Annotated in this window: 41 protein-coding genes (1 of these 41 only partly in view); 33 read left to right on the top strand and 8 right to left on the bottom strand. The window is 41.3% G+C overall.

Annotation, left to right across the window (positions count from 1 at the left end):
- Positions 1 to 249: 249 nt before the first annotated feature.
- From HCN54_RS02745 to HCN54_RS02760, 4 genes are all read left to right on the top strand, one after another.
- Positions 250 to 4608: a translocation/assembly module TamB gene (locus HCN54_RS02745; protein ID WP_167596424.1), complete on the top strand. Its 4359-nt coding sequence runs from the start codon at positions 250 to 252 to the stop codon at positions 4606 to 4608.
- Between the two features lie 221 nt (positions 4609 to 4829).
- The gene (gene pfkA / locus HCN54_RS02750) at positions 4830 to 5816 is read left to right on the top strand and encodes a 6-phosphofructokinase (RefSeq protein ID WP_167596425.1); all 987 of its coding nucleotides are present in this window, start codon (positions 4830 to 4832) and stop codon (positions 5814 to 5816) included.
- A 29-nt stretch (positions 5817 to 5845) separates the two neighbouring features.
- Complete coding sequence (gene gap / locus HCN54_RS02755) at positions 5846 to 6847, top strand: type I glyceraldehyde-3-phosphate dehydrogenase (protein ID WP_072984563.1); 1002 nt, start codon at positions 5846 to 5848, stop codon at positions 6845 to 6847.
- Between the two features lie 69 nt (positions 6848 to 6916).
- Positions 6917 to 7777 carry a BadF/BadG/BcrA/BcrD ATPase family protein gene (locus HCN54_RS02760; protein ID WP_072984565.1) on the top strand — a complete coding sequence of 287 codons (861 nt, stop codon included), beginning with the start codon at positions 6917 to 6919 and terminating at the stop codon, positions 7775 to 7777.
- A 76-nt stretch (positions 7778 to 7853) separates the two neighbouring features.
- Here HCN54_RS02760 and HCN54_RS02765 read toward each other — a convergent pair whose 3' ends face one another.
- Together HCN54_RS02765 and HCN54_RS02770 are read right to left on the bottom strand one after the other, a co-directional pair.
- Positions 7854 to 8234, bottom strand: a complete 381-nt coding sequence (locus HCN54_RS02765) for a RidA family protein (RefSeq protein ID WP_167596426.1) — start codon at positions 8232 to 8234, stop codon at positions 7854 to 7856.
- A gap of 23 nt (positions 8235 to 8257) precedes the next feature.
- Complete coding sequence (locus tag HCN54_RS02770) at positions 8258 to 11065, bottom strand: putative LPS assembly protein LptD (RefSeq protein WP_167596427.1); 2808 nt, start codon at positions 11063 to 11065, stop codon at positions 8258 to 8260.
- 134 nt (positions 11066 to 11199) lie between these two features.
- Between HCN54_RS02770 and HCN54_RS02775 the strand changes: the two genes are divergently transcribed.
- From HCN54_RS02775 to bshA, 8 genes are all read left to right on the top strand, one after another.
- The gene (locus HCN54_RS02775; RefSeq protein ID WP_167596428.1) at positions 11200 to 12297 is read left to right on the top strand and encodes an N-acetylmuramoyl-L-alanine amidase; all 1098 of its coding nucleotides are present in this window, start codon (positions 11200 to 11202) and stop codon (positions 12295 to 12297) included.
- 59 nt (positions 12298 to 12356) lie between these two features.
- Positions 12357 to 13307 carry an MlaD family protein gene (locus HCN54_RS02780; protein WP_072984573.1) on the top strand — a complete coding sequence of 317 codons (951 nt, stop codon included), beginning with the start codon at positions 12357 to 12359 and terminating at the stop codon, positions 13305 to 13307.
- A 5-nt stretch (positions 13308 to 13312) separates the two neighbouring features.
- A complete protein-coding gene (locus HCN54_RS02785) occupies positions 13313 to 14656 on the top strand; it encodes a (Fe-S)-binding protein (RefSeq protein WP_167596429.1) in 1344 nt (447 codons plus the stop codon).
- A 33-nt stretch (positions 14657 to 14689) separates the two neighbouring features.
- Positions 14690 to 15124, top strand: coding sequence for a phosphoheptose isomerase (locus tag HCN54_RS02790; protein ID WP_009779419.1), 435 nt, complete (start codon positions 14690 to 14692; stop codon positions 15122 to 15124).
- A gap of 30 nt (positions 15125 to 15154) precedes the next feature.
- The gene (locus HCN54_RS02795) at positions 15155 to 15946 is read left to right on the top strand and encodes a (Fe-S)-binding protein (RefSeq protein ID WP_167596430.1); all 792 of its coding nucleotides are present in this window, start codon (positions 15155 to 15157) and stop codon (positions 15944 to 15946) included.
- Positions 15947 to 16138: 192 nt separating this feature from the next.
- Positions 16139 to 16621, top strand: coding sequence for an ABC transporter ATPase (locus HCN54_RS02800; RefSeq protein ID WP_072984579.1), 483 nt, complete (start codon positions 16139 to 16141; stop codon positions 16619 to 16621).
- Positions 16622 to 16668: 47 nt separating this feature from the next.
- Complete coding sequence (locus tag HCN54_RS02805) at positions 16669 to 19584, top strand: glycoside hydrolase family 3 N-terminal domain-containing protein (RefSeq protein WP_167596431.1); 2916 nt, start codon at positions 16669 to 16671, stop codon at positions 19582 to 19584.
- A gap of 72 nt (positions 19585 to 19656) precedes the next feature.
- The gene (bshA, locus tag HCN54_RS02810; RefSeq protein WP_072984583.1) at positions 19657 to 20808 is read left to right on the top strand and encodes an N-acetyl-alpha-D-glucosaminyl L-malate synthase BshA; all 1152 of its coding nucleotides are present in this window, start codon (positions 19657 to 19659) and stop codon (positions 20806 to 20808) included.
- 194 nt (positions 20809 to 21002) lie between these two features.
- Here the strand turns inward: bshA and HCN54_RS02815 are convergent, their stop codons facing one another.
- Positions 21003 to 21494, bottom strand: a complete 492-nt coding sequence (locus HCN54_RS02815; RefSeq protein ID WP_072984585.1) for a hypothetical protein — start codon at positions 21492 to 21494, stop codon at positions 21003 to 21005.
- 139 nt (positions 21495 to 21633) lie between these two features.
- On the opposite strand from HCN54_RS02815, the gene HCN54_RS02820 reads away from it, so the two are divergent.
- Positions 21634 to 24561, top strand: coding sequence for an FAD-binding and (Fe-S)-binding domain-containing protein (locus tag HCN54_RS02820; RefSeq protein WP_167596432.1), 2928 nt, complete (start codon positions 21634 to 21636; stop codon positions 24559 to 24561).
- Here HCN54_RS02820 and HCN54_RS02825 read toward each other — a convergent pair.
- Both HCN54_RS02825 and HCN54_RS02830 read right to left on the bottom strand, forming a co-directional pair.
- Positions 24558 to 25331 (bottom strand): aldose 1-epimerase, encoded by a 774-nt coding sequence (locus tag HCN54_RS02825; RefSeq protein WP_167596433.1) that lies wholly within the window; start codon positions 25329 to 25331, stop codon positions 24558 to 24560. The genes HCN54_RS02820 and HCN54_RS02825 overlap by 4 nt on opposite strands.
- 1 nt (position 25332) lies before the next feature.
- Positions 25333 to 25806 carry a hypothetical protein gene (locus HCN54_RS02830; protein WP_167596434.1) on the bottom strand — a complete coding sequence of 158 codons (474 nt, stop codon included), beginning with the start codon at positions 25804 to 25806 and terminating at the stop codon, positions 25333 to 25335.
- Positions 25807 to 25939: 133 nt separating this feature from the next.
- Between HCN54_RS02830 and HCN54_RS02835 the strand changes: the two genes are divergently transcribed.
- The 4 genes from HCN54_RS02835 (at position 25940) to HCN54_RS02850 (ending at position 29663) form a co-directional block, all read left to right on the top strand.
- Positions 25940 to 26359, top strand: coding sequence for an OsmC family protein (locus tag HCN54_RS02835; RefSeq protein WP_072984593.1), 420 nt, complete (start codon positions 25940 to 25942; stop codon positions 26357 to 26359).
- Positions 26360 to 26519: 160 nt separating this feature from the next.
- Positions 26520 to 27530: an MraY family glycosyltransferase gene (locus HCN54_RS02840; RefSeq protein ID WP_167596435.1), complete on the top strand. Its 1011-nt coding sequence runs from the start codon at positions 26520 to 26522 to the stop codon at positions 27528 to 27530.
- Positions 27523 to 28665, top strand: a complete 1143-nt coding sequence (locus tag HCN54_RS02845; protein WP_167596436.1) for an aminotransferase class V-fold PLP-dependent enzyme — start codon at positions 27523 to 27525, stop codon at positions 28663 to 28665. Before HCN54_RS02840 ends, HCN54_RS02845 begins: the two co-directional genes overlap by 8 nt.
- A gap of 2 nt (positions 28666 to 28667) precedes the next feature.
- Complete coding sequence (locus HCN54_RS02850; protein ID WP_167596437.1) at positions 28668 to 29663, top strand: SDR family NAD(P)-dependent oxidoreductase; 996 nt, start codon at positions 28668 to 28670, stop codon at positions 29661 to 29663.
- On the opposite strand, the gene HCN54_RS02855 is transcribed toward HCN54_RS02850, so the two are convergent.
- Positions 29660 to 30397 carry a tyrosine-protein phosphatase gene (locus HCN54_RS02855; RefSeq protein WP_167596438.1) on the bottom strand — a complete coding sequence of 246 codons (738 nt, stop codon included), beginning with the start codon at positions 30395 to 30397 and terminating at the stop codon, positions 29660 to 29662. The genes HCN54_RS02850 and HCN54_RS02855 overlap by 4 nt on opposite strands.
- A 267-nt stretch (positions 30398 to 30664) precedes the next feature.
- Here HCN54_RS02855 and HCN54_RS02860 point away from each other — a divergent pair, with 267 nt between their 5' ends.
- From HCN54_RS02860 to HCN54_RS02895, 8 genes are all read left to right on the top strand, one after another.
- Positions 30665 to 33406 (top strand): triple tyrosine motif-containing protein, encoded by a 2742-nt coding sequence (locus HCN54_RS02860; protein WP_167596439.1) that lies wholly within the window; start codon positions 30665 to 30667, stop codon positions 33404 to 33406.
- A 248-nt stretch (positions 33407 to 33654) separates the two neighbouring features.
- A complete protein-coding gene (locus HCN54_RS02865; protein ID WP_167596440.1) occupies positions 33655 to 36690 on the top strand; it encodes a SusC/RagA family TonB-linked outer membrane protein in 3036 nt (1011 codons plus the stop codon).
- A 10-nt stretch (positions 36691 to 36700) separates the two neighbouring features.
- The gene (locus HCN54_RS02870) at positions 36701 to 38173 is read left to right on the top strand and encodes a RagB/SusD family nutrient uptake outer membrane protein (RefSeq protein WP_167596441.1); all 1473 of its coding nucleotides are present in this window, start codon (positions 36701 to 36703) and stop codon (positions 38171 to 38173) included.
- A gap of 18 nt (positions 38174 to 38191) precedes the next feature.
- The gene (locus HCN54_RS02875; protein WP_167596442.1) at positions 38192 to 40312 is read left to right on the top strand and encodes a hypothetical protein; all 2121 of its coding nucleotides are present in this window, start codon (positions 38192 to 38194) and stop codon (positions 40310 to 40312) included.
- 20 nt (positions 40313 to 40332) lie between these two features.
- Positions 40333 to 41979, top strand: coding sequence for a family 16 glycosylhydrolase (locus HCN54_RS02880; protein WP_167596443.1), 1647 nt, complete (start codon positions 40333 to 40335; stop codon positions 41977 to 41979).
- 16 nt (positions 41980 to 41995) lie between these two features.
- Positions 41996 to 44275 carry a beta-glucosidase BglX gene (gene bglX, locus HCN54_RS02885; protein WP_167596444.1) on the top strand — a complete coding sequence of 760 codons (2280 nt, stop codon included), beginning with the start codon at positions 41996 to 41998 and terminating at the stop codon, positions 44273 to 44275.
- Entirely contained in the window at positions 44275 to 45039 is a 765-nt protein-coding gene (locus tag HCN54_RS02890) for a family 16 glycosylhydrolase (RefSeq protein ID WP_167596445.1), read from the top strand. Before bglX ends, HCN54_RS02890 begins: the two co-directional genes overlap by 1 nt.
- 107 nt (positions 45040 to 45146) lie before the next feature.
- Positions 45147 to 46706, top strand: coding sequence for an NAD(P)/FAD-dependent oxidoreductase (locus tag HCN54_RS02895; RefSeq protein ID WP_167596446.1), 1560 nt, complete (start codon positions 45147 to 45149; stop codon positions 46704 to 46706).
- A 61-nt stretch (positions 46707 to 46767) separates the two neighbouring features.
- On the opposite strand, the gene HCN54_RS02900 is transcribed toward HCN54_RS02895, so the two are convergent.
- Both HCN54_RS02900 and HCN54_RS02905 read right to left on the bottom strand, forming a co-directional pair.
- Positions 46768 to 46965 carry a hypothetical protein gene (locus HCN54_RS02900; RefSeq protein ID WP_167596447.1) on the bottom strand — a complete coding sequence of 66 codons (198 nt, stop codon included), beginning with the start codon at positions 46963 to 46965 and terminating at the stop codon, positions 46768 to 46770.
- Positions 46966 to 47152: 187 nt separating this feature from the next.
- Positions 47153 to 47569: a hypothetical protein gene (locus HCN54_RS02905; protein WP_167596448.1), complete on the bottom strand. Its 417-nt coding sequence runs from the start codon at positions 47567 to 47569 to the stop codon at positions 47153 to 47155.
- 305 nt (positions 47570 to 47874) lie between these two features.
- Between HCN54_RS02905 and HCN54_RS02910 the strand changes: the two genes are divergently transcribed.
- From HCN54_RS02910 to HCN54_RS02945, 8 genes are all read left to right on the top strand, one after another.
- Positions 47875 to 49266: a glycoside hydrolase family 28 protein gene (locus HCN54_RS02910; RefSeq protein ID WP_167596449.1), complete on the top strand. Its 1392-nt coding sequence runs from the start codon at positions 47875 to 47877 to the stop codon at positions 49264 to 49266.
- Between the two features lie 380 nt (positions 49267 to 49646).
- Complete coding sequence (locus HCN54_RS02915) at positions 49647 to 51287, top strand: TldD/PmbA family protein (RefSeq protein ID WP_167596450.1); 1641 nt, start codon at positions 49647 to 49649, stop codon at positions 51285 to 51287.
- A 31-nt stretch (positions 51288 to 51318) separates the two neighbouring features.
- A complete protein-coding gene (locus HCN54_RS02920) occupies positions 51319 to 52635 on the top strand; it encodes a TldD/PmbA family protein (RefSeq protein WP_167596451.1) in 1317 nt (438 codons plus the stop codon).
- 117 nt (positions 52636 to 52752) lie between these two features.
- The gene (locus HCN54_RS02925; RefSeq protein WP_167598824.1) at positions 52753 to 53373 is read left to right on the top strand and encodes a DUF4159 domain-containing protein; all 621 of its coding nucleotides are present in this window, start codon (positions 52753 to 52755) and stop codon (positions 53371 to 53373) included.
- A gap of 9 nt (positions 53374 to 53382) precedes the next feature.
- Positions 53383 to 54375, top strand: a complete 993-nt coding sequence (locus HCN54_RS02930; protein WP_167596452.1) for an AAA family ATPase — start codon at positions 53383 to 53385, stop codon at positions 54373 to 54375.
- A gap of 6 nt (positions 54376 to 54381) precedes the next feature.
- Complete coding sequence (locus HCN54_RS02935; protein ID WP_167596453.1) at positions 54382 to 55278, top strand: DUF58 domain-containing protein; 897 nt, start codon at positions 54382 to 54384, stop codon at positions 55276 to 55278.
- Between the two features lies 1 nt (position 55279).
- Positions 55280 to 56512, top strand: a complete 1233-nt coding sequence (locus HCN54_RS02940) for a BatA domain-containing protein (protein ID WP_167596454.1) — start codon at positions 55280 to 55282, stop codon at positions 56510 to 56512.
- Positions 56509 to 57671, top strand: partial view of a tryptophan-rich sensory protein gene (locus HCN54_RS02945; protein WP_167596455.1) — the 5' portion only. Its footprint extends 1063 nt past the window's final position; the window shows 1163 of its 2226 coding nt (coding positions 1-1163); the start codon lies at positions 56509 to 56511; its stop codon lies off the right edge, out of view. Before HCN54_RS02940 ends, HCN54_RS02945 begins: the two co-directional genes overlap by 4 nt.

A 57671-nucleotide genomic window follows, 5' to 3' on the forward strand; every position in this document is an offset into this window, starting at 1 on the left:
AATGTACTTTTACTCGAAAATTCGGTAGTATGCTATTTATAGGTTTCCATTAAATAGTAAGGGTTGAGCAATTCGTCTAAAACTGAAGATTTGCCGTTCCTAAGTACGTGTGCTGTGTTTCAATAAAATTAAGGCTTTAGTTTTGTGTTTTTAAATCTAAAGCGGGACAAAGTTAAAACTTAAAAACGTATCAGAAAATTCAGAAAAATAATTACGCGAACCCTATTTATTTTAATAGGTGTCTTTGCATTGCTTTTAATTATTTTTTCGATTCCGGCGGTACAGACTTCGGTCGCTAAAAAGGTCACTAAGGCGCTTAATGATACTTACGGCACCGCAATTTCCATAAATAAAATTCAGCTAAAATATAATGGTAATGCGCTCATAAAAGAGGTGTATATCGCAGACCATCATCAAGATACGCTTATTTATGCTCGAACTGTAGAAACGAGTTTGCTGAGTATACGATCACTGATTGAGAATGAGATGCCACTAGGGGATATCTATCTTGGTGCGGCAAAACTTTATGTGAAAAAATACCAAGGGGAAGAAAACGATAACCTCTATGTATTTTCTCAAAAATTCAACACCGGGAAAACGGGCGGAACCCCTTTTAAACTTTCGGCTTCAGAAGTTGAAATTGAGGATATGCACTTCAAGTTTACTGACGAAGATCTGGACACTCCAGAAGTTATAAATTACCACAACCTGTATATACGTGCCGAAGATTTTGACCTTGATGATGTGACCATCACGACCCAGATCAAAGATCTGCGTTTTGATGCCGACCGCGACTACCACTTGAGAGGACTAGAAGCTGATTTTAAATACAATCCTGATGAGATCATTCTAAAGGAAATGGTACTGTCAACTGAACACTCTGTGATACGCGGTGATGTGTATTTAGACACGCGTAATGACGCTTTTCAAGATTTTAATAATCTGGTCAAGATTGATATAGACTTTGATGAGAGTAAAATCTCCACCACTGATCTGCAAGCTTTTTATGCTGAATTTGGTGCGGGAGAAGACATTTTACTTTCCGGAAAATTACAAGGAACACTTAATGATTTTACCGTAACAGATTTTGATCTTGCCGGTTTAAGCAATAGTCGTATTCTTGGGAATGTGAGGTTTGAGCAGCTTTTAGGTGACAACAGTACCTTTAGAATCAATGGGGATTACAGACAGCTGAAAACGACCTACCTTGATTTGACCTCTTTATTACCTAATGTTTTAGGGAACAATCTTCCGCCGGAATTGGTGCGTTTAGGAACCGTTGACCTTACCGGGACTTTAAATGTTTCTGAAAATACGGTGTATGTTAAAAGTAATATTCAGACAGACCTTGGTTTTCTGGAAACCGATATCGATCTGAGAAATACTCAAAATGTTCAGAATGCTTCGTATGTAGGAATGTTGCGCGGAGAACAATTCAATATGGGGCGTCTGCTCAAAGTGCCAGAACTCAAAAATATCACCTTCAATGTACGGGTAAATGGTTCTGGTGTTGAAGCCGAAACGTTAGATACTCGTGTGGAGGGTGTGATCAGTTCGGCGACGTACAATAACTATACGTATCGCGGAATTACCGTAGCCGGAAATCTGCAAAATCCTAATTTTGATGGTCGTCTGACCGTTCGGGACCCTAACGCCAACTTTACGTTTGATGGTTTAATTGATGTTTCAGAAGAAATACATACGTACGATTTTACTGCAGATATTGCACGCATAGACTTAGGGAAGCTTAATTTCCTAAGAGATTCCTCGGCTGTATTAAAAGGAAAGGTCGTGATGGATATGCGTGGGACGAACATAGATGATACCGGTGGGGTTATTGCGTTTAGTGAAGCGAGCTTCGAGAATGCAAATGACCTTTACGAGTTTCAGGATTTTGTGATCACTTCAGGTTTTAGACGCGGCATACGTACGATCACGATGAACTCTCCTGATATTATTTCGGGGCAGGTTTCCGGAGTGTTTAAAATTGGGGATGTTAAGGCCTTATTTCAGAATGCAATAGGAAGTTTATACACCAACTATGAACCGCAAACGGTTACTGAAAATCAGTTTATGGATTTCAATATTCAGATTTACAGTAAGATCGTTGAGGTTTTGGTGCCTGATGTTGAGCTCGAGCCTGATACTTTTGTCCGCGGAAGCGTAGTTGCTGACGATTCTGATTTTAAATTGACGTTTAGATCGCCGCGCATCAAAGCTTTTGGTGTTATGGCCGAAGCGATCAATGTACGTGTAGATAATAAGAATCCGCTGTTTAATGCCTATGTTGAAGCGGATAGCATTGGTAGCGGCGTGTATGGGGTGAGCGATTTCAACTTGATCAATGTAACCCTGAAGGACACCTTGTTTATTCGGTCAGAATTTAAAGGCGGACCTGACAAGCAGGATAACTTTGATCTTAGTTTTTATCACACCATCAATGAAGAAAATAATTCGGTTGTAGGTTTTAAGCGCAGCAGCCTTCGGTTTAAAAACAATGAGTGGTTTTTAAATGAGCAGGACAATAAAAACAATAAGATCGTTTTTGATAATAACTTTTTAGATTGGGATCTAAAGGAATTGACGCTGTCTCATGACAAGGAACGCATTTCCTTAAAAGGTGAGGTTAAAGACAGTACGTATAAAGACATACAGACCAATTTTGAAAATGTGAGACTTTCGCATATCACTCCATATATTGATAGTTTGGATATGCGCGGACTCGTAAATGGAAATCTTGATGTACTTCAGAAAGAAGGGGTTTATTTACCTAACAGTAGCGTGAATATCGCCAATTTCACAATTAATGATATCTTGATGGGAGATCTAGATCTGTCCATCGAAGGCAACGAGAGTTTAACCAATTATCAAGTCAATACGCGCCTGAATAATGATGATGTTGAAGTGTTGTCTGCTCTGGGAACTATAGATGTAGGCCAGGAAAATCCGTCTATAGATCTGGATGTGCAATTGCGCAAATTGAATATGAAAGCGTTTAGCCCATTGGGTGGAGAAGTGATTTCAAAAATAAGAGGATTGGCAAGCGGTAGGGCGACCGTCACCGGGGATTATCGCAATCCTGATGTGGATGGCGAACTGTTACTACGAGAAGCAGGTCTGGCGATACCTTATTTGAATACCGATTACGACTTTAGAGGTACAGCGAGAATTACGCTAGATGATCAAGAATTTAGGTTTGGTTCAGTAGCGTTGGTTGACACTAAATACAAAACCACAGGTACGCTCACAGGAAGCATCAGTCATCAGTATTTTAGAGATTGGGAGATGGATCTTGATGTGAATACGGATCGCCTTGTAGTTTTAGATACTGAGCCAGATGATTTTGCATTGTATTACGGTACTGCTTTTATAAGTGGCGAAGCCAGTCTTACCGGTCCAACCGATGAATTGGTTATCGATGTGACCGCCACTACTCAGGAAGGTACCGTGTTTAAAATTCCGCTGAGTGATACTGAATCTTTTGGTGACAACAGTAATATTTACTTTTTAAGCCCGGAAGAAAAACAAGCCCGACTAGATGGGGAAGAAGTGGTAATCGAAGAGATCAAAGGTTTAGAGCTGAATTTTGATCTGGAGGTGACACGCGATGCTGAAGTTGAGATCGTAGTAGATGAGGTCAACGGAAGTACGTTAAAGGGAAGAGGAGCGGGGTACTTGCTGATCCAGATCAATACCAATGGGAAGTTCAATATGTTTGGTGACTTTACACCCTATTCAGGAACTTATAATTTTAGATACAGCGGGGTAGTACAGAAGCAATTTAATATCCTTCCGGAAGGAAAGATTAGTTGGGATGGAAATCCTACCGAAGCCTTGCTCGATATTAGCGCGGTATACAACACCCAGGCCAACCCGTCTATCTTATTAGAGAATCCTTCCATAAACCGAAAAATCCCGGTAAATGTGATCATCAATCTTGATGGCGAACTGATTCAGCCTGAGATTACTTTTGATTTTGAATTCCCTAACACGAGTTCGATTGTAACCTCAGAATTAGCGTACAGGTTAGACAACAGAGCTACGCGAGAGCTTCAGGCGTTTTCCTTAGTTACGCAAGGTTCGTTCTTCAGTCAAAGCGGAATCGATGCCCAGTCAGCGGCCTACGGCAACTTGATCGAGACGGCTTCGGGTATTTTTAATGACCTGCTTTCAGACGAAGACGGGAAGTTTAATGTGGGCTTAGATTATGTGCAGGCAGACAACAGACCTGACTTGCAAACTTCAGGACGTTTTGGATTTACCCTTTCGACGCAGATTTCTAAAAAAGTATTGATCAATGGTAAAGTAGGTGTGCCGGTAGGCGGGATCAGTGAGCAGGCTGTAGTGGGTGATGTCGAGGTAAATTTCTTATTAAATGAAGACGGAAGCTTGCGCGCAACAATATTTAACCGTCAAACTGATATTCAATTTGTAGCCCGAAATAACGAAGGCTATACCCAAGGAGCGGGATTATCTTATTCGGTGGACTTCAATACGTTTAAAGAATTAATTCAGAAAATCTTCAAAGGAAAAGCCCGGGAAGTTGAAGAAGAAATTAAGGTAATTCAACCGGATTCTGAAATCCCATACAACGGTTTTGACCAATAAGGCGATAAGCAATTCTTTTTGTGAATATGATATTTTGAGGTTGTGTAAATTTTTAATCTAATAAAAACATCCTATTTAGATTATAAATCCGCCAATTTTATCCCTTTTTAAAAAATAGTTGTTAACGATAACGATTGAAATTGCGAATGCCGTGAAATTCATTAAGAATGGCTTAGGAAAATGCAATTCAATTGCTATTTTTACTTCTCATTCAACAGTAAATGGCACAAAAAATTAGAAAAATCGGAGTTTTAACTTCTGGTGGGGATTCCCCTGGAATGAATGCAGCGGTGCGTGCAGTTGTACGTACGTGTGCATATCATAAAATTGATTGCGTAGGTATTTACCGTGGGTATGAGGGATTGATTGATGGAGATTTTGAACCTATGGATGCGCGTAGCGTACGTGATATCATTAATAGAGGAGGTACAATGCTTAAATCGGCACGTTCAGACCGATTTAGAACCCCTGAAGGAAGAAAAATTGCATACGACAATTTAGTAGAAAATAAAATTGATGGCCTCGTTCTTATAGGAGGTGATGGTACGTTCACAGGCGGACTTATCTTTAATAGAGAGTATAATTTCCCGGTAATGGGAATCCCTGGAACGATAGATAACGACATAAGTGGTACTGATAAAACTTTAGGTTACGATACCGCGCTTAATACAGCTGTAGAAGCGATAGATAAAATTAGAGATACGGCTAGTTCACACAACCGTTTATTCTTTGTAGAAGTAATGGGGCGTGACGTAGGTCATATTGCCTTAAACGCAGGAGTAGGAGCAGGAGCAGAAGAAATTTTGATTCCTGAAGAAAATCTAGGTTTAGATCGTCTTTTAGAGTCGTTATTGCGCAGTAAGGCCAGCGGAAAAACTTCTAGTATCGTTGTGGTTGCAGAAGGTGATAAAACAGGTAAAAATGTTTTTGAACTAAAAGATTACGTAGATGAGAACCTTGATGGTTATGATGTGCGTGTGGCAGTTTTAGGGCATATGCAGCGTGGAGGCTCTCCTAGTTGTTATGATCGTGTTCTTGCAAGTAGAATGGGTGTTAAAGCTGTAGAATCACTCCTAGAAGGCGAAAGCAATTATATGGTAGGTATTCAGCATGAAAAAATGAAACTCTACCCTATTGAAAAAGCGATCAAAGGAAAATCACATATAAATAAAGAACTCGTTCGTGTGTCTGAAATAATGACCACATAATTAGTAATACAAATCAAATAGTAAATAAAATGGGAAATTTAAAATTAGGTATCAATGGTTTTGGCCGTATAGGTCGTATCGTTTTTAGAGCAACCGTAAAACGTGATAACGTAGATGTTGTAGCGATCAATGACTTATTAGATGTTGAGCACTTAGCATACCTTTTAAAATACGACTCAGTACACGGAAACTTTGATGGTACTGTTGAGGTAAAAGACGGTAACCTTGTGGTAGATGGTAAAACAGTACGTATCACTGCAGAGCGTGACCCTAAAAACCTTAAGTGGGATGAAGTAGGAGCAGATGTTGTTGCAGAATGTACCGGTATCTTTACTTCTATGGAGACTGCTGATTATCACATTCAGGCAGGTGCTAAGAAAGTTGTTATTTCTGCACCTTCTAAAGATGTACCTATGTTTGTAATGGGTGTAAACCATAAAGATGTAACTGCAGATAACAAGATCGTTTCTAACGCATCTTGTACTACAAACTGTCTTGCTCCATTAGCAAAAGTTCTTAACGATGCTTATGGTATCGAAGAAGCTTTAATGACTACAGTACACGCTACTACCGCAACACAAATGACTGTTGACGGTCCTTCTAAGAAAGACTGGAGAGGTGGTCGTTCTGCTTTAGCAAACATCATCCCTGCTAGTACCGGTGCTGCTGTAGCTGTAACTAAAGTTATTCCTGAATTGAAAGGAAAATTAACCGGTATGGCTTTCCGTGTTCCTACTCCAGATGTATCTGTTGTAGATTTAACTGTAAAACTTTCTAAAGACACAAGCTACGAAGATATCAAGAAGACCTTTAAAGCGGCTTCTGAAGGTGAGATGGCTGGTGTATTAGGTTATACTGAAGAAGCAGTAGTTTCTCAAGACTTTGTAAGTGACCCACGTACTAGTATTTTTGATGCAGGTGCTGGTATTGAATTGAATTCTAAATTCTTCAAGATCGTTTCTTGGTATGATAACGAGTTTGGATATTCAAACAAGTTAGTTGACTTAGCGGAATACGTTAATTCACTTTAATCGTATTAACTGAATATATGCCCTTTAAACCATTATGGTTTAAAGGTTTTTTTAAACTCTTACAAACACATGATATTATTAGTAGATAGCGGATCGACAAAGACTGACTGGATCGCATTAAATGCTGAAGGTACCGAAATATTTCAAACACAAACTTTTGGACTCAATCCACAAGTTTTGTCTGCAGAAATCTTAACAGAGCGTATCATCAACAACTATGAATTGTACAAACATCGTCACGATGTTACTCACGTGCACTTTTATGGTGCCGGTTGTGGTACTCAAAAACCTAAGGAATTAATCCAGGGTGTTTTTGAAGATTTTTTTGATAAAGCACAGGAAATCGATATTAAAGAAGATACCTATGCTGCACTTTACGCTACTACTAGAAAAGATGAAGCCGGTATTGTTTGTATCATTGGTACAGGTTCTAACTGTAGCCTTTATGACGGTGAGAATATAGAGCAAAAGGTAACTTCATTAGGATATATCCTGATGGATGATGGTAGCGGAAATTATTTTGGACGTCAACTTTTGCGTGATTTCCACTTTAATAAGATACCTAAAGAACTTGCTTATGAGTTTGCTAAGCAATTTGATTTAACGGCAGAAAGCATTAAAAATCATTTGTATAAAATGCCAAATCCTAATACGTATTTGGCCCAGTTTGCACGCTTTGTGATCACTAATAAAGACCACGAATACTGCAGAAAACTCATCCGTAAAGGGTTTAAATTATTTATTGAGCATCAAATTCTTCAGTTTGAGAATGCTAAAGAAATTCCGGTGCACTTTGTAGGTTCAATTGCATTTTATCTACAAGCTGAACTGAAAGAATTACTTCAGGAGTACGACCTGAAAATTGGGAAAGTTCTAAAACGTCCTATTGAAGGATTAGTGGCTTACCACAAAAATTATATGATGGTGTAAGTACAACTACACCTATTAACATTAAAAAAGCCTGAACGCATCGTTCAGGCTTTTTTAATGCTTTTTGGGCAAGAACTTATTTTATGGCGATAACCGAAATTTCAACATTTACAAATTTAGGAAGGTTAGCCACTTCAACAGTTTCACGAGCCGGTGCGGTTTCTTCCTTAAAGAAAGTTCCATAAACTTCATTTACTTGTGCAAAGCTGTTCATATCGCTTAAAAAGATCGAGCTTTTAACCACATTTTCAAATGTGAGTCCGGCTTCGGTTAAAATAGCTTGTAAGTTCTGCATTACCATTTTAGTTTCCGCAGCAATATCTCCGCTAACGAGTTCGCCGGTTTTTGGATCCAACGGAATTTGACCACTTACAAAGAGCGTGTCTCCTGCAAAAACGGCTTGATTGTAAGGTCCTATAGGTGCCGGAGCATTTGTGGTACTAATGATTTCTTTCATGGTATTTGGTTTTTTAGATTGGTTTAAAGTTGCTGATCTGGCGTGCGGCGTTGCTCGTATTTCAGATCACTTAAGACGCTAGACTTAATTCCTATAAAGAAGTTCCAAGAAGCGTAGGTTCCAAATGGGGTCCAGGCAAAAGTCATATTAAAACTCTCCAGATCTCGCGCAAAGCGCAACTGGGTTGGTGTAAATTTCCCGGTGGTAAGGTCAATACCAGACGAGGCCCCAACAAACCATTTTTCGCCAAGCTCCACATCGCCACTAAAGTTGATCGCGTGCGAAGTGATCATATTCTGGCGTGCTGCATTTCCATAATTCACATTATAGTTTACCCGCAAATTCCATGGAATGGTATAATTGTACAATTCCTGTTCTTTATCAGGATCTTCGTCTGCGCCCTCTGTGTCGTTAAACTTGTTTTGCAATTGCCTGCTGTCTTCACCAAGTAAGTTATCGCGCCTCCCACCATTACGAGCGGTCTGCGTGTTTTCATCTTCAAGATCGTCATTTTCTTTCCCAAAACTTTTACTGCTGAAAGAATAACCAAAATTAGCGCTCGCATTGGTCAGTCTAAAAAGGCTTCCGCCATTGGCGATATTCAGTTTGTCTATGCGTCGGTTGTTATTGTTTAAAGCATAAGGGTCAAGCGTCATATTAAAGTTTACGCTTAGCTTGCTTTGAATGATCGGGATGGTCCCTCGTACCGAAACCGGACTTAGTTTTAAACTGTCTGCTAAAAAGTTATAGTTGGTAGAAATAGCCAGGTTGCTGATCAGGTCTATCTTTTTGGGCTCAACGGCGGTACTGTCTTTATCACGCACTTTAGCTTCAACAGTGTTGTTTACGCTAAAGCTAATTCCGCTGGAGCTAAAATTACTTGGAGCTCCGTAAAAACCACCTTCAAAACGAGAGTAAGTCACCTCGCGCGTAAGATCGCCATTAGGGTCGTCGAGTTCAGGTGCTAAGAAGGTCTCATAATACTGGTCAAAAGCCGGATTGTAATTGAAAGAGACCGAAGGTTTCATCGTATGACGAATAGCCTGAATCTTTTTATCGTCTCCAAAATTAGCCTGACCATAAACCGTGGTTCCCACGCTGGTACTAAAATTATACGTATTAAAACGATCAAAACCATTAACGGTATCGAGTACGATCTCGCGGGTGGTGGGGTCAAAACGTTGATCAATAGTTTCAAAAACCCAGCTTTCCTGAAGGTTTGTACTCGCAGAAACACTAAAGTGTTTAAACAGTTTAAAGTTGGTCGTCACAGGGATGCTGTGACGCACGCCTAACTCGGCATCTCTAAACATTTGTGGGGTAAAAAATAGGCTGTCTGTAGTTTCAAAACGGTTTTCTCCACTCATACTGTAGTTGAAGTTGATGTTTTGAAAAATTCCTTTTTTGCTTCCGGCTTTAGGTGCAAACGGGTAAATACGATCTACGTTAAGATTTACACTAGGCAAAGTCATATTTATAGCTTGCGTTTGTGTGTTTTGAGAGTGTCTCGCCGTAAGGGCTAAATTTACCTGCGGAACGGTTTGAAAAGTCTTAGAATAAGACACCGAAGAGCTCAGCGTGTTAGTTAATCTACTCGCCGTATTATCAATGTTTGTCGACTGTTGAAAGTAATTACTACTTCCTAGGTTTACCGAAGCAGAAAATCTGGAATTAGGATTTGACTTACTATCTTGACTATGCGACCACTGAATGTTGTAGGTGTTGGTTTCAGAAAAATCAGGAAGACCACGCTCACTAGATAACAAACGCTCAAAACGAATGTTTACATTACCACTAAACTTATAACGTTTTCTATAGGCGCTGGCTGCGCGCAGCGCGTAACTTCCGTTAGTATAGTAATCACCTGTTAGTGTAAGGTCCATATAATCATTCAGTGCAAAATAATAACCACCATTTTGCAGAAAGTACCCACGCTCATTATTCTCTCCCGGAGATGGCATAATGAATCCTGATACGCTGGTTTCCTTTTCCATAGGAAAATAAGAAAAAGGAACACCTAAAGGAATTGGGACGTCATATACAAACATATTGACCAGCCCCGTAACGATCTTTTTATTGGGAACGAATTTTACTTTACGCGCATAAAAATAGTACTCAGGATCTTCTTCATTTTCACTGGTAGTAAAGCGCACGTTTTTCATAAAAACAACCGAGTCGTTCACTCGCTTGCTCACTTCATTTTTGATATAAAATTCTTGCTGCTGGGTACGCGAACCGTAAATAAGTGCTTTTTCGGTTTTAAAATTATATTTGATCGAATCAGGCTCAACAGTATTTGGGCCTTGAACAAAAACAGGAGGTTGTGTGTAACCGGTAGAATCGGTTATACCTTTAGCAAAAACAGTATTGGTATTATTATCCACGATGATTTGCCCGGCAGTAATGGTGATATCTGTGTAAGCAACCTGCGCTTCGTTATAGAGGTAGAGTTTGTTTGCTCTACGGTCAAATCTAGAATAATCGGTAGCGGTGTACTTAACAATATCTGTTAGCGCTTCGCGCGGAGCAACAATGCTATCTTGAGCGGTACTGTCTTGGGCGCTTTCATCTGGCGTCTCAACGAGCAAGTTTCCTTTAGGAATGAGTCGGTTATTAGATTCTGTAGTATCTGCAGGAATCGTTTTTAGCGTATTAACCGGAAGTTCCTGAGCTTGTAAAGACCCATAGTAACTAAGGCTTAAGCCTAAAACTAGCAGTACTGAAAGGATCTTTGTTTGCAATGGGATTAATACTATTTTTGTAAATGTAAGGGCAATTTTCAAAGTGCCAAAATTACATCTATTTTTTAGAAGCCCTAAAGTTATACGCATTAAATATGGCGAAAGAAACTTTACAAATCTTCTGCATTTTAGAAATATGTTGAATAAAACTTTTAAGTACTCCTTAACGTGCAAAAATGATTTCTATTTATAAAATAGGAGCACTTGATTGACGTTACCCAAATATGAGAACGATAACAACCTATATATTAGTATTCCTTCTGGCAGTGACTGGGCAAAATATTTTTGCAAACAAAAAACCTGCTGACACTAAGAAATTTGTGGTAGTCATTGACGCCGGGCACGGCGGAAAGGATCCCGGGAAAAATGCTAAAGGAAATCTGCTGGAAAAAAACATCGCGCTTAAAATTGCATTGTTAGTAGGAGAAGAGCTCCAAAAGCATAACGATATTGAAGTGGTGTATACTCGTAAAACCGATGTTTTTGTAGAACTCGCAGAGCGTGGAGCGATCGCTAACCGGGCAAATGCAGACCTGTTTGTTTCTATACATTGTAATGCCCATAATTCTCAGGCATTGGGTGCAGAAACTTATGTTTTAGGGTTGCACCGAAATAAAACCAATTTTGAGGTTGCTAAAGCAGAAAATGAGGTGATTTATCTGGAGGATAATTATGAGGAAAAGTATGCGCAGTATAACTTGAATTCGCCTGAATCTTTAATCGGACTTACTTTAATGCAGGAAGAATTTTTAGATCAAAGCATTCAGTTAGCGAGTTATGTTCAGGATAATTTCAGAGTAAAACTACACCGAAAGGACCGAAGCGTAAAGCAAGCAGGGTTCGTGGTTTTGCACCAAACCGTTATGCCGAGTATTCTTATTGAAACAGGTTTTATTACTAATAATGAAGAGGGGCGGTATTTGAATTCGTCTAACGGTCAAAAAGAAATTGCTCACGCCATCGCTGAGGCGGTAGGGAAATATAAAGACAATGTAAGCACCAATGATTTTCTGGGGATTACTAAGGTTGTTCCGGCGGTAGAGGTTAAAGATGTCATTGTAGACGATGCTATTTTTAAAGTGCAAATAGCCGCAAGCAGTCGCAGTCTGGATACTAAGCCTTATAACTTTAAGGGGTTAAGAGGTATTCAGAAAAGCAAAGAAGGTAAGTTGTATAAATACTATTATGGCGATACCTCTAACTACACAGAAATTGAACGGAAATTGCAGGAAGCAAGATCTAAAGGATACAAGACTGCGTACATCGTTGCTTTTAAAAATGGGATTAAGCAAAACGCAAATGAATTTATAAATAAAAGTTAGCGTGTAAAGCCTTAATAGAATTTATTCCTAAATTTGAGGCTCATCAAAAAAAAATTACATTGAACATTTCTAGAGAAGTAAAAACAGGTCTTCTGGCAGTAATTGCTATAGCTCTGCTCATCTTCGGTTATAGTTTTTTAAAAGGGAATAACCTCTTAAATAACGACCGAACCTACTACGCAATTTACGACAATGTAGAAGGCTTGTCACAAGGCTCTAACGTTACTATAAACGGTCTTGTAGTTGGTAAAGTATTGTCTATTGACTTTGCTGATTCTCGTGGGGATCTTTTAGTAACCTTTAATGTTCAGAATGATTTTCAATTCTCAAAAAACAGTAAAGCCCAAATTTATGGAGGTGGATTGATCGGTGGAAAGAACCTTTCTATCGTTCCTGACTATGAGCGTGGCGATGTTGCAGAATCAGGAGATACGTTGCAGGGGACCATTGACGAAGGTATTTTTGAACTGGTTAATGAGCGCCTTACGCCATTACAAGCTAAAGTAGAAGAGGTGATCAATAGTACTGACTCTGTTCTCGTAGGTGTGTCAGATGTTTTAGATAAAAAAACGCGTAAAAATTTAAGAGAAACCATTGAGCAGATCAGTCAGACTGCGGCTAACTTTAATCAGGCTTCTAACTCGCTTAACAAGCTTTTAGCTGATAATGACCAGAAACTTACCCGTACGTTTACCAATCTTGATGAGATGTCAGCTAACTTTAATAAAGTAAGCGATAGCCTTTCAAAGGTTGATGTGAACGCTTTGGTAATGCGTATGGAAAGTGTATTGGCAGATTTTGAAAGCATTTCTTCAAAAATTGAAAATGGAGAAGGCACTTTAGGTCAGTTTATCAATGACGATAAAATGTATAACAACCTAGAGCGTGCCACCAAGCAAATGGAAGAATTGATGCAGGACATCAAGCTCAATCCAAAGCGCTATGTACATTTTTCGGTATTCGGGAAAAACCCGGGACCGTATGAAGAGCCTAAAGATTCACTTAGATAATTTCTATGCAGTATTTACCTAATATTTTGTTTGTAATTGCGCTCGCAGCAGGAGTTGGCTTTTTTGTATTCAATATTAAAAAGCTCATTCGCAACATTAAATTAGGTCGTGATGAAGACCGCACAGATAATAAAGCGCAGCGTTTTAAAAATATGGCTAAGATTGCGCTTGGTCAATATAAAATGGTCGTGCGTCCGGTTTCAGGGATTATTCACGTTTTAGTCTATCTCGGTTTTATCATCATCAATCTTGAGGTTCTCGAGATCATCATTGACGGGATTTTTGGTACGCACCGTATTTTTAGTTTCTTAGGTGGGTTTTACGATTTCTTGATCGCGGTTTTCGAAATTTTTGCCCTTTTGGTTTTGGTAGGTGTGATCATCTTCTGGATTCGCCGAAACATCCTTCGCATCAAACGCTTCTTGAACCGGGAGATGAAAGGTTGGCCTAAATTAGATGCTAACCTCATTCTTTATTTTGAAGTGGTTTTGATGCTGTTGTTCTTGACGATGAATGCGGCAGATTTGACGTTGCAGACTAGAGGTGCTGAACATTATGCCAGTGCAGAAGGAATTGTAGGAGCCTTTCCTATTAGTCAATTTATTGCTCCTTTATTTGAAAACTTAAGCATTCCTACGTTAATCCTGATCGAGCGTGCTGCTTGGTGGATTCATATTTTAGGAATTTTAGTATTCTTAAATTATCTCTATTATTCAAAGCATTTACATATTCTGCTTGCATTCCCCAATACATATTTTGCACGTCTGAAGCCGCAGGGGCAATTTGATAATCTCGAGGCAGTGACCAATGAGGTTAAATTGATGATGGACCCTGAAGCTGACCCGTACGCGATGCCTGAAGAAGGGGCGGAAGATGAGGTGCCGGCAAAATTTGGTGCCAGTGAAGCTACAGATTTAAGTTGGGCACAGTTATTAAATGCCTATACCTGTACGGAGTGTGGTAGATGCACCAGCGAGTGCCCTGCAAATCAAACAGGAAAAAAGCTTTCGCCACGTAGAATTATGATGGCAACGCGAGATCGTATAGAAGATATAGGCAAAAATATAGATGCTAATAAAGGAACTTTTAAAGAAGACGGTAAACAATTATTAGATGACTATATTAGCCGTGAAGAATTATGGGCGTGTACAACGTGTAACGCGTGTGTAGAAGCCTGCCCGGTAGGGATAAACCCGTTATCTATTATTATGGATATGCGTCAGTATTTAGTGATGGAACAGAGCGCTGCTCCTACTGATCTTAACAACGCGATGACTAATATAGAAAACAATGCAGCTCCGTGGCCTTTCAATCAGATGGATAGAGCCAATTGGATCTCTGAAAACTAGAAACCAACCAGTAAATATCAAAATAGAGAACTCATGAAAAAAGAGGAAGTAGACAAAATGTTAAGCGACAAACTGCAAGACGGCGAACACGTAAGCCCGGTTTTGCCGGAAGGAGTTAAAAACTACCTCATTGACATAGACGGTACAATTACAGAAGATGTGCCTAACGAAGAGCCTGAACGTATGGCAACGTGCAAGCCATTTCCAGATGCTTTGGCAACCTTAAACAAATGGTATGATGAAGGGCATATTATATGCTTCTTTACTTCTCGTACCGAAGAGCATCGAGAGGTGACTGAAAACTGGCTCAATGAGCACGGTTTTAACTATCATAGTCTTTTAATGGGAAAACCACGCGGTGGTAATTATCACTGGATCGATAATCACCTAGTACGTGCTACACGCTACAAAGGGAAGTTTACAGACCTAGTAGAAAAAGATGTAACAATTGAAGTATTTAAAGATTAAGTTCTTTAAAAAATAGCAAATATTAAAATTATGGCAGAAGCTATCAAGGTACCTACGATGGCAGAATATATGGCGCAAGGAAAGTCTCCAGAAGTACTGTTCTGGGTAGGCTGCGCCGGAAGTTTTGACGATCGGGCAAAAAAGATCACAAAAGCATTTGTTAAGCTCTTAGCAAAAGCCGGGGTCGATTTTGCTGTATTGGGTACTGAAGAAAGCTGTACAGGCGATCCTGCAAAACGTGCAGGAAACGAGTTTTTATTCCAGATGCAGGCGGTGACCAATATTGAGGTTTTAAATGCATACGACGTAAAAAAAATAGTTACTGCTTGTCCACATTGTTTTAATACCATTGCTAATGAATACCCCGGTTTAGGTGGCAATTATGAGGTGTTGCACCATACACAGTTTTTAAAAACGCTTATTAAAGAAGAGCGTTTAACTGTAGAAGGAGGAAAGTTTAAAGGAAAGCGTATAACCTTTCACGATCCGTGTTATTTGGCACGCGCCAATCGCATTTACGAAGCACCTCGTGACTTGCTTGAAAAGCTTGAGGTAGAACTAGTAGAAATGAAGCGCTGCAAAACTAAAGGCTTCTGCTGTGGAGCCGGTGGGGCACAAATGTTTAAAGAGCCGGAGCCAGGAACTAAAGATGTAAACATCGCACGTACCGAGGAGGCCCTAGAAACAAAGTCTGAAGTTATCGCTGCTGCTTGTCCCTTTTGCAACACAATGATGACCGATGGGGTTAAAAACAAAGAAAAAGAAGATGCTGTTGCGGTGATGGATATTGCAGAAATGATCGCCTCAGCCGAAGATTTATAGAGCAGAAATGTTCTAATTTTTAAGCCACTCTCAGACAGAGTGGCTTTTTTAGTTTTACTATTCAGATAACTACAGACTTTATATTGGTATTTTGAGGTTCTAAGCCTTCAATTTCAGAGCCTTTTAACACTATCTGTTTTAAAGAGACCTTGAATAAATGTTAAGTTTGTGAGACTAAATATCACGTATTTTATGTTGACTCCATTTTCAGAATTATCAGATACATCAAGACTTTGGATTTACCAAAGCGACCGCAAATTCACCGAAGAAGAACTGCCGCTGCTTCAGCAGTATTTATCAGCTTTTTTAGAAAAGTGGACGGCGCACGGTGCAGCCCTGAATGCAGGTTTTGAGATCAAATATGACCGCTTCATCATCATCGGTCTTGACCAAACACAAAGCTCAGCCAGCGGATGTTCTATTGATGCTCAGGTACATTTTATTCAAGAGCTTGAAAAAGAATTTTCGGTGACCTTGCTTGATAAAATGAATGTGACCTACATTCAGAATGATCGTTTGCATTTTAAACCTTTAGCAGATTTTAAAAAGATGGCTAAAGATGGCGCGGTTGGCAAGAAAACCATAGTATTTAACAACCTTGTGAATACTAAAGAAGAATATTTAGATCAGTGGGAGGTTCCTGCAATAGAAAGTTGGCATAGTCGTTTCTTTTAATAACTAATGCTCAAATTTTTAATTCCGTAATCGAGGAAAAAGTACATATGCTAAGAGATCGTTTTATACTGGGAGTAGTTCTTCTACTTACAATATCCTGTTTTTCACAAACTAGAAATCCGCTTATCGCTAAAGACTTAACAGAGCAGCAAGCTTGGGTTGATAGTATTTACGATGGGATGACATTGAAAGAAAAAATAGGTCAGCTTTTTATGGTTGATGTTTTTTCTAGAGATCCCAAATCGGTAACCGATGCGGTAAAAACACTGATCAAGAAACATCATATAGGCGGACTCATTTTTTCAAAGGGTGGCCCGGTTCGGCAAGCCAAACTTACTAATGAATACCAAGCCTTGAGCAAAGTGCCATTAATGGTTGCTATGGATGCCGAGTGGGGATTAGCGATGCGTCTAGATTCTACATATGCGTTTCCTTGGAATATGACCTTGGGAGCGATCAAAGATGATAAGCTTGTTGAACAGGTAGGAAGACAAATAGGCTTGCACAGTAAGCGTATGGGAGTTCACATCAATTTTGCTCCAGATGTCGATATCAATGTCAATCCAGAAAACCCTATTATTGGGAATCGTTCTTTTGGTGAAGATCGCGATAATGTCACAGATAAAAGTGTCGCCTTTCTTCGGGGGATGCAGGGAGTTGGAGTTTTAGGAAGCGCAAAACATTTTCCCGGTCACGGAGATACCAATCAGGATTCGCACAAAACCTTGCCTACAATTCCTTTTTCGCGCAAGCGTTTAGATTCCATTGAAATGTATCCGTATAAAAAGGTGATTGACGCTGGGATCGCAAGTATTATGGTTGCGCATCTTAATGTTCCTGCTTTAGACAACCGAGCGGGATATCCCACATCGTTATCCAGCAAGGTAGTGACTGGTATTCTTAAAGACAGCTTGGGCTATCAAGGTCTCATTTTTACCGATGCGCTTAATATGAAAGGTGCGTCTAATTATGACGAGCCGGGAGAAATTGATCTAGCTGCTTTTAATGCAGGGAACGATATCTTGCTGATGAGCGAGAATGTGGCCAAAGCTATTGCCAAAATCGAGGAAGCCTATACTAAAGGTACGATTACAGAAAAACGCTTAGCGCGTTCTGTAAAGAAAATACTATTTGCCAAGTTTAAAGTGGGGCTCAATAATTATGAGCCTATTGCGATGCAAAATCTGTATCAGGATTTAAATAGCCCTGAGGACGAAGTAGTGTATCGCAAAGCTATGGCCAATGCGCTGACGGTCCTGAAAAATAATCAGGCCATCCTACCGGTCAAGAATATTGAAGATAAAAAGATCGCTTATGTAGAGCTGGGCGATGATAGTGGCGCTCCGTTTTATATTGCGCTTCAGAAATATGCTAAGGTGACAAAAATCGAAGCAGCTTCGGCATCTGACTATGTCACCAAGTTAGCAGATTTTAATTACGTGATTATCGGTTTTCACCGATCTAATGACAACCCTTGGAAATCTTATAAGTTCACAGCAAGAGAAGTGGGTGTTATTGAGGCTATTGCTGCCGCAAAACCAACGGTGCTGGATGTATTTGTTAGACCTTATGCGTTATTTGATCTAAAAAACACAACCAATCTAGAAGGGGTGGTTATGTCGTATCAAAATAGTACGATAGCGCAAGATTTGAGTGCGCAGCTTATTTTTGGAGCGATCGAAGCTAAAGGAAAATTGCCGGTTTCTGTGGGGACTGATTTTAAGATCAACACCAGTTACGAGACTGGAACATTACGCCGCTTAAAATACGGTATTCCGGAAGAAGAGGGAATGGACTCTCAAAAGCTCAATAGTATTGAAGGTTTGATGAAAGAAGGCCTTACTGATGTGATGTTTCCGGGAGCTCAGGTCTTGGTGGCGCGTCACGGAAAGGTGATTTATGAGAAAGCTTTTGGGTATCATACCTATACTAAGAAGCAACCCGTGCAACTTGATGATGTGTACGACTTGGCCTCAATGACCAAAATTCTGGCTACTCTACCATTGCTGATGAAGCGCTATGATGAAGGTAAATTGACCTTAGAGGACAAGCTGGGGACGCTTTTGCCTGTTTTACAAGGAACCAACAAACAAAACATTACGGTTAAAGAAGTGTTGTCGCATTACGGCAGACTCAAACCGTGGATCCCTTTTTATAGAGCCACTTTTGATGATTCAGGGGCTTTGTCTAAAGCGTACTACCGCACAAGACCAGAAGAAAATTTTGATCTTAAAGTAGCCGAAGATCTCTACCTGCGAAATGATTATCCTGATACGATCGTAAAAATTATTGCAGACTCAGACCTTTTGAGTCGCCGTGTCTATAAATACAGTGATCTGTCTTATTTTTTATTTAAAAAGTATTTAGAAGACACCGAAGGAGATGACCTTAACGGACTCACGCAAAAGTATTACTACCGTTCTTTGGGAGCCAATAAAATGGGGTATAAACCATTAGATCGTTTAGCAAAAAAGGACATTGTTCCTAGTGAGAATGATAATTACTGGCGTATGCAGCAAGTGCAGGGTTATGTACACGATATGGGCGCCGCTATGGAAGACAATATCGGCGGCCACGCCGGTCTTTTCAGCAATGCCAATGATGTGGCAAAAATGATGCAGATGTACCTGCAAAATGGTTATTATGGAGGTAAACGCTATTTTTCTAAAGAAACGATGGATGCGTTCAATACCTGTTATTATTGCAATAATGGTGTGCGCAGAGGTGTAGGTTTTGATAAGCCTCAGCTGGGAACTGCCGGTCCTACTTGTGGTTGTGTAAGCGACAACAGTTTTGGACATTCTGGATTTACAGGAACGTTGACTTGGGCAGATCCTAAAACTGAAATTATCTATGTTTTTCTTTCTAACAGAACCTTTCCTACCGCAGATAATCGCAAATTGATCTCGTCTAGTTTGCGCACACGCATTCAAGAAGTCATTGAGAATGCGGTAATTCCGTAGCCCTGGTTTTCAGATTAAGATTACCTACTTTTTCTAGTACTTAATGGCTGAATAAATTGGTATTTTTACGTCATGAAAATAGCTATAGTTTGTTATCCTACTTTTGGAGGAAGCGGCGTTGTCGCTACCGAATTAGGAATTGCGCTCTCTAAGCGTGGTCACGAGGTGCATTTTATCACCTATAAGCAACCGGTTCGCCTTGATTTACTTAACGAAAAGATCTTCTTTCACGAGGTAAATGTCCCGGAATATCCCTTATTCCATTTTCAGCCTTATGAGTTGGCGCTATCCAGTAAATTAGTCACTATTATCAAGGCCTATCATATAGATGTACTGCACGTGCATTACGCCATACCGCACGCTTATGCCGGGTATATGGCAAAAAAAATGCTTCAACAGGAAGGTATTACGATCCCAATGGTAACTACATTGCACGGAACGGATATCACTTTAGTAGGAAATCATCCGTTTTACAAGCCTGCGGTAACTTTTAGTATTAATAAAAGCGATGTGGTGACTTCGGTTTCTCAAAGCTTAAAAGATGATACGAATCGGCTATTTGATATCAAACGTAAGATTAAGGTGATTCCTAATTTTATTGACTTAAGCACGGTTAAAAATACATTTACAGATTGCCAACGCGGCTTGATGGCCAGTGAAAATGAGCGCATCATCACCCATATTAGTAATATGCGGGAGGTAAAATGTATTCCTGATGTGATCAAGACGTTTTACCACATTCAAAAGGAAATTCCATCTAAACTTATTATGGTAGGTGAGGGGCCGGAACGCGCTCCCGCAGAAACTTTAGCCGAAGAATTGGGCATCGCTACAAAGGTGATCTTTTTGGGCAATAGTAATGAGATCGATAAAGTATTGTGCTTCTCAGATCTATTTTTACTTCCTTCTAAAGCCGAAAGCTTCGGTCTGGCCGCATTAGAAGCCATGGCTCACGGAGTTCCGGTAATTTCATCAAATGCCGGCGGACTTTCAGAAGTAAATATCAATGGAGTTTCCGGCTTTATGAGTGCTGTAGGAGCTGTTGAAGAAATGGCTCAGAATGCTTTACGTATTTTGAGTGCTGATGCAGACTTAGCACGTTTTAAGCAACAAGCACGGGAACAGGCAGCGAATTTCGCGATCGAAAAAATCGTGCCGATGTATGAGGAAGTCTACGAGAAAGCCATTCAAAAAAATGAGCCGAAGAAAACTTCGGTTTCCTAATCTAAAGGTGTGTAGCCATAAACTACACGTTAACGCTATCAGTACACTACCTGAAGATAAACTTAAGAGGCATAGCTTGGATACAAATTTTTAATTGCGAGTTTTAAGTCTTAGAATATAGAAGTCTTTGACAGTGCCAAAAAAAAAATCCCGCTCGATAAAGCGGGATTTTTTATTCGGTTCAATATGTTTTATTAGAACTGATAACGTATACCTAATGCAATATCAAAATCAAGATCGTCATTGTCATAATAATCATTTCCGTCACCAAAACCTATCTCAGGTCTGAAATCAAGTGATAACACTAACGGAATGTCAAAATCATACTCAATACCTATGTCACCTGCAGCAAATACAAAGGTATCATCGTCATAGCGATTGTCGTCATAACCGTACGATGCAAGACCACCACCTACACCGGCATACCAGTTAAAACCACCGTCAATATTCCATACCCATTGGTATAAACCGGCTAGTTTAAACCCATCGTAGTTGTCTCCATCTCTCAACCCAAGGTCAAGCTCTAATCGATTGTTTCCGCCCAGTGCACGCTGATACGAAATTTCAGCACCAAAACCGTCACTGTCTCCTAATCTAAGTCCTAACGCGTTAGGAGCAATATCCTGTGCTTGGGCAGAAAATGAAAATCCTGCGATAACTACAAAAGCTATAAGTAATTTTTTCATAAGTGTTTTTTTTAAATGTTAGTACTGCAAATGTAATCTTGAATAGCATCAGTGTTTACAGGGGTTGCGCCAATATTTTGTTAAGCTTGTCTAAGGTTTTGTTAACGATAAAGACCGGTAATAGTTGTACCTTTAGCCTATGATTACACATCTCACAGAAGCGCTAACTGAACTTAAAGAATCCCTTGACGGCGATTTATTTTTTGATGATTTGCATAAAACCTTGTACGCGACTGATGCATCGGTTTATCGTCAAATTCCCGCTGGTGTTGCGTTTCCTAAAAGTGAGCAGGATATTCAGCAGCTTATTCTTTTTGCTGAAAAAAATAAGATTGGTCTTATTCCGCGTACGGCCGGGACTTCTCTTGCAGGACAGTGCGTGGGTGATGGTCTTGTGGTAGATGTGTCTAAATATTTTACTGAAATCATTTCGCTTGATTTGCAAAACAAAACGGTTACCGTTCAACCGGGGGTGATACGCGATGAGTTGAATCGCTATCTTGAACCACACGGTTTATTTTTTGCACCGAATACTTCAACCTCAAACCGCTGTATGATCGGTGGGATGGTGGGTAATAATTCTTCAGGAACTACTTCTATTCAATATGGCGTAACACGCGATAAGGTGTTGCAATTGAAAACCATTTTAAGTGATGCCAGTACCGTACGTTTCCAAGAAATTTCAGCAAAAGCATTTCATAAGAAACGCAAGCTAAATACGCTTGAAGGAAAGCTGTATAGCCGAATCTACAACCAACTCAACAATGCAAAGGCGCAAGAGGAAATTCGATCTAAATTTCCCAAACCTGAAATCCATAGAAGAAATACCGGTTACGCTTTGGATGCTTTGCTTGATAATTCGGTTTTTAATAAAGAAAGCGAGCAGCCGTTCAATATGTGCAAGTTGCTTTCCGGAAGTGAAGGAACCCTGGCGTTTACCACAGAAATTACGTTGCAATTAGACGAACTTCCTCCAAGTAACGGAGTGATGGTCGCGGCGCATTTTGAAAGTATTACGGCTTGTTTAGAAGCTGTAGTGCCCGGGATGCAGCATAAGCTGTATGCCTGCGAGATGATGGATAAGGTGATTCTTGATTGTACCCTCAATAACCGGGAACAGCAAAAAAATCGCTTTTTTATTGAAGGCGATCCTGCTGCGATCTTAATGCTAGAAGTGCGTTCAAATACGCTAGACGATGCGCGCAAACAAGCTTTGGAATTAATTGCAACCATTGACAATTCTGGGTTGAGCTATGCTTATCCTACCCTTGAAGGTTCGCAGATCAATCAGGCTTTAGAATTGCGAAAAGCAGGCTTAGGCTTATTAGGAAACATTGTAGGCGACCGTAAGGCGGTAGCCTGTATTGAAGATACCGCCGTGGCATTAGAAGATCTTGCGCCTTACATTAATGAGTTTAGCGCGCTAATGGCCGACTTTAAACAGGATGCGGTGTATTATGCGCACGCAGGTGCCGGAGAGCTGCATTTGCGACCTATTCTTGATTTAAAGAAAGCAGATGATGTGGAGCTTTTTAGAAAGATTACCACCGCAGTAGCAAACATGGTTAAAAAATATCAAGGTTCGATGAGCGGCGAACACGGCGACGGACTCGTGCGCGGAGAGTTTGTCGAGATGATGATCGGCAGTGCCAATTATGAACGTTTAAAACATATAAAAAGCAGCTTTGATCCTCATAATGTTTTTAATCCCGGAAAGCTGGTGAATGCTAATCCGATGGACGAGAACCTGCGCTACACTCCAGATCGAGAAGAACCGGAAATTGATACCTTACTCAATTTTGATGATAGCCAAGGAATTTTACGCGCTGCAGAACAATGTAACGGCACGGGCGATTGCAGAAAACTACCGGCTGCCGGCGGCACGATGTGTCCCAGTTATCGCGCTACACGCGATGAAAAAGATTCCACACGTGGAAGAGCAAATGCCTTACGTGAATTCTTAACCCAATCTGAACGTAAGAATAGTTTTAACCATAAAGAATTAAAAGAGGTTTTTGATCTGTGCCTAAGCTGTAAAGCTTGTGCGAGTGAGTGCCCCAGTAATGTGGATGTCGCAGCTTTAAAAGCCGAATTTGAATACCAATATAAAAAGGAGAACGGGAGTTCGCTACGCACACGAGCGTTTGCATTTAATGCTTATTTAAATAAAGTAGGAGCAGTGCTTCCGGGGGTTACTAACCGCTTATACAAAGCTAAATTGAGTGGAAGATTTATCAGGAAAACACTCGAAGTTGCTCCAGAGCGCAGCCTTCCGCCGGTATCTAAACGAACCCTGAGAGCGCGTTTTAAAAAATTGAAAGCTTTCAACCCTAAACAACCGATCAAGACAGTCTATTTATTTGCCGATGAGTTTACTAATTATCTGGATGCTCAAATTGGTGAAGACGCCGTGATCTTATTACAGCGACTCAATTATGAAGTGCGTATAGTGGCGCACGCCGAGAGCGGCCGTTCTTTTATTTCTAAAGGTTTTTTGAAGGAAGCGCGCAAAGCTGCGCAGAAAAACATCACTATTTTTAAAGATTTGATTGATGAGGAACATCCTCTAGTTGGAATTGAGCCTTCTGCAATTTTAGGTTTTCGGGATGAGTATATTCGGTTGGCAAAAGATATAGAGGAAGCTAAAATTTTAGCTAAAAACACCTGTACCATTGAAGAATTTCTAAGTGCGGAAATCAAAGCAGAACGAATCAAAGCAGCTTCGTTTACCACCGAAGCCAAGAAGCTGAAAATTCACGGGCATTGCCATCAAAAGTCCTTAAGCGGAATAGAGCACACCTTTGCTATCTTAAATCTTCCGGTGAATTATACGCCTACGATCATTCCGTCTGGATGTTGTGGGATGGCAGGATCATTTGGATATGAAAAGGAACACTATGCGTTGAGTATGCAAATAGGAGAGCAAACCCTTTTTCCTGTGGTACGCAAGGCTTCAGAAGATACGCTCATCGCCGCGCCCGGTACGAGCTGTAGGCATCAAATAAAAGACGGGACACAGCGCCAAGCGCAGCATCCCGTTACTATTTTAAAAAATGCTTTGGTTTAGATTTTCAGTAACACTGTAAACGTTGCTCCTTCTTCCGGTAAGGTTTGAAAGCCTTCATTCAGGTTTTCTTGTGCTACAGCGTATGGATAGAAGCTTACCGGTTCTACACAAACCATATTAGTGACTTCGGTCCACAGCATAAAATTGCCAAAACCTTCAGATTTAAGTGTGATCGATTTTTCGTCGTTGAGCGTAATTTCAGTACAGTCGGGCACTTGAAAGGCTCGGCTTCCTACCGCCATAATTTCGGCTAGACTAATTTCTCTTTTAGCATTGAAAACCGTTGGTTTTTCGGTACGCAATTTAAAGGCAGGATGATACCCCAACATAAACGGCATTTCCGGTTCTCCGCTGATGACGAATTCAATTTTGAGTCCATCTTCACTGAGACTGAATTGCTTTTTAAACACAAAATCATACGGCCAGCTCAGCCATTCTTCCGTAGATTTTTTAGGGAATTTCGAATTTTTAATCTTGCTTCCTGCGGTGTACTGTTTTTCAAAAACCGCTGTGGTGGTTGTTGAAGAAGTAAGCGCATAAGTGAGTTCGCGCAACAATCCGTGTTGATCTAAGATCGCTTCACCTTTAGGTGTTTTTACTTTAAAGTTGGCTTCGTCTGTTGGGCCGATTATAGGAAACATCTCATCGTCAGATTTTCCCCAGCCGGGACTTCCCACTTGGTGAATATACTCATAGTCGTCTTTCTTAAAACTTGAAAGTTGACCTTTATCAATGCTTACGTTAAGGTTGTTTAGTTGTAGTTGTGTCATTTTAGTTCAGCTTTTCTAAGGCGTTATAATAATCGAGATGTAAATCTTCGTGTAAGGCTTCAATCTTTTTATGAATGTATTCCAGTTGGCGTAAATACAAATTACGCAACGTATTGTTATTGCGAATCGCAGGGCGTACCGCTTGTATTTTTTCACAGAAATAAAGCAAGAGTTGTACTTCGGTCTCTTTATTTCCCGAATAACGGATGTACTTTTTAGTCTCGCGCAAAATCTTTCTGATGGACTTTTTCATCCAGTAATAATTTCGCGTGTTGAGTGCTTCAAATTGCTCGTCAATGGTTTCTTTGATCAGCGTAACGTAGCCCGGCTCATAATCTGATTCAAAAAGCAAATAGGTGAGCAGTTCTTTATTCTCTTTTTTGAATTTTGAGAGCCTTAAACAAATATTGAGAAGTTCGTCTTCATCTTTGTGTTTGAGTTCTTTTTTTAACTGCGTAACCGTAGCTGCTTTCATATCTGCAAGTTAACCAAAATGCTGTTAAAGCCCGTTAATACTTGGGTTTTAAACGCTAAAATATATCTAAAGTACTAGGATACGGTACTGTTGATGCCTACTTTTAGACTAAACCAAAAAAAGAAAAATAATTATGAAATTTTCAAGAAAAGCATCAGCAAACTGGAAAGGGCAAATCAAAGCAGGAATGGGAACCATTTCTACCGAAAGTAAAGTCCTAGACGCATCAAAATATGGTTTTGCAACTCGTTTTGAAGACGGAAAAGGAACAAACCCAGAAGAATTGATCGGTGCTGCACACGCAGGTTGCTTCACCATGCAATTGACCGCATTTTTAGGCGAAGAAGGCTACACGGCCGAAGATCTAAAAACGGACGCTAACGTCACTTTTGAGGATGGTGCAATAACCAAAATCGACTTGACCTTAGTGGGTAAAGTACCGGAATGTGACGCAGAAACCTTTAAAAAGATCGCAACCAAAGCAAAAGAAAATTGCCCGGTCTCAAAATTATTAAATGCTGAGATCAGTCTTGATGCAAGCTTAGAAGAATAACAAAATCTTCATTATAAATTTAGAACCTCCCCACCGGGAGGTTTTTTTATGCGTAAGAAGCAAAAGGTGTAAAGTGTATATTTGACGAACAAAACAAAAATTAGTGTCTCCTTTAGTCCTTTACATTTTACCGGCAGTGATAGCGTTTTTAACCAGTTTCATGGTCGGGAGATTGCTATGTACACAGAAGTTAGCGCGGTATTTTATTGATGATGTAGGTGGAAAAAAACTACATCAAAGGGCGGTACCTGCCTCAGGAGGAATAGCATTGATCATTGGTGTTGTGCTACCAATTGTATTATTTGACCAAATTATAATCAACAGTGCCTATTTCTATTTTATAATGGGAGTAATAGGGATGTTTGTATTGGGCTTGGTTGACGACCTCAAACCTTTGGGATGGTTGCTTAAGCTTCTTCTTCAGATCGCAATTATTACTGCAGTGGTGGTTTTAGGAGATTTGCGGTTAGAGTCGGTATTGTTAGAACACAGTTTTTTTCGGTTACCGTTTGCTTTGAGTGTTTTGATCAGTGTCGTGATGATCACTTTTTTAACTAATGCTTTTAATTTTATCGATGGCGTTGACGGGTTAGCGACGGCAGTAGCACTCATCTTTATATTAGGGTTATTGTATTTTCAGACGCCATTTTCGGGAGTCTTTTTGATGTGTATGGCTGCTGCTTTATTCGGATTTAGGCAATTGAATCGCGAGCCGGCGGCGTTGTTTATGGGGGACAGCGGTTCGTTATTCATAGGCTTCTGCTGCGCTTGTTTAGGAATTTTCTTTTTAGAAGCAGATTTGAATATCAACAACACGCAATTAGACTCATTTCAGCAACGTTTACCAGTTTTGCTTGCACTTTTTTGGTTTCCTATTACAGATACAATTCGTGTCTTGATTTTACGACTAAGCCGCAAACAAGCACTTTTCAAAAGAGATAAATTACACAGTTATTCCTCGCTTCTGCGATTGGGATACAGCCATTCTAGAATTGTAACGCTTGTGGTGATTTTGACATTATTAAATGTATTTGCGGCTTGGTATTTAGAACCTCTTTTAGGAGTGTTGTTATTTCTAGTGGTACAAGTCACATTTGGTGTAGTACTACATTTCTATCTCAATAGTTTGATCAAGAATTTCACCAATTTAAAAGAAAACAGCAATGTCTGAGCCCAAAAAAATAGCGCTTGCATTGCCATTCATTGATACGGATGCTACAGATTATCTTGCGGAGGTGGTCAATCAAAATTGGGTGACTTCCGGCGGGCCCGAAGTCGCAAAATTTGAAAATCAACTCCAGAAATTTCTTCAAACGGAGCGAGAAGTTGTGGCTTTAAACTCAGGAACTGCAGCTTTACATCTAGCTTTAAAATTAGCCGGAGTGCAACGCGGCGATTTTGTGCTGTGCCAAACGATGAGTTTTGTCGCTTCGGCAAATCCTATAGCGTATTTAGGTGCGATTCCTGTATTTATTGATAGTGAAAAGAGTACCTACAATCTTGCTCCTGAAAAGGTAAAAGAGGCTATTGAATGGTGCCTGAAGCAAAACAAAAAGCCGGCGGCTCTGGTCGCGGTTCATTCCTTTGGGATTCCCTGTCAAGTGGAAGAAATAGCCAAGCTTTGCAAAGATTATGAGATTGCATTGATTGAAGATGCGGCTGAAGCTTTAGGGAGTAAGTATAAGAATCAACCTTGCGGACTTTTTGGCGATTATGGAATGCTATCCTTTAACGGTAATAAAATCATCACGACCGGTGGCGGTGGTGCGTTGATTTGTAAGGATGCTCTAAAAGCCGAAGAAGCCAGACATTTGTCACGTCAGGCGAAAAACGCTACAACAGGATTTGAACACGATGCGGTAGGTTATAACTATGCAATGCCGGGATTGAATGCAGCGCTTGGTTTAAGTCAGTTACAAACGCTCAAGGAACGAATTCAAAAGAAGCGGGAGCTGCATCAGTTTTATCAGGAATGCTTTGCCGAAATAGAAGAAATAGAAGTACTTACTGCTCCGAATGCAGCATATTATGCGAATTATTGGCTGACGGTAATTCGATTTACAGGAAGTAATTCGACCAAAAATCCGGAACGATTTCAAGCTTTTTTTGCCGAAAAAGGAATTGAATCCCGTTTCCTGTGGAAGCCCTTGCATCTTCAAGAGATTTATGATGAACATCATTATTTTGGAGCACAGAACGCAGAGACCTTATGGAAGACCGGATTGTGCTTGCCATCCGGATGTGGTTTGATAAAAGAGGATCTTAACCGAATTCAGCAGGCAATAAATGCGTATTTTTCGGCTTAATTATGGAGATTTCTGAGCTTAAAAACCAAACCATTCTCATAACCGGCGCCGCTGGAAGTATTGGCCGCGAACTGGTTTTAGGCCTAGCGCAATACCAACCCCAGCAATTGATTCTGGTAGATATCTCCGAATTGGGAATGCATAGCCTGCTTCAAGAAATGGCTATTCATTTTCCGCAGGTGAAGTTGAATTACTATTTAGAAAGTATTTGTGATGCTGCTTTTATTGCGGCTTTATTTCAAAAACAACATATAGATATTGTCTTTCACGCAGCGGCCTATAAACACGTTTCTTTAATGGAAGCAAATGTGTGTGCAGCAGTGAAAACAAATATTAAGGGTGCCAAATTACTTATTGATACTTCCTGCAAACATAACACCTCAAGATTTATTTTTATTTCTACCGATAAAGCTGTTGAGCCGTTGAGTATAATGGGAATGACAAAAAAAGTGGTCGAAGAGTATTTACTTTTTAAACAGTCTCAGGCTATGAATACGCAGCTTAATATTCTACGCTTGTGCAATGTATACGATTCTTCGGGTTCGGTGGTTCCTGTGTTTAAAGAGCGAATAAAGCAGAAACTTCCGTTGGAAATAAAAGGGAATGAGGTGCAACGCGCTTATATCAAGAAAGATCAGTTATTACCCAAGGTCCTTGCGATTCTTGATAGTGGGCACAAGGGCGGAGTTTTTATCCCAAAGCACTTTTCGCTGCAGACTGTAGCACAAATTGCTAATAATTTGGTTCAAGAATTGTTAGGTATCTCTTTGTCAGAATATCCAGTAACGTACAAAGCACTTCCGGAGTATGAAAAGGAAGAAGAACTTCTACATCAAGAAAGCGATACCGTACATGCAATGGATAATGATGTCTTGATGCGTATTGAACCTTCCACAACACAAATTGATATAGAAATGCTGACGCAGTGTATTAAGGCAGCTGAAGCATTTAAGTCCGCTGAAGCACGTGTATTACTTCAAACGCTTACCGTAACTTAGCTAAAATTAGCATTGGTATTGCTAATGATTCGATCTAGATCTTGCTCGTACTTTCCGGCAAATTTTACTTTTTTCAAATTCTCAACGTGACGCATGTGGTGCGTGTCTGTACCAATGAAATCATACATACCTTCACTAAGTAATTTTAGGGCGATTTTAGCAATTCCGGGTCCGTAGTATCCGCTAATAGATAAAGCATTCAACTGAAATTTACAGATGTTCTTCAGTTCGTTATAAGTATCGTATTTGGCATGATAAAAAGCATAACGCTCAGGATGCGCCAAAACAGGTACAAAACCAGAATTACCTATTTTAAAAAGGATTTCTCTTAGATTTACAGGGGGTTGTAAGTACGACATTTCAACTAACACATAGTTGTCCTTTAAAGGTAAGATCTGTTTGTTCTCTAAGAGGTCTACAAGGCCGGAATCCATCATATATTCTGAGGAAGACCGGATACTGAACTCCGCGTGGCCGTTTTCTTTTAGAAAAGTTTTCAGCGTAGCTTCAGCATCTAAAATAGTCTCAGGCGTATTGGGGTAATAATCACTCATCGTATGCGGTGTGCAAATGAGGTTGGTAATACCCATTTCTTTAAACTGCGTCAATAGCTGAAGAGAATCTTCAGGAGTTTTAGCTCCGTCGTCAATTCCCGGTAAAATATGATTATGAATATCGGTGAATTCACCCAGTTTAGCGGCAAGAAATTTTTTCGAACTGAAAATAGAGAACATGAAGCTGAAATTTTTGGCAAAAGTAAACAATTCTAAGCGGAGATAAAGAACGTAAAATTTAGTTTAATTTAAAATGCTATTCCGCAAAAAGAGGTTGTGTATGCTTCATATGTGCGTACTTGCGGAAAAAATCAGAACGCTTCTTGATGTGGTAGAACGCATAAAAAGATTGCAGCTAATTGAGTATATTGCCCGGTGATGCGATGTACGAAACCCTTATACTTGCTGTTTTGGTTGTGCTTTATTTTTGCAAGCACTGCCCAAGAGTTGCCGCCTGTACTCAATTTTACTCCCGAGCAATACAATGCCGAAAACCAGAATTGGGATATTACGCAAGGGGAGGATAAGCTGATCTACGCGGCCAATAATTCGGGATTGCTCGAGTATGATGGCGCCAAATGGCGTTTGTACCCTACTTCTAATAAAACCATAATGCGGTCCGTTGCGACTCAAGGTGATCTGATTTACACAGGGGCGTATATGGAATTTGGCTATTGGGAGCTTGGCAGTAATGGCTTGTTACAGTATACGTCGTTAAGCGATAAATTAGAGGAGCCACTTATTGAAGATGAGCAGTTTTGGAATATTATTTTGGTTGATAACCTCATTCTTTTTCAATCTTTAGATCGCATTTACAGCTACAATACAGAGACTTCAAATTTTCAAATCATAGATTCAGAATCGGCTATTGTACGGTCTTTTCTAGTTGGGAAATCCGTTTATTTTCAACAGGAAGGTTTGGGGTTGTACCAACTTCAGAACGGTCAACCCGTATTGATATCTGACGCATTACCGTTTTCAGACTACTTGTTGGTCGCATTGTATAGCAAGGATAATTCACTAATGGCTGTCACCCAAAAACACGGGATTTTTCAGTTAAAGCCTAATGGCGAAATTTCGTCTTGGAACTATGAAGCTCAAGATGCGATCGCTAACGAAACGGTGTATGCAGCGCTCCAATTATCTGATCAAACTTTACTATTAGGGACCATTTCTAACGGCCTTTACCATCTTGATGCCGCGGGAAAGATAAAGTATCAAATTGATCAGGTTTCAGGACTTTCTAACAATACGGTACTGAGTCTTTGGGAAGATCAAGAGGCACATGTGTGGCTTGGTCTGGATAACGGGATCAGTGTGGTTAATAGCAATTCGGCTTTTAGAGTGTATACCGATTATGACGGGAGTTTAGGGGCGGTCTATGCGGCAAAGAAGCATAAGGGCTATTTATATCTGGGAACCAACCAAGGACTTTTTTATAAAAAGGATGCTGCTGCCAGTGAGGAATATCAACTTATTCCGGATACTAAAGGGCAGGTGTGGAGTTTGAACATTTTGGGTGATGCGCTTATTTGTGGCCATCACGAAGGAACTTTTCGTGTAGAAGAGAATAGGGTGATTCCTATAGCTAATATCGCAGGAACTTGGGATGTGCATCAAATAAACGATACGCTTGCGATTCAGGGTAATTATAGCGGACTCTATATTTTAGAGCGAAAGGAAACAGGATGGCAGTTACGCAATAAACTGGAAGGCTTTGATATCTCGAGCAGGTATTTTGCTTTTAGCGGTCCACAGACGCTTTATGTAAGCCACGAATATAAAGGGGTTTTCAAACTGCATATTGATGAGAACTTTAGAACGATAACTGAATCCAGTCTCCTGAAGCAGCTCCCTAAAGGTGCTAAGTCCAGTATTTTTAAATATAATAATGAAGTGCTATACGCCTATGAGGAAGGGATTTTTAGACTGAATAAGTCCGCGCAAGTTTTTGAAAAAGACAGCTTACTTTCTCGTACGTTTTTAGAATCAGGAGGCTATTCTTCGGGTAAACTTACCTATGACACCGGCAATAATAGGCTGTGGGCTTTCAATGAGCAGGAAGTGCTGTATTTTGAGCCCGGAATTCTTGTAGATCAGCTTAAAGTAAGAAGGATCGCCTTGCCTGCAAAAACAAGAAAAGATATTCCCGGTTTTGAAAACATTACCTATCTAGACGCAAATACCTATCTGCTGGGTAATGCAACGGGTTATATTGTTTTAAATACTGAAAAGCTTAGTGATGAAAAGTACTCCATAAAGCTTAGAACCATAAAGAATGGAAGTCGCGAAGGAGAATTGGTCACACTAGATCAAACAACTACCGAAGCATTTCATTACAAACAAAATACATTCGCTTTTGATTTTAGTGTGGCAGAATACGAGAAGTTTAGAGCAGTCGTCTATCAGTATCGTTTAGAAGGATTGTATGAAGAATGGACCAACTGGTCAACCAGTGCTACGGCCTCGTTTGAAAATTTACCACCGGGAACATACACCTTTGAAGCAAGAGCACGCATAGGGGATCAATTATCAGAAAACACGCTACAATATTCTTTTACTGTAGCACGCCCGTGGTATTTTTCTGTGGTTGCGATTATAATTTATGGAGTGCTTCTTGTTTTAATATTTATAGGCATTCAGGTCGTTAATCGTAAGTTTTACAAAAGACAAAAGGAACGGCTTATTGAGATTAATCAGCGTAAGTTGGAAGTGGCAACCTATGAGAATGAGCGCCGAATCATGAAATTGGAGAATGAGAAACTGCAACAAGATGTAGAAAGCAAGAACCGCGAATTGGCGGCTTCCACGATGAGTATTGTAAAGAAAAATGAATTGCTTAATGCTATTAAAAAGGAATTGGATTCCGATACTCAAGAAAACGAATTAAAATCTGTTATTAAGATTATTGATAAAAACCTGAACCCTAAAAAAGATTGGGAGTTTTTTAGAGAAGCTTTCAATAACGCAGATAAAGACTTTCTAAAGAAAATCAAAGAGCTGCATCCTAAACTTACTCCAAACGATCTTAAACTCTGCGCATACCTTAGACTAAATTTATCCTCAAAAGAAATAGCACCGCTTTTAAACATTTCTGTGAGAAGTGTAGAAATCAAAAGATACCGTTTACGCAAAAAAATGGAGTTGGAACACGAAGAAAGTCTTGTTGAGTATATTTTATCGATCTAAGTCACCTCATCAATTCTTAAAATCACCTATACATTACCTATACGAAAACGATAGTAATTTCAGCAATAGCTATTTATAGCCTTTACATTTTTAAATTTAACAACTGCTAAAAAGCCTTATAGCGAAAGCGTTTGCGCTAAAAAGTGAAGTGTTTTTGCTTTGATTTACCAACTGTATATTTTTTGTTGAGGTCGTTTTTTCGAATACGATATAGTTAAAAGATAGATTTGATTTCCAAATTAAAATTTATGAAATCATTTTTATCCTTGATCTTATTCGGGTTGCTCACTTCGGGGCTCTTTAGCCAGACCGGTACCGAAGTGCGCGTTACAGGTACTGTGACAGATATGTCAGGAATGCCACTGCCGGGAGTGAATGTAATTGTGAAAGGTTCTTCCTCAGGAACAAGTACAGATTTTGACGGTCTTTTCAGTTTAGATGTCCCGTCTTCGAGCACTTTGGTGTTTTCCTATTTGGGCTTTCAAACTCAGGAAATAGCTGTAAATGGGGCTACAGACCTTAACGTGCAATTGGTTGAAGATACCAGTGCACTAGATGAAGTCGTCGTGGTAGGTTACGGAACGCAAAAGAAGAAAGAAATTACCGGTGCGGTAAGCGTTGTAGGTTCTGAAACAATTGAGGAGCAAAACCCTGTGCGGGTAGAACAAGCCTTACAAGGTCGTGTGGCCGGGGTAAATATCAGCTCCAATTCGGGATCGCCCGGTAGTGCTTCTACGATCTCTATCCGTGGTATTTCTACCAACGGAGACAACCGACCTTTAATTTTGGTTGACGGTGCGGTGATTGAAGATCTTAGTGTGATAAACCCAAATGACATCGAGAGCATCAATGTTTTAAAAGATGCTACGGCCGGTATTTATGGGGTGCGAGCTGCAAACGGTGTGATCTTGATTACGACAAAAGGAGGTCGTAAAAACAGTGACCTGCGTGTAGACGTTGATACGTATGTAGGTCTGCAAGAAACCACACGCAAACTTCCGGTGCTTAATGCAACCGAATATGGTGTGATCATTAACGAGGCCTACGCAGCGGGCAATCAGGCGCCGCCATTCCCTAATCTTGCGGTTCTTGGTCAAGGAACCAACTGGCAAGATGAGGTCTTTAGACAAGCTTTACTTTCAGATATAAACGCTACCGTGTATGGTGGTGGTGAAAAATCGGCATATTCTGTAGGTGCAGGATATTTAGATCAGGATGGTATTGTAGGCGGTGGAGCGGTAAACTTCAATCGCTTTACGGGAAGAGGAAGTTACGATTATGATATTTTAGAAAATCTCAGGTTTTCTTCAACAGCGATCTATACGCATTCTAATAGAAAAACCCTTTCTGAAAATGCTTTGGGGTCTGTGTTGTTCAATGCTGTGAATATGGCGCCAACTTTCAGTGTTCGTGATGCTAATGGTGATTTTACGATAGCAAACGGTTTAGGGAATGAGGTGATCAACCCTATTGCACAAATCGCAAATACCTTCAATAATAATGAGGTAGATAAAATCACGGGAACGGTAGGACTTTCTTATAATTTCTGGGATCATTTTACGGCAGAATCACGTTATCAGTTTAACTATTCTGAAGTGCGTGGGCGTAGTTATTTACCGGCAGGATTGAATTTTGGAGATGGAAAAGTTTTTAATAACCTGGGGGTAAATCAATATTTTGTAAACGACAGTTTCTTTAGAGACTATACATTTGATAACTTCTTAACCTATAAAAATACGTTTGCAGATGATCACAACCTTACCGTTTTATTAGGGATGTCTGCATTCAAGACCAGCGGTGAATTTTACAATTTCACCGGACGAGATGTGCCGGGAACTACTTTTGCCGAAGCTACACTTGACGGCGCAGGCGAGGTTATCGATGCGCGTGACATCAGCGGTCCTGCTGAGTTTGATCAGCGTTTACTTTCTTATTTTACGCGTGTTCAGTATAACTACAAGGAGCGTTATCTGCTTTCAGCAGTGTTACGCCGCGATGGTTCTTCAAACTTTGGACCGGAGAATAAATTCGGTTATTTCCCTTCGGCTTCTATCGGTTGGGTAGCGAGTGATGAGCCCTTTTTCGGTTCTAGTGATTTGCTGAACTTCTTAAAACTTAGAGCGAGTTACGGTATTTTGGGTAATGACCGTATTGGAGCTTTTGGTTACGTTTCTACACTTAATGCAGAAGGAACTTACGTATTTGATAACGAACTTGTAAACGGTGTTGCTGCCGGTCAGCTGTCTAATCCTGAAATTAAATGGGAGCGTCAGAAGACTTTTGATGTTGGTTTTGATGCACGCTTATTCAATAATCGCATAGATCTTACGATGGATTATTTTAAGCGTCGTACCGATGATTTATTGCTAGTACCTCAGGTTTCGGGAATTTTAGGAGTTTATGCGCCGGGTGCCGGAGCTCCAATCGTAAATGCCGGAAGTGTTGAGAACCAAGGTTTAGAATTCTCGGTTTCTTATGATCAGCCTATTGGTGACGATGCGGGATTCAATTTGAGCTACAACTTCACCACGCTTCAAAATGAAGTGCTTGAAGTAGGGAATGAAAGTGGCTTTATTCCGGGTGGAAGTTTTGGATTCGGTCAGGAGCCGCCTGCACGTATGGAAGCCGGCTTTCCAATCGGGTATTTCTACGGTTTACAAACCAACGGAATTTTTCAATCTCAGGCAGAAGTTGATGCGCACGCAACACAAACCGATGCTACCTTGGGAGATTTACGTTACGTAGATCAAAATGGTGACGGAGTCATTAATGGCGATGATCGTGTGAATATTGGCGACCCTATTCCAGATGTTACGATGGGTCTTAATTTAGGATTCAACTATAAGAATTTTGACTTCACAGCTTACGCATTTGCTTCTATAGGCAATGACATTGTACGCTCATACGACCGTAATCAAAACTTGACCAATAAAACCAATTATGTCTTGGACCGTTGGACAGGACCGGGATCTTCGAACACCTATCCGCGTGTGACTGTTGGACCTAACTCAAACCTGTTATTCTCTGATTTTTATGTGGAAGACGGTTCGTATGTAAGACTACAAAACGTGCAGTTAGGCTATAGTTTAGGCAATGAAGTCTTAGATCAATTAGGCATCAGAAAGCTGCGTTTTTACTTGGCGGTGACCAATGCGTTTACGCTAACAGAGTATAAAGGATATGATCCTTCAGCTTCTTCGGGAGCACCTATTGGTGGCGGAATCGACCAAGGGTTTTACCCGGTGCCACGTACATATACTGCAGGAATGAACTTCAAATTTTAAAAGAAGAGCGATGAAAAAATATAATATACAACGTGCATTTTTAAGCCTTTTAGCCGCAGTGCTCATGGTGGCTTGCGGGGACGACTTTGTAGAAGTAGACCCGATTAATGAGAACTCAGAGGATTTTTTCAATACTGAAGAAGATTATCAGGAAGCCCTAGTCGGGGCATACGATTTGTTACAAGCAACCTATTTGAATGTAATGGTCGGTGAGATTGCTTCAGACAATACCCTTGCCGGTGGCGAGAGTGCTACCGATACGCCGGGAATTCAGGAAATTGATAATATGATCCACACGCCGGTAAATCAACAACTGCGTGACATTTGGGGATGGATGTTTGCCGGAGTGAACCGCGCAAACTACATCCTGGAGTTTCAGGATAAAATCGAATTTTCAGGAAAAGATCAGATTATAGCTCAAGCGCGTTTTTTACGTGCGTACTATTATTTTGAATTAGTAAAGTGGTTTGGTGACGTGCCGCTAGCGGTAGATCAACGTCTTTTATTTGGAGATCAATTTAATGTTGATAGAACTCCGAAAGCAGAGGTTTACGCCCAAATTGAGCAGGACCTCATTTTTGCTGCGGAAACGCTTCCGGCAACTCAGGCAGAAGAAGGCCGTATCACCAGTGGAGCCGCAAGAGCATTGCTAGGAAAAGCCTATCTGTATCAAGATAAATTTACCGAAGCAGCAAGTGCTTTAGATCAGGTGATCGCCGGTCCTTATGACTTGGTAGACGATTATTCCACCATTTTTGAGTTGGAAGGAGAGAACAATATCGAGTCGGTTTTTGAAGTACAATACACCGATAAAGAAGGAGCAGGTTTTGGATGCTTACAGTGTAGTGAAGGAAATGTAGCGGTTGGTTTCAACGGAATCCGTAATTACAGCGGACCTTTATTTGACTCAGGATTCAGCTTTAATGTTCCTGTACAGGAAGCTTATGATGCTTTTGAGCCGGGAGATAGCCGTCGCGATATTGCTATTTTGAATATCGAAGAATTCGCCGCTGCAAACGGCGCTACATACAATGAAGGTTACGAGCATACCGGCTTTTATAACCGAAAATACATTGCGCGTAAAGGGGATGCCAATTTGGGAGATGCCAATCTTACCAATCCTAACAATTACCGTTCTATTCGTTTTGCAGATGTATTGCTTATGGCTGCAGAGGCACACAACCGTAAGGCTAATCCTAATGATGCTTTGGCAAGAGAATACTTAAACCGTGTACGTCGTCGTGCTTTTGGCGATACCAATCACGACATCGCTGCAAGCGGCGCCACGCTTACCGATTTTATTTTAGAAGAAAGAAGGCTAGAACTGGTAGGTGAAGGACACCGCTTCTTCGACTTGGTACGTACCAGCAGAGCGGCACAAAACATACCGGGCTTTACAGCCAATAAAAATGAATTATTCCCAATCCCTACCATAGAGATTCAGTTGGCTGGAAATCGCTGGGAACAAAATCAAGGATACTAATTAATACACTAGGATACGATGAAAATTTTACGATTACTAATAGCATTTTTGGCAGTAGCCCAAATCTTTACCGCTTGTGAAGATGATGTAATTACAAATTATGCATTACAAGAAATTTCTGCACCTACCGGTGTTACTGCAAACTTTGCGATCACACAGGACGATACAGGGATGGTAACTATTACTCCTGTAGGCGAAGGTGCTTCAACCTTTACCATAGATTTTGGTGTTGAAGGAGAAGCACCAATAACTATAAACGCAGGAGAAAGCACCACTTATACCTATGCCGAAGGGGAGTATTTGGTACGTATCACAGCAACCGGATCTACAGGTTTAACGAGCGAGTTCAACCAGATGATCAAAGTATCGTTTACGGCACCAGAAAATTTAGATTTTGAGACTACGGTTAGTGGTCTAACGGCTGTAGTAACACCAACAGCAGATAATGCAACTATGTTTGATGTGTATTTTGGTGCAAGTGATGAGGAAGAACCAGTTACAGTTATGGTTGGGAGCACAGCAGAATTTACCTATGAAGAGCCGGGAGATTACTTAGTACGCGTTGTGGCTAAGGGCGCAAGTGTAAATACTATTGAATTGACTAAAACAGTAACGATTACCGGTGCTGTTGATCCTATTGCATTACCAATCACCTTTGACGATCCTACGGTTAATTACGCTTTCGGGACGTTCAATGGCGCTGCTTTTGAAGTGGTAACTAATCCTGATTTATCTGGAGCTAACACGATTGAATCTAACGTAGGAGCGATCACAAATTCTGGAGCTCAGTACGAAGGTGGAGCATTCACTTTGGGTACTCCGGTTGACTTCAGCGGAGCGAATAAAACCATCACTATGAAATTCTGGTCTGATGTTGAAGTACCTGTATTGTTGAAATTTGAAGGAGGCGTTAACGGAGAACGTCAAAACGAGATCACTAAGACCCACACGGGTTCAGGATGGGAAACCCTAAGCTTTGATTTTGCTACCGAAGCTGTAAAAAGCTACATCGACGGAAGCCAGGGTGTAGGAGAACCTTTTGTACCTACAGGGCAATATGCAACGATGGTGATTTTTGTGGATGGTCCGGGTACCACAGCAGGAACCTTCTACATCGACGATGTAGAGCAAACCGGCGGTGCGACTGAGCCAATGATGGCTGCCCCAACTCCGGAAGCTGCTGAGGCAGATGTGCTTTCGATCTTCAGTGACTCGTATACCGATCCTGCTTCGGTAAATTATTTCCCGAATTGGGGACAATCAACAACCTATGAGCAAGTAGATCTAGGTGGAAACGCTGCAATTAAATATGGAAACGCTAACTATCAAGGGATCGATCTTGGCGGTGAGTACGATGCTTCCGGATACGAATTTGTGCATATCGATGTTTGGTCTGCAGATTATGCGAGCATTCCGTTTTTCATCATTGACACTTCCGGAGAACGTCCGGTAAACTTAGAGGTTACCGCAGGAGAATGGACAAGTATCGATATTCCGCTTTCAGCATTTACTGATCAGGAAATTTCGGTAACTAATGTATTCCAATTCAAGTTTGATGTGCAGCCTGATAACGGCGGAACCTTCTACATAGATAACTTGTATTTCTACAATGAAGCAGCTGCAGCGCCTGAAAGCCCACAAGCGGCAGCACCGGCACCCACTTTTGACGCGGCAAATGTGATTTCATTATTCAGTGATGCCTATACCGATGAGGCAATGGCAACCTGGAGAACAGATTGGTCTGCTGCGACTTTAGAAGACGTGAGTATTGCAGGAAATGCGGTTAAAAAATATTCAGCATTGAACTTTGTGGGTGCAGAGCCGGTAAATCAAATTGATGCAAGTGCTATGACGCACTTCAGTACCGATATTTGGACGGGCGACGCGACACAAATCCGTATCAAATTGGTTGATTTTGGAGCTAACGGAACTTATCAAGGAGGAGATGACAGCGAGCACGAGATCGTATTGAATTTCGATAACGGTGACTTCACGCGCAATATGTGGGTGACTTTAGATATTCCATTGGCAGATTTCACCGGACTAACCTCGCAATCTAATATTGCACAGTTGATCTATTCCGGAGGTCCGGCAGGAGAAACCACGGTTTATGTAGATAACGTATACTTCCACAACTAGGAATTAAATTATAAGATATCATGAAAAAGATAATTCAAATAACATCCTATTGCTTGCTGCTGTTTTTAGCAGTAGGCTGTCAGGATGATGACAATACTTTGGAGCAAATTCTGGTGCCTCAAAATCTTGAGGTAACTATGGATGTTACAGAAGACGGCTCAGGAAACGTAACCTTTACCGCAACCGCAGACAATGCGGTGACCTACAGGTTTGCTTTTCCTGACGGAACCACAGCGGTAGCGCCTAGTGGAGTGTACACCAAACGCTTTACAAAAACCGGACTCAATACCTATCAGGTGACGGTAATGGCGTACGGCCAAGGAGGTGTAAACAGTTCGAGGTTGGTAGAAGTTACGGTAGAAAGTGATTTCTCAGACCCAGAAGCGATCGAGTTGTTAACCGGTGGCGGAAGCAAAACCTGGTACTGGGCAGCAAGTGAACCCAACCATTTGGGTGTTGGGCCTAATAACGATGATGCTACGCAAAACTACTTTTGGGCGTATTTTTCATTTACAGAGCCTTTTGCGTTGGCCAATATTCCAGCTGCGACCTGTGCCTATGATGATGAGTTTATTTTTAGTACCACGACCGGTGAAGATTTGACCTATGAGTATGATAACAATGGGGCGAGTTTTTTCAACAGAACGTACGCAAGTGTAGTAAATGGTCAATCACCAGACGATAGCTGTTATGAGTTTGATACATCTGGTGAACGAGCGGTAAGCTTAGCTCCATCAGAATCTGTGGTTGCTGCAGAGCGCAAGCGTGGCACGACAATGACCATAAGTAACGAAGGTTTTGTAGGCTATTATATTGGCACCAATGAATATGAAATTCTTTCGCTTACCGAAAACCGAATGCTACTTAGAGCAGTACAAGGTAACGATCAAGGTTTGGCGTGGTATATCATTTTAACTGCTGAAAAACCGGTACAAGGTAGCGGACCGCAAGCGGAAGAAGATGACTTTCCAAATTTGGTTTGGTCAGACGAGTTTGACACTGACGGTGCTCCTGATCCTGCAAACTGGACCTATGATTTAGGCAATGGTCAAGCAGGCTGGGGAAATAATGAATTGCAATATTATACAGACCGAAGCGAAAATGTAGTGGTTGAAGATGGTATGTTAAAAATAACTGCGCAACGCGAAAATTATATGGGATTTGACTTCACTTCGGCACGTTTAAAGTCAGAAGGTTTGCAGGAATTTACCTTTGGTCGCTATGAGATCAGAGCCAAATTACCGCAAGGCGTTGGTACTTGGCCTGCGATCTGGATGTTGGGAGCAGATTATCAGACAAATGCGTGGCCGGGAGCCGGAGAGATCGATATTATGGAGCACGTAGGTCGTAATCAAAATGAGGTTTTATCTACGCTGCATTTCCCCGGGAATTCAGGTGCTAATGCAATTTCAGAAGCAACAACGGTAGAGACGGTAAGTAGCGAATTCCACGTGTATGCGGCAGAATGGACCGAGACGCAAATTCGTTTTTACGTAGATGACGAGTTGTATCACATTTTTCAAAATGACGAAACCAAGCCTTTTAACAAGGACTTCTTTATGATCCTCAATGTCGCTATGGGCGGAAACCTTGGTGGAGCTGTCGATGCCTCTTTTTCTCAGAGCGCTATGGAAGTGGATTACGTACGTGTTTACCAGCGCGATTAATTTGAAAGAAAAAACGATGAAACAGTTCAAAATTGTATTGATCGCAGTTTTCGCGCCGTTCTTTACGTCAGAAGCCCAAACCAAGGGAATCAACGACTTAGATCCTGTGGTTGAGCACAAAATTGATTCGATTTTAGAATTGATGACGGTAAAGGAAAAGGTTGGGCAAATGGTGCAGTACAACGGAAGCTTTGATGTAACCGGTGCGCCATCTGATATCGACTCCAAAACTAAGCTTCAAAAACTTAAGAATGGCGAAGTAGGTTCTATGCTGAATGTACTCACTGCTGAAGCTACCCGCGATGCACAACAGGTGGTGATGGAAAACTCAAGACTGAAGATTCCGTTGCTTTTTGGCTATGATGTGATTCACGGCTATAAAACCATGTTTCCGGTGCCTTTAGGAGAAAGCGCAAGCTGGGATCTCGACGCGATGAAATTAAGTGCAAGTATCGCCGCTAAAGAAACAGCCGCGGCCGGAGTGCACTGGACTTTCGCACCGATGATCGATGTGTCTCGCGATGCACGCTGGGGCCGTATTATGGAAGGTGCCGGTGAAGATCCTTATCTCAATGCGGTGATTGGTGTGGCTCGCATTAAAGGTTTTCAAGGCAGCGATTTGGCAGATGTTGCCACCATTGCCGCTTGTGCAAAACATTTTGCAGGTTATGGCTTTGCCGAAGCAGGTAGAGATTACAATACCGTGCACGTTGGAAATTCTGAGTTGCAAAACGCGATTTTGATGCCATTTAAAGCCGCTGCCGAAGCTGGTGTGGCAACCTTTATGAATTCGTTCAATGAGATCGATGGGGTGCCTTCAACAGCATCAACCTACTTGCAGCGAGATATTTTAAAAGGCGGTTGGGATTATAAAGGTTTTATGGTTTCAGACTGGGGTTCTATTGCTGAGTTGATTCCGCATGGCTATGCTGAAGATAAAATGCAGGCGGGCAAATTGGCCGTGATCGCCGGTAGTGATATGGATATGGAAGGCCGTGTGTATGAAGAAGCACTTGAGCCTTTGGTGAATGAGAATACTATTGACGAAGCCCTTCTAGATGATGCGGTACGACGTATTTTAAGAGTGAAATTTCATCTGGGACTTTTTGAAGATCCGTATAAATACAGTGATGCACAACGCGAACAAGAAGTATTACTTGCAGAAGCGCACCTTGAAGCTGCCCGAGATATAGCACGTAAATCCATCGTCTTGCTCAAAAATGAAAATTCGGTTTTACCATTGAGTAAAGCGTTAGAAAGTATTGCCGTGATCGGTCCGTTGGCAGACGATAAAGATTCCCCATTAGGAAACTGGCGCGCTCAGGCTGATAAGAATTCCGCGGTTTCTGTTTTAGAAGGAATTCAAAAAGCTGTAGGTAACGAGGTTCAAATCAATTATGCTAAAGGTGCCGATTTAGGAATGGGAGAACGTAGTTTCTTGATGCCGCTAGAAATCAATGACACCGATACTTCCGGCTTTGCTAAAGCTATTGAAGCCGCCAAGAAGTCTGAAGTGGTTGTTATGGTACTGGGTGAAGATGCTTTTCAAACCGGTGAAGGCCGTAGTCAAACCGGGATTCAATTGCGCGGTGTACAGCAGGAATTGCTTGATGAGGTCGTTAAAGTGAATCCTAATGTGGTTTTGGTATTGATGAATGGCCGTCCGTTAGATATTAGTAAACCTAACGAACAAGTTTCGGCGATCGTAGAAACCTGGTTTTTAGGTTCGCAAGCGGGTAATGCCATTGCAGATGTACTTTTTGGAACCTATAATCCGTCAGGGAAATTACCGGTTTCTTTTCCACGAAATGTAGGTCAAGAACCTTTATACTACAATCAAAAGAACACAGGAAGACCTGCGAGCGATATGGTTACGTATTCGGGTTATCAAGACAGTTCGCGTGAAGCCTTGTTTCCTTTTGGTTTTGGGTTGAGCTATACGACCTTTGAATATGGAGCGATCAGCCTAAGCACAAGTGAATTTTCAGGCGATGAAAAACTAGAGGTTACTATAGAATTAACCAATACAGGAGCTGTTGCCGGTAAAGAAACGGTACAGCTGTATCTTAGAGATTTGGTTGCAAGCCGCACGCGCCCTGTAAAAGAGTTACGTGACTTTAAACAGGTAAGCTTAAAGCCCGGAGAAACCAAAAAAGTGACGTTTGAAATTTCAGCAAAAACTTTAGAATTCTATACTGCTAATAACACTTGGGAAGCGGAATCAGGAAGCTTCAACGTGATGTTGGGAAGCAATTCAAGAGATCTAAAAGAAGCAAGCTTTCAATATAAAAAGTAATGAAAAAAATTCTAGTCTTTATCGCAATAATCAGTTTCGGTGTTCACGCACAAGAGCGTGAATTGGTATGGTCTGATGAGTTTAACGGCGATGCCTTAGACCTCACCTCGTGGAATTTTGAACTCGGTGACGGTTGCCCTAATCTTTGTGGTTGGGGAAATAACGAGCGCCAGCTGTATACCAAAGAAAATCACCGTCTTGAAGACGGCAAGTTGATTATTACCGCAAAAAAGGAAGGAGATCGTTACACTTCAACCCGCATAACCACACAGGGTAAACACGAATTTCAGTATGGAAGAATGGAAGCGCGTGCAAAGGTAGCGCTGGGACAGGGGATCTGGCCTGCATTCTGGATGCTGGGAAGCGATATCAAAGAAGTTGGTTGGCCGGCTTGCGGTGAGATCGATATTCTGGAATATGTGGGTAGAGAAGAAGATATGGTGTACACTACCTTGCACGTTCCTGTGGGACACGGCGATTCTGCTTTCAGTAAAAAAACGAAGTTTGAAGACATTGAAGAGGGCTATCACATTTATGCAGCAGAATGGTCACCGGAGCAAATTGAGTTTTTTGTAGACGATCAATCGGTCTTTGTGTATAGTCCCGAAGATAAGACCAAAGCAGTTTGGCCGTTTGACCAGCCTTTTTACTTCATTATTAATCTGGCCATCGGCGGAAACTTCGGAGGTCCTGAAGTTGATGATAGCATCTTTCCGCAGGAATATGCGATAGATTATGTACGGGTATACCAGTTAAAACCTTAGTTTAGTTTCATAAATACGTTGTTTGTTTTAAGGTCTTGTGTGATGCGCAAGGCCTTTTTTTATCGAAGCACATGAGATGATCTAAATAGCAAGTATATTTGCAGTCTATGAGTACACTTACCTCAATTACGATTAGACCAGAGCTGCTGGAAAATCGAGAATACATTCTTCAGCAAGCTTTAGGGAAAACAAAGATCAAAGCGGTATCTGTGACCGATTGGCGCATTAGAAAGCGCTCTATTGATGCTAGAAATAAGCCCATAAAATTACAATTGCAGATTGAAATTTGGCAGCAAGGCGAACGACGCGAACCTTTGAATCGTTTTGTGCCGAAAGAGGTAAGTAATGCACCAAAGATTGCCATTATAGGCGCCGGTCCGGCCGGATTGTATGCTGCTTTGCGCGCTATTGAAGCTGGCTTGAGGCCCATTGTTTTTGAACGTGGAAAAGATGTGCGCGAGCGCCGAAGAGATTTAGCAAAGATCAATAAAGACCAGCTTGTAAATCCGGAATCTAATTATTGTTTTGGGGAAGGAGGCGCCGGAACTTATTCTGACGGAAAATTATATACCCGTTCAAAAAAGCGCGGAAATGTTCTTAAAGGTTTAGAATGGTTGGTGCATTTTGGCGCTGACGAAGATATTTTGGTAGATGCACACCCGCATATTGGAACTAACAAATTACCGAAAGTGATTTCCGCAATGCGGGAAGCGATCATTGCTGCCGGTGGAGAAGTACATTTTAATGCAAAGCTTACGGATCTTCATATTGAAAATAAGGTCTTAAAAAGCATTGTGATCAATGAAGAAAAGCAATATGCTTTTGATGAGGTGGTTCTAGCGACCGGGCATTCAGCTCGAGATATTTTCTATTTATTGCATGAGAAAGGTGTGAAGATCGAAGCCAAACCTTTTGCGCTTGGTGTACGGGCAGAACATCAGCAGGAAGTGATCAATTATATTCAGTATCACGGGGAAACTGACAATCCGTACTTGCCGCCTGCCGCTTACAGTCTGGTGGAGCAGGTGGATGGGATGGGTGTGTATTCATTTTGTATGTGCCCCGGTGGGATCATTGCGCCTTGTGCAACCCAACAGGAAGAAGTGGTGACTAACGGCTGGAGTCCCAGTAAACGCAATAATCCGTACGCCAATTCTGGAATTGTGGTAAGTGTAGCACCTGAAGATTTACCTAATTATACTCCAGACGATCCTTTTGTTAGCTTGAATTTTCAGAAGGAAGTGGAACGTGCCTGCTGGATTGCGGGTGGGAAAACACAACAAGTTCCGGCTCAACGTATGACTGATTTTGTAAACGGAAGACTAAGTAATGACTTTCCGAAGACTTCCTATCAACCGGGAATTGTAAGTGCCGACTTAAATAAAGTGCTTCCAAAATTGATAGCAAACCGACTCAAGAAAGCGTTTGTGCTGTTTAATAAGAAAATGCCGGGATATCTTTCAAAAGATGCCGTATTACACGCCCCTGAAAGTCGTACTTCGTCTCCGATTTCTATTTCTAGAAATCCGGAAACTTTAGAACATATTGAAGTTAAAGGATTGTATCCGTGTGGAGAAGGAGCAGGCTATGCCGGCGGAATTATGTCTGCAGCCATCGACGGGATTAATTGCGTAGATGCGATCGCTAAAAAATACCAATTAGCATAAAAGAACAAAGCCTTGCTTCCGCAAGGCTTTGTATGTTTTAAAAGCTGAAAAACAGACTTGATTATTCAGCTTCTGGAGTAGTAACAGCAGCGCTGTCAACTACAACTTCAGCAGGAGCTTCAACAGGAGCTTCAGGAGTTACTTCCTCCATTGAAGTTTCTTGCATAGACTCATCAGTAGTTGCTTCTGCAGACTCTCTACAAGAAGAAACAGTGATCATTAAACTCAGTGCGAAACCAGCTAAAATATTGCGTTTCATAGAATGTGATTTATTGCGTTAAAAATGCGAGCGAATGTAATTTAAATTCTAATTCGTGCAACAAAATCAGATACTATTTTTAAAAAAAATAATCATTTTTTTAGCGGTGTATTTTTAATTTTAATTACCTGATAATTAAATTATTGAGTTGTTTTTATTCTTTTGAATACGCAATAAAATACCCTTACTAAGCATACACATTCGCTAATGACGAAATTCTGGACGCCAAAATCTCATCACGAGAAGCATTTTCGGTAAAATTTGCTTTTAGTTTTTTAAATTCTAATAGGGTATAATTACGCACTATTTGTTCTAAAATAAGTCCTCTCGATTTTCTAAAATGCGCCAAGTTGATGCGCAAGGTATCAGGGTTCGTGGTTAAGGTGATTTTATCGCGCTTTAAAACATTCCAATACGTATGTATGATCAAATTCTCTTGGGTTGAGGTATTGATGTGATGCAATAATTGCTGAGTCAATTGTGCATCGTCATTATCTAAATGCTCTAAAAGATGTTTTTGAAAAAACGAACTGTTGATGACTTGAGCTGCGCGGCGCACCGCACTATCTACTAGACTGTTTTTTCCTTGATAAACTAAATTCATTTGGGTTAGGCTTAGGTTTAAAATTCTTGTTGGTTGCTGTGGTTAAACGAATTACAACGTTTTCTAAAGCTAAAAATTTGTACGCGCAATAAGACATTATATATGAGAGTTTTAGTTGAAATGATAAAATATTCGTTGTAATCAATGTGAAGTGTAAGGTATTCTGAAAGTTTAAGGTTCATCGCCTCTGCTAACGTATTAATGTATTCGACTTGAGACGAGGTCGTTTACAATCTTCGAAGTACAGGTAAGAACAGGATAAATGGAAGCGTGTAGATACGTACTTTTCCAACAAACTTTTAATTATGAAGCTCTTAAAATTCACACTAATTGTAACACTCCTCATCAGTTTGTTCGCTTGTAAAAATCAAAAGGAAATTAAAACTTCCGCAGAAAATTTCTTAACTGTCGATACGCTGAATGTCACGGCTCCTTTTGGCAACTACAACATACAAACTCCGGATTTTAAGAATGCGCCGCAATTTTTAATCACCGACTTTGGTGCAAAGCAGACTGATCAAGACAAAACTTCAAAGGCTATCGCTACTGCCATAGACAGTGCGCACGCGCGTAATGGTGGAACGGTGGTCATTCCAAAAGGGGAGTGGCTTACTTCAAAAATTCATTTTAAGAGTCACGTAAATCTACATTTAGAAGAAGGAGCAACATTGCTCTTTTCAGAAAATCCACAAGATTATTTACCTGCGGTGCTGAGCACTTGGGAAGGGATGGAATGCTACAATTACTCCCCATTGATTTATGCTTACGATTGTGAAAATGTTGCCATCACTGGTAAAGGCAAGCTAAAGGCCAAAATGGATACCTGGAAAGTATGGTTCGCACGTCCATCTGGTCATATGCAAAACCTGAAGCAGCTTTATGAGATGGCCTCTAAGAATGTGCCGGTAGAAGAGCGACAGATGGTTAATGATTCGGCTAATTTCAGACCGCAATTCATTCAGTTTAATCGCTGTAAAAAAGTACTTTTAGAAGGTATTTCGATAGAAAACAGTCCGTTTTGGGTGATTCATCCCTACCTATCTTCTGATGTAGTCATCAGAAATGTAAATGTGTATGCGCACGGTCATAACAATGATGGAGTGGATCCTGAAATGAGTCAAAATGTACTTATTGAAGACTGTGTTTTTGATCAGGGCGATGATGCCATCGCAGTTAAAGCAGGCCGTAATCAAGATGCATGGCGTCTCAACACTCCGGTAAAAAATGTGGTTGTACGTAATTGTCTGGTTAAAAACGGGCACCAGTTGTTAGCCATAGGGAGCGAACTTTCTGGCGGGGTTGAAAATATTTATATGGAAAATTGTGAAGTTGAACCCAATGCAAAACTCAATCATTTACTCTTTATAAAGACTAATGAGCGCCGTGGTGGTTATGTGAAGAATATTTATATGGAAAATATCAAAGCTGGAAGAATCGATAAGGGCGTGCTGGGTATCGAGACCGATGTGCTGTACCAGTGGCGTGATCTTGTACCTACCTACGAGCGCCGTTTGACGCAGATTGAACAAATACATATGAAAAATATCAAAGCCGAAAATGTTGATTTTGTCTCGCGCATTTTGGGTGAAGCAGAATTGCCGGTGCGAGATGTTCAATTAACTACTGTAGAGGTTGATTCTATTCGGGATACTGAAACGATTCATCAAAATGTTGAAAATTTTAAACGTACGGAATAAAACTAGTTGCGTTGCTTAGCGTTTATAGAGCTAACCAAGCCCGAATTTTCATTCGGGCTTTTTTATTGGTTTAGGTAAATGTCAATTTGGTAAAACCAAAAACCTATAATTTCCAACTTCTTATTTAATGACGCTTAAATTGCGAATTGTGCAGAAACATTAGCACATTCCTAAAACGTCTGCTTCTTTTTGTTAAAATTTTAAGTTTTTAAGCTTTTTTTAAGATATTGAGAAAATTATATCAATTAGTTTAGGGCTCGTCTCTCACTTGATTTACAGAAGATTTACTGATTTTGAATCTTGCTTTTTTAGCAGAATTTTAAAGGTTTAGGCTTTAGTGGTGGGATATAGTTCATTAATCAAAAACTCAAACCGTTTTTATGAAAAGAAGAAATTTTGTGCAATTAGCAGGATTGGGAGCGGGAGCGTTGATGGTGCCTTCAGCAATGATGGGAAACAACATCGCCGCCGAAGCATTATTAGAACCTGGTCTTGATATTGCTACCAAAAAATCACTGGCCGATGTGGCGCTAAACACCGCACGCTCCCTCGGCGCTTCGTATGCCGATGCGCGTATAGGTCGCTATCTTAATCAATATGTCTTTACCCGCGAGGATAAAGTGCAGAATGTAGTAAATACTGAATCTTTTGGTATTGGGGTACGCGTGATCGCTAATGGAACTTGGGGCTTTGCATCAACTAACGATGTAACTGATGCGGGAATCAAAAAAGCCACACAACAAGCAGTTTCTATAGCAAAGGCAAATTCAAAAATCCAAACGGAGCCGGTAACGCTTGCTCCTGTAGAAGCACACGGTGAAATAAGCTGGAAAACACCAATCGTAAAAGATTTTAGAGAAGTTCCGGTTTCTGAGAAAGTAGAGTTGCTACTCGATGCAAATGCAGCGGCAATGAACGCAGGAGCCAACTTTGTGAATTCGGCCTTGTTTATGGTTAATGAGCAAAAGTATTTTGCGTCTACTGACGGTTCTTATATCGATCAGGATATTCACCGCATCTGGCCCACCTTTGGCGTTACAGCCATAGACCGCGAGGCGGGGAAATTCAAGTCTCGTGATGCGCTCAGCGCACCGATGGGAATGGGATATGAATATATGGATGGATTGGATAGCGAAAAGCTGAAAAGTCCTGCCGGATTCAATCTGTATCGCAACAGCTATGATATCATAGAAGATGCAACAACAGCTGCAAAGCAGGCTAAAGAAATGCTTACTGCTGAGTCTGTAATGCCTGGTAAATATGATTTGGTTTTAGAACCCAATCACCTTGGCTTGACCATTCACGAGTCGGTAGGCCACCCACTGGAGCTTGATCGAGTATTGGGTTACGAAGCCAATTATGCAGGAACCAGTTTTGCTACCTTAGATAAATGGAAAGCCGGTGACTTTAAATACGGTAGCGATATTGTAAACATCGTAGCCGATAAAACCCAACCGCATTCTCTTGGTGCCGTAGGTTATGATGATGAAGGTGTGAAGACCAAGAAATGGGATTTGATCCGTAATGGAACGCTGGTGAATTATGAAGCGATTCGTGATCAGGTAAGCATTTTAGGCCAGAATGAATCCCACGGATGTTGTTATGCACAGAGCTGGAATGACGTTCAGTTTCAGCGTATGCCTAACGTTTCACTCGAGCCGGGCAAAGAACCGTATTCAGTAGAAGAAATGATCAAAGACGTAGAAAAAGGAATCTACATCGCAGGGCGCGGTAGTTATTCTATAGACCAACAGCGCTATAACTTCCAGTTTGGGGGTACGGTATTCTACGAGATAAAAGATGGTAAAATTGTAGGCATGTTGAATGACGTAGCCTATCAATCAAACACACAAGAATTCTGGAATTCGTGTGCAAAGATCTGTGACGAGAAGGATTACCGATTATTCGGTTCGTTCTTTGACGGAAAAGGACAACCCTCTCAGGTAAGTGCTGTTTCTCACGGAAGTTCAACGGCGCGTTTTAACGGTGCTAATGTTATCAACACAGGCAGATCGGTCTAACTCTTTTATCTAACATTTAATACAAAGTACAATGGCAATATATACTGAAGAAGAAGCACGAGCGATCTTAGAGAAGGCGATGAGCTTTTCTAAGGCCGATGCGTGTGTAATGAATCTAGGCGGAAGCGAAAGCGGAAATATCCGTTACGCGCGAAACACCGTTTCTACCGCCGGCCACCAGTCTAACCAAAGCTTGGCTGTGGAGTCGAGTTTCGGAAAGAAATCGGGAACAGCAACCATAGACGAATTTGACGATGAATCTCTAGAAAAAGTAGTGCGTCGCTCAGAAGAATTGGCGCAGCTTTCACCGGAAAACCCGGAATATATGGAACCTCTAGGTCCGCAAACCTATGACAAATCAATTACCTATGTAGATGCTACAGCGAATGTAACCCCCGAATATCGAGCGGAGGTTGCTGCAAACAGCATCAAGCCGGCCGCTGAGCAGGATGTGACGGCTGCCGGATTCTTAGACGATGGCGCTGGCTTTAGCGCGATGCTCAATTCCAACGGATTGTTCGCTTACAACAAATCGACCAATGTTGATTTTACGGTGACGATGCGTACCAATGATGGTACTGGTTCAGGATGGGTGACACGAGATTATAACGATATTACCAAGTTTGATGCAGAAGAAGCATCGGCGATTGCAATAGATAAAGCGGTGATGTCTCGTGAGGCGAGAGCCATCGAGCCGGGGCGTTATACAGTGATCTTAGAACCTGCTGCAGCAAGTGATCTGTTAGGAAGATTCCGTGGCGCGTTCAACGCACGTACTGCTGATGAAGGCCGAAGCTTTATGTCTAAAGAAGGTGGAGGAACTAAATTGGGAGAGAAAATTGTTGATGAGCGCGTGAATATTTGGTCAGATCCTTTGCATCCTGACGTGCCTGCTTCTACCTGGAGCGGCGATGGTTTACCACGCAAAAAAACACAATGGATAGAAAACGGAGTCGTTAAAAATCTAGCTTACGACCGTTATTGGGCATCACAACAAGGCGTTGAGCCAGTTCCATTCGCGGCTAATATGATTATGGAAGGTGGCGATACCTCTTTTGACGAAATGATCAAAAGCACAAAACGCGGAATCTTAGTGACGCGTTTCTGGTACATTCGTTCGGTTGACCCGCAAACGCTCTTGTTTACAGGACTAACCCGCGACGGAACTTTTTATATCGAAAATGGACAGATAAAATATCCGGTGAAGAATTTCCGATTTAATGAGAGTCCGATCATTATGCTCAACAACCTTGAAGCTTTGGGCAAACAGGTACGCGTAAATGGGAACCTTCTTCCGTATATGAAGGTCAGAGACTTTACGTTTACCAGCCTGTCAGACGCGGTTTAAACAAAAAAATAATTAGAAACTGGTTACTTCTTAAGTAGCCAGTTTTTCTTTTTCTTTAATATGTATTGAAGTTTGGCTTTCGCCAAAAATAGAAATAGCAAACCCCTTGAACTTCCGTTGAATACCGAATTTTTCTTCACACGATTGCAATACGAGTCGGGCGACTGGGATGTAGACCAGCGTATGCCCTCCAACTTGCTCAACTCGCTTGTGGAATACACTACGCTTAAGATCAGTACTACCGAAAATATCATCTCGCTAAGCAGTGATGCGATTTTTGAATGTCCGTTTTGCTATATCTCGGGGCATAAACTGGTGCAGTTTACACCCAAAGAGCGCGAGAATTTTGAGAAGTATGTGCGCAATGGCGGTTTTGTATTTGCAGACGATTGCAATCACGATATCGACGGACTCTTTGCAAAATCTTTTGAGCGGCAGATGGAGGAGATTTTCGGTCTAGACGAACTCAAAAAAATCCCTAACGATCACGAACTCTATTCTTCCTTCTTTGAATTTGAAGACGGTCCGCCGGCAACCTCACAAGAGTTGAACGGCTGGGGAGATGATCTGGTGCACGAGTACTTAAAAGCTATTGAGATCAATGGGCGCATCGGGGTGCTGTATAGCAACAAAGACTACGGCTGCGAGTGGGATTACGACTTTAGGAACAAGCGATTTTATAGAATTGACAATACACGATTTGGGGTGAACATCGTTATGTATGCCCTGACCTCATAAATTAAATGTATGGATAACAACTTGGTGAAAATCGAGCAAGAAGTAAATAGCCTTACGGCGAAAATCAAACAGCTCAAACAAGAAATTGGCAAGATCATCATTGGGCAGGAAGAAACGGTCGAGCAGTTGCTGATCACTTTTCTTGCAGGAGGTCACGCCTTGCTGGAAGGGGTTCCCGGGCTGGCAAAAACATTGATGATACGAACTTTGGCGCAAGCCATAGATCTGAAATTTAAACGTATTCAGTTTACGCCAGATTTGATGCCCAGCGACATCATAGGAACCGAAATTCTCGAGGAGGATCAAACCACAGGGAAGAAATTCTTTGAGTTCAACAAGGGACCTGTTTTCTCAAACATCATCCTTGCCGATGAGATCAACCGTACGCCGCCCAAAACACAGGCGGCCTTGCTCGAGGCTATGCAGGAATTTGAGGTGACCTATTCCGGGAAAACTTACGCGCTGGATAAGCCCTTCTTTATTCTCGCAACGCAAAACCCTATCGAACAATCAGGAACCTTTCCCTTGCCGGAAGCACAGCAAGATCGCTTCTTGCTCTACATCCGCATCGGCTATCCAACCGAAACTGAGGAAACCACGATTTTAAAAGCGACTACAAGTTCTAAAAAAGCAAAAGTAGAATCCGTGCTTAGCGGCGAAGAGATCATACGCTTACAGCAACTCGTGCGCGAAGTACCTATCAGTGACGAACTGATAAGCAAAGTGAGCAAGATCATCAGGGCAACCCGACCTGAAACTACAAGTGACGAATACGTTAAACAATGGGTGAGTTGGGGTGCAGGGCCACGTGCAGGCCAGGCGATGATCTTAACCGCAAAAGCCAGAGCGCTTTCCCAAGGCCGACTATCCGTGACTCCAGACGATTTGAAGTTTGTGGCTTTGCCGGTATTGCGCCATCGCGTAATCGTCAATTTTAAAGCGGAGACTGCAAATATCACGACAGATACGGTTACTCAAAAACTATTGGGAACCATTTTATAAATCAGGATGCAAACCAACTATCAAGAACTCCTCAAACCGGAAATCCTGCACGAAGTGTCAGGACTCAACCTGATCGCTAGGGTGGTTGTTGATGGCTATTTGCAAGGTTTGAATCGCAGTAAAAGTCTCGGCAGCGGTATGGAATTCAGTCAGTACCGCGGCTATGAGCCGGGAGATGATCTGCGTTTGCTAGACTGGAAAATGCTGGCGCGTTCCGGGCGTTATTACATCAAGCAATCAGAGATTGAATCTCAGGTTTCGGTGAAGTTTATTCTCGATGCGAGCAACTCGATGGCGCACAAGGAAGTCGAGCTGACCAAAATGGATTACGCACGGGTTTTGGTGGCTAGCCTTGCGTACCTCGCACATCAGCAGGGAGATGAGGTGGGCCTTTTCGCGTTAAGCGAAAAAAAACTGACCACCATTTATCCCAAAGCCAGCATTCAGCATTTTAACCGCTTGCTTCAGGAATTACTCACGGTGGAAACCACCGGAACCTGGCCGATGAGTGCGATAAGTAATGAGCGTTTGCACGAGCGTGGCCGTAAAGAACTTATCTTTTTTATTACCGATATGTATGAGCATAGCGACGAACTTTCAGCATTTATAAAAGCTTTGAAAACGTCGAGGAATGAAGTAACGGTGTTACAAATTATGGGGCAGGACGAAGTGAATTTTGATTATAAAGGGACAGTGACTTTTGAAGATCTGGAGACCGGGAGCAAATTGAAGGTTTCGGCAAAGGAGGCCAAGAAGCACTATCTGGAAACCCTGCAAAATAAACTCAAACAAACGGAAGAATTGTTACTGAATCAGGGCATCAGCCATCAAGTATTTACGATGGGCGAACCGCTGGGAGAAACCCTGAACTTGTTCCTCAAAAAACGCATAAATCTCGTTTAATATGTTTTTTGCCAATCCGATGTATTTATGGGCTTTACTGGGACTCGCCGTTCCTGTAGCCATACATCTATGGAGCAAAGACGAGGGCAGAACCATCAAGGTAGGCAGCATTGCCAACCTCAAAGAATCTGAAAACACTCAAACGAGAACCCTGCACCTTAATGAATGGCTGTTGCTGTTGTTACGAATGCTGGCGATCGCTTTGTTGGTGTTTATTTTTGCCGAACCTTTCGCTAAAATAAAAACCAGAAATCAGGATTTGGTGTATCTGGTTGAGCCGGAATTATTAAAGATTGACACGTTCAAAACTTCCATGGATAGTCTTTCGGAAAGCAAAACGGTGAAGTTATTTCAACAAGATTTTCCGGAGTATAATGCAGCTGATTCGGTGAAAACCGCTGCGACCAACTATTGGCAGTTAGCACAGGATTTTGAGAAACTAAAAGCCGATAGTTTAGTGGTTTTTTCACAATCGCTTGCAAAAGGTTTTAAAGGGAAACGCCCTGAAATTACCGAAAATGTAAACTGGGTTACCATTGATTCCTCTCAAACCACAGCAGGTGTTGTTGCCTTGACCCAATTGCAAGATTCGATAGAAGTGCTTGAGATTAAAAGCGCGAAGAACCAGCTACGCTTTAAAAAGTCTGTTAGTGAAGCTGCAGCTGTACAAAACCTGGACACGGATCTCGAGATTCAAGTGGTAGACACGCTTCAGGTTTACGCGTTCGCGGAAGATAGCCTGCAAACCGACCTCAAATTCCTAAAAAACGGTTTTGAAGCTTTATCTGCGTATTTAAAGCGCCCGATTACAATCACCAATGTTGCTCCGAATGAGACACCTCAAGATGGGATTTTAATTTGGCTCAGCCCAAAGGACATGCCTGAGTTTTCGGGTACGCTACTCGATTATCAGCCGGATGCGTTCGCTTCTGAATTGATCGTAAAAAACAGCACCCATTTTTCTCTGACCCAAAACCTCACCCGTAAAAATGTGGTCGAACAACATCTTGCAGAACACTTGCTACCATTGCTAAACCTACATCTCAAGCTGGATGAAGCGGTTCAAAAATACGACCGTCGCGTGCTGGCCGATGTATTTGCTGCACCCTTACGCATAGAACGAGAACAAGAATTAAACCAAGCCTCAAGCATCCCGCTGACCCACTGGTTTTGGTTGGCCTTGCTTATCCTCTTGATTGTTGAACGTTTGTTATCCCGAATTCGAAAACAATGAGCAATCCAGGAAAACATAGCGTGATGCGATTTAAACAGCGTTGGCAAAGTCAATTATGGTTATTGGTATTACTACTGGCGTTGCTTCCGGCGGTGCTATTATTTGTATTGACCAAGGGCATTGTGGCCAGCCTGTTGCTTTTTGTGGTTTTAGCAACGGTAGGTTTCTTGCTGTACAAACCTCTGACGCTGGGAATTTCAAAAGTAATTGCATACATCGATGGGAACATTCATCATTCTGAGTACAGTGTAGGATTGGTATTTCAGCCTACAGAAGAATTGAGCAGTTTAGGTCAGATTCAGCGGTACCGCACCGAGCAGAAACTGGCAAACGAACTCAAAGCCTTAAAACCGCCTATAGATTTTAAACGTTTCGGTTTGTTACTTTTTGGAGTTCTGGTTGCTACATTTGTTCTGAGTTTTGTATTAAACTGGAATGACAGTCTTTTTGAGGACAACATTATCCAGCTGGAAAACGAAATGGTCATCCGCGCAGTAGATTCCGCGGAAGCGAAAATAATTCCGCCTAAAATTATCAAACAAGCGGTCACTGTGCGTTATCCTTCATACACCGGTATTGCCGCACGTACGAGCGAACAAATGGATATCAAAGCGCTTGAGGGTTCTCAAATCATCTGGACTTTGACATTTGACCAGTCGGTTGATTCTGTTTTTATGGAAAGTCAATCGGCGCAGTATGCGATGAAAACCAACGGAAAAACCTATCAAAGAACACAGCAATTAACGACCTCCGGGTTTTACAGTTTCCGCTTTGTGGATACTTTGGGCAATGCTTACGTTTCTGATTTGCACAGCATCGACACTTTGGTTGATGCGCCGCCGCAGGTAGATATTTTAAATCTAGATCAGTTTACTTCGTTTGAACCGAGCGGTGAAAAACGTATTGCTTTTGACATCCAGATCATCGACGATTATGGCATCGGAGCTGCCTATATCGTGGCGACGGTGAGCCGTGGCTCGGGAGAATCGGTGAAGTTTCGGGAGGAGCAGATAGCTTTTAATTCCACTATTGCGAAAGGAAGCAAGCAGCAATCCCTTTCGCAACAGCTAAATCTGGATCAGCTTAAAATGGAGCCGGGTGATGAACTTTATTTCTATGTACACGCGCAGGATTTAAAAACGCCGAAGCCCAATGTAGC

It is taken from the genome of Leeuwenhoekiella sp. ZYFB001, from assembly GCF_011784865.1.
In the GTDB taxonomy this organism is placed as follows: Bacteria; Bacteroidota; Bacteroidia; order Flavobacteriales; family Flavobacteriaceae; genus Leeuwenhoekiella; species Leeuwenhoekiella palythoae.

What these genes read in the sequence shown, in the direction of transcription:
- HCN54_RS02840 (WP_167596435.1), top strand. Translation starts at nt 26,520, where the DNA reads ATGGTCGGGAGATTGCTATGTACACAGAAGTTAGCGCGGTATTTTATT.
- HCN54_RS02795 (WP_167596430.1), top strand. Translation starts at nt 15,155, where the DNA reads ATGGCAGAAGCTATCAAGGTACCTACGATGGCAGAATATATGGCGCAA.
- HCN54_RS02880 (WP_167596443.1), top strand. Translation starts at nt 40,333, where the DNA reads ATGAAAAAGATAATTCAAATAACATCCTATTGCTTGCTGCTGTTTTTA.
- bshA (WP_072984583.1), top strand. Translation starts at nt 19,657, where the DNA reads ATGAAAATAGCTATAGTTTGTTATCCTACTTTTGGAGGAAGCGGCGTT.
- HCN54_RS02845 (WP_167596436.1), top strand. Translation starts at nt 27,523, where the DNA reads ATGTCTGAGCCCAAAAAAATAGCGCTTGCATTGCCATTCATTGATACG.
- HCN54_RS02865 (WP_167596440.1), top strand. Translation starts at nt 33,655, where the DNA reads ATGAAATCATTTTTATCCTTGATCTTATTCGGGTTGCTCACTTCGGGG.
- HCN54_RS02915 (WP_167596450.1), top strand. Translation starts at nt 49,647, where the DNA reads ATGAAAAGAAGAAATTTTGTGCAATTAGCAGGATTGGGAGCGGGAGCG.
- pfkA (WP_167596425.1), top strand. Translation starts at nt 4,830, where the DNA reads ATGGCACAAAAAATTAGAAAAATCGGAGTTTTAACTTCTGGTGGGGAT.
- HCN54_RS02910 (WP_167596449.1), top strand. Translation starts at nt 47,875, where the DNA reads ATGAAGCTCTTAAAATTCACACTAATTGTAACACTCCTCATCAGTTTG.
- HCN54_RS02940 (WP_167596454.1), top strand. Translation starts at nt 55,280, where the DNA reads ATGTTTTTTGCCAATCCGATGTATTTATGGGCTTTACTGGGACTCGCC.
- HCN54_RS02870 (WP_167596441.1), top strand. Translation starts at nt 36,701, where the DNA reads ATGAAAAAATATAATATACAACGTGCATTTTTAAGCCTTTTAGCCGCA.
- HCN54_RS02825 (WP_167596433.1), bottom strand. Translation starts at nt 25,331, where the DNA reads ATGACACAACTACAACTAAACAACCTTAACGTAAGCATTGATAAAGGT.
- HCN54_RS02805 (WP_167596431.1), top strand. Translation starts at nt 16,669, where the DNA reads ATGCTAAGAGATCGTTTTATACTGGGAGTAGTTCTTCTACTTACAATA.
- HCN54_RS02875 (WP_167596442.1), top strand. Translation starts at nt 38,192, where the DNA reads ATGAAAATTTTACGATTACTAATAGCATTTTTGGCAGTAGCCCAAATC.
- bglX (WP_167596444.1), top strand. Translation starts at nt 41,996, where the DNA reads ATGAAACAGTTCAAAATTGTATTGATCGCAGTTTTCGCGCCGTTCTTT.
- HCN54_RS02905 (WP_167596448.1), bottom strand. Translation starts at nt 47,569, where the DNA reads ATGAATTTAGTTTATCAAGGAAAAAACAGTCTAGTAGATAGTGCGGTG.
- HCN54_RS02830 (WP_167596434.1), bottom strand. Translation starts at nt 25,806, where the DNA reads ATGAAAGCAGCTACGGTTACGCAGTTAAAAAAAGAACTCAAACACAAA.
- HCN54_RS02775 (WP_167596428.1), top strand. Translation starts at nt 11,200, where the DNA reads ATGAGAACGATAACAACCTATATATTAGTATTCCTTCTGGCAGTGACT.
- HCN54_RS02930 (WP_167596452.1), top strand. Translation starts at nt 53,383, where the DNA reads ATGGATAACAACTTGGTGAAAATCGAGCAAGAAGTAAATAGCCTTACG.
- gap (WP_072984563.1), top strand. Translation starts at nt 5,846, where the DNA reads ATGGGAAATTTAAAATTAGGTATCAATGGTTTTGGCCGTATAGGTCGT.
- HCN54_RS02800 (WP_072984579.1), top strand. Translation starts at nt 16,139, where the DNA reads ATGTTGACTCCATTTTCAGAATTATCAGATACATCAAGACTTTGGATT.
- HCN54_RS02760 (WP_072984565.1), top strand. Translation starts at nt 6,917, where the DNA reads ATGATATTATTAGTAGATAGCGGATCGACAAAGACTGACTGGATCGCA.
- HCN54_RS02920 (WP_167596451.1), top strand. Translation starts at nt 51,319, where the DNA reads ATGGCAATATATACTGAAGAAGAAGCACGAGCGATCTTAGAGAAGGCG.
- HCN54_RS02890 (WP_167596445.1), top strand. Translation starts at nt 44,275, where the DNA reads ATGAAAAAAATTCTAGTCTTTATCGCAATAATCAGTTTCGGTGTTCAC.
- HCN54_RS02895 (WP_167596446.1), top strand. Translation starts at nt 45,147, where the DNA reads ATGAGTACACTTACCTCAATTACGATTAGACCAGAGCTGCTGGAAAAT.
- HCN54_RS02820 (WP_167596432.1), top strand. Translation starts at nt 21,634, where the DNA reads ATGATTACACATCTCACAGAAGCGCTAACTGAACTTAAAGAATCCCTT.
- HCN54_RS02765 (WP_167596426.1), bottom strand. Translation starts at nt 8,234, where the DNA reads ATGAAAGAAATCATTAGTACCACAAATGCTCCGGCACCTATAGGACCT.
- HCN54_RS02790 (WP_009779419.1), top strand. Translation starts at nt 14,690, where the DNA reads ATGAAAAAAGAGGAAGTAGACAAAATGTTAAGCGACAAACTGCAAGAC.
- HCN54_RS02785 (WP_167596429.1), top strand. Translation starts at nt 13,313, where the DNA reads ATGCAGTATTTACCTAATATTTTGTTTGTAATTGCGCTCGCAGCAGGA.
- HCN54_RS02935 (WP_167596453.1), top strand. Translation starts at nt 54,382, where the DNA reads ATGCAAACCAACTATCAAGAACTCCTCAAACCGGAAATCCTGCACGAA.
- HCN54_RS02855 (WP_167596438.1), bottom strand. Translation starts at nt 30,397, where the DNA reads ATGTTCTCTATTTTCAGTTCGAAAAAATTTCTTGCCGCTAAACTGGGT.
- HCN54_RS02835 (WP_072984593.1), top strand. Translation starts at nt 25,940, where the DNA reads ATGAAATTTTCAAGAAAAGCATCAGCAAACTGGAAAGGGCAAATCAAA.
- HCN54_RS02900 (WP_167596447.1), bottom strand. Translation starts at nt 46,965, where the DNA reads ATGAAACGCAATATTTTAGCTGGTTTCGCACTGAGTTTAATGATCACT.
- HCN54_RS02770 (WP_167596427.1), bottom strand. Translation starts at nt 11,065, where the DNA reads ATGCGTATAACTTTAGGGCTTCTAAAAAATAGATGTAATTTTGGCACT.
- HCN54_RS02850 (WP_167596437.1), top strand. Translation starts at nt 28,668, where the DNA reads ATGGAGATTTCTGAGCTTAAAAACCAAACCATTCTCATAACCGGCGCC.
- HCN54_RS02815 (WP_072984585.1), bottom strand. Translation starts at nt 21,494, where the DNA reads ATGAAAAAATTACTTATAGCTTTTGTAGTTATCGCAGGATTTTCATTT.